We start from the raw sequence: 57,671 nt of genomic DNA, 5'->3' as shown, positions 1-57,671 counted from the left end.
CTGCGTGATGTTGCAGAAGAAGTGGATTTACATGAATCTACGGTATCACGTGTGACGACGAATAAATTTATGCTGACACCACGTGGTTTATTTGAACTGAAATATTTTTTTTCCAGTCATGTCGCGACAACGTCGGGTGGAGAAGCCTCCTCAATTGCAATTCGTGCGAAAATTAAAAAACTCATTTCTGAAGAAAATCCGCGTAAACCCTTGTCAGATAATATTATTGCGACTTTATTAAAAGAGGATGGGGTTGATGTTGCACGTCGAACCGTTGCTAAATATAGAGAGTCGTTACATATTCCATCATCTTCTGAACGAAAAGTGTTGATCTAAATTTTAAAGTGTGGCTATTCTAGAGGTTCATTATGACAAGATAATGAATCTCTTTTTTACTTAAGGAATAGCCAGAATGATTTAATGTTGAATGTGCAGGATTTTTTTTGCTGGCATTAGATCGACTTGGTAATGCCTTTATTACCCTAAAAGAAGGTGAGGGATAGAACTATGCAAATAACAATCCGTGGTCATCATTTAACTATCACCCCTGCAATTGAAGAAGATATTCGGCTTAAATTTTCGCAAATGACCAAGCATCTAGATCAAATAAATAGCATGCAGGTTAAACTCTCAAAAGATCATCAAATTGATAAACATTCAAAAAAAGGCAGTGACAATCATATTGCTGAAGCGATTATTCGTTTACCTGGAATAGAAATGTTTGCTCAAGCCAGTGCGGATGATATGTATACTTCGATTAAGAAATTAACAGAAAAACTAAAACGACAATTGCATAAACATCGGAAAATGCAAGTCGAGTATCAGCCTTTACTTGTATAGTTTACTTTTTTAAATAAAAAGAGGTTTTTAGTGACCTCTTTTTTTATAGATAAAATGTTATACGTTAATGATTTATTTTTCATATTTATAGTAAAATGGCAGGTTTACACCGTTGGTCCTATAAGAGGTCTTTGTGATGAATAGTGAACAGCTCACTGAAATTTTAAAAGCTGCTTTTCCAGAGGCTGAAGTTGCGGTTAGTGGGCAAGGCGGTAAGTTTGATCTTCGAATCGTTGATGAACAATTTGAGGGAAAACGTCCTGTCGCACGTCAACAAACGGTTTATGCTCCGTTAAATTCATATATTGCCAGCGGTGAAGTACACGCGGTAACTATTCGTGCAATGACCAAAGAAGAATGGCGTAAAGCAAGCTTATTCGGAGCTTAGAACTAAATGGATAAATTTTTAATTCAGGGCGGCGTTAAGCTCGAAGGTGAAGTACGCATCTCTGGTGCAAAAAATGCAGCGTTGCCTTTACTTGCAGCCATGATTCTTGCAGATAGCCCGATTACTTTGACCAATGTACCGAACCTTAAGGATGTCAATACTTTAGTTCAATTGATTGGCGGTTTAGGTGTTCAAATTTCTTATGAAGGTGACACAGTTAAAGCTGATGTTTCGACATTGGACAATCAGTTTGCACCCTATGAATTGGTGAAAACCATGCGTGCATCCATTTTAGTGCTTGGTCCATTATTAGCGCGTTATGGTAGTGCACAGGTGTCACTTCCAGGGGGTTGCGCGATTGGTTCACGTCCAGTGGATCAGCATTTAAAAGCACTAGAAGCTTTAGGTGCGCATATTGAAGTTGAAAATGGTTATGTACATGCCAAAGTCGATGGTCGCTTAAAAGGTGGCGAAGTTGTCTTTGATATGGTGACGGTTGGTGGAACTGAAAATATTCTAACTGCTGCGGTATTAGCGGATGGTGTAACCACCATTCGTAATGCGGCACGTGAACCTGAAATTACTGACCTTGCGCTCATGCTCATTAAAATGGGCGCAAAAATTGAAGGTCTAGATACGGATACGTTGGTTGTGACTGGTGTGGAAAGTTTACATGGCTGTGAATATGCTGTGGTTGCTGACCGTATTGAAACGGGTTCATATCTTGCTGCTGCTGCAATTACTGGTGGTAAAGTGAAAACCACACATACGGATCCAAATCTTCTTGAAGCTGTATTAGATAAATTCGAAGAAATGGGTGCCGAAGTGACGCGCGGTGAAGATTGGATTGAACTTGATATGATGGGCAAACGTCCGAAAGCAGTCAGCTTCCAAACGTTTCCTCATCCAGAATTTCCAACCGATATGCAAGCACAAATTATGGCTGTGAATGCCATTGGTCGTGGTTTCGCAACGATTTCTGAAACGATTTTTGAAAACCGGTTTATGCATGTGCCTGAGCTTTCTCGTATGGGTGCAAATATTCAGGTTGAAGGTAATGATGCTGTTGTGACTGGTGTAGACAAACTTTCTGCAGCGCCAGTGATGGCAACCGATTTACGTGCTTCATTCTCTTTAGTTTTGGCTGCCTTGGCGGCGGAAGGGGAAACATTGATTGACCGTATTTATCATATTGATCGCGGTTATGAAGATATTGAAGCAAAGTTACAGGGTTTAGGTGCCCAAATTAAGCGAGTAAGTTAATGAGTGATATGAGAAACGATGATCCAAACTTTGACGTAATGGGCAATTTTGATCATGGTTTAACTTTAGCATTAAGCAAAGGACGTATCTTAAAAGAAACTTTACCGTTGCTTGAAACAGCAGGAATTAACTTACTGGAAGATCCAGATAAATCACGTAAGTTAATTTTTCCGACCACCCATAAACAGGTGCGTATTTTAATTTTACGTGCTTCAGATGTACCGACTTATGTAGAAAATGGTGCGGCTGATTTGGGTGTTGCGGGTAAAGATGTGTTGATGGAACATGGTGCACAAAATGTGTATGAGCCACTCGACTTGAAAATTGCCAACTGTAAACTGATGACTGCAGGTAAAGTTGGCATGGTTCGCCCGAAAGGCCGTTTAAAGATTGCCACGAAATATGTAAATCTGACGCGTCAATATTATGCGAGCTTGGGTGAGCAGGTTGATGTGATTAAGCTTTATGGTTCGATGGAACTTGCACCATTGGTTGGTTTAGGCGATTACATTGTTGACGTCGTTGATACAGGTAATACACTTCGTGCCAATGGTCTTGAGCCACTTGAAGAAATTTGTACAGTTTCTTCTCGCCTCATTGTCAATAAAGCCAGTTTTAAGCGTAAGCAAATGCTGTTAAATCCAATTTTAGCGCAGCTTGAAAAAGCAGTTGCTGAGCGTCAAAGCCAAAAATAAGTCTTGGTCTTGTTTGGATTATCAAAAACCGTCGTGAATCACGACGGTTTTTTTATGGTTAATGTTTGGCTGTTTAAAAATACCAATAAAATAATTTGCCGAATCATTTCAAAAGTTATTTTCTATGAAGCTTGAGCGATAGATGTGCTATTGATATCCAAAAATGCAACGAAACAAGGTAAACTAATCTTTTCTTCATTCACCTTGTAGGTAAATTGATGCGACGTTTATCGACTCAAGATCAAGACTTTCAACAAGTCTTTGCCGATTTATTGGCGTTCGAAACAGTCAACGATCCAGAATTGTTAAAAACAGTAGACCAAATCATTGCAGATGTTCGTGAACATGGCGATGAGCATGTTTTAAAACTCACACAACAGTTCGATCGACATCCTGCGCATCAATTCTCAGATTTGGAACTGACTCAAGATGCATTAAAAGCGGCATTTGAGGGCTTAAATAGCGAAGTGCGTGAGGCTTTGGAGCTTGCAGCAAGTCGTATTCGTGAATTCCATCAAGTGCAAAAGCAAGAAGGCTGGACCTATGTGGATGCGTTAGGAAATACCCTAGGTCAAAAAATCACACCGCTTGATCGTGTCGGAATTTATGTACCGGGTGGTTTAGCCTCTTATCCATCTTCGGTATTGATGAATGCTGTACCTGCACATGTTGCGGGTGTGCCTGAAATTATTATGGTGGTGCCTGCGCCAAAGGGTGAGTTGAATCCATTGGTTTTGGCCGCTGCCTATTTAGCAGGTGTAAGCCGCGTCTTTACCATTGGCGGAGCGCAAGCAGTTGCAGCCTTGGCGTATGGCACAGAAACCATTCCATCGGTTGATAAAATTACTGGACCGGGAAATCGTTTCGTTGCTGCGGCAAAACGTGCGGTATTCGGTCAAGTCGGTATTGATATGATTGCTGGGCCATCTGAAATTTTGGTCTATGCAGAAGGTGAGAATAATGCGGAATGGTTGGCGATGGATCTGTTGTCACAAGCTGAACATGACACCGTTGCCCAAGCGATTTTCATCACACCAGATGAACAACTTTTAAATGACGTTGAACAAGCCATTGAAGAGCATTTAGCGAATTTACCAAAAGCTGAAATTGCACGTACTTCAATTGCCAATCGTGGTGCACTTATTTTGGTGAAAGATCGTGCTGAGGCGATTGAGCTGATTAACCAAGTAGCGGCTGAACATTTAGAGCTGTGTTTAGACGAAGCTCAAGAAATGGCGGAAGATATTCGTCATGCTGGTGCGATTTTTATGGGGCGTTATACCCCTGAAGCGATTGGCGATTATTGTGCAGGGCCAAACCACGTATTACCGACATCGGGTACGGCACGCTTTTCATCGCCATTGGGTGTGTATGATTTCCAAAAACGTTCCAGCTTGATTATGTGCTCGCAAGAGGGGGTAAAAAGCCTTGCGAAAACCGCTGATATTTTGGCACAAGAAGAAAACTTGGATGCACATGCACGTTCAGCACGTTATCGTTATCAATAAGCTTTGATTGATATAAAAGGCTGATTGATCAGCCTTTTTTTAAGCCTATAACAGATTTGATTGAGATATTGAAAGATGAACATTACAACAGAACAAATGCGGTTTTGGAGTCCTGAAGTACGTGAATTAGAACCGTATGTACCGGGTGAGCAACCGAAAATCCAAAACTTACTTAAATTAAATACCAATGAAAATCCATATCCGCCATCACCGAAAGTAGTCGCAGCGGTACAAGCCGTTTTGGCTGATTCTGCCGATGTATTACGTTTATATCCAGATCCAGATGCTTCTGCATTAAAGCAAGCGATTGCGATGCAGCAGAATGTTGATGTTGCAAATGTGTTTGTCGGTAATGGCTCAGATGAAGTTTTAGCCCATATTTTTAAAGCATTTTTTGTGCAAAATCAGCCTATCCTTTATCCTGATATTACCTATAGTTTCTATCCCGTTTATAGTCAATTTTTTGCAGTCAAAACCAAAATATTACCGTTGAATGATGATTTTGAAATTGTGCTAGACGATTATAAACAAGCCAATGGCGGTATCATTATTACCAATCCTAATGCACCGACCAGTATTGCGCTGGGGGTATCTGCGATTGAAGAAGTGTTGCAAGCCAACCCGAATTCAGTGGTGGTGATTGATGAGGCTTATGTTGATTTTGGTGCGCAATCTGCGGTCAGCTTAGTTGAAAAATACGAAAACTTAGTGGTGTGTCAAACCACATCGAAATCAAGATCACTTGCGGGTTTACGTGTCGGTTTTGCAATTGCGCAGCCCCATTTAATTGCTGGGCTTGAAGCGGTCAAAAACAGTTTTAATTCTTATCCAATGGATCGTTTTGCCATTGCAGCTGCGGTTGCTTCATTTGAGGATCAAGCCTACTTTGAAGCACAATGCCAAAAAGTGATCGCAAGCCGTGACAAGCTGGTGACTGAATTAGAAAGCATGGGTTTTAAGGTTTTACCATCAAAAGCCAATTTTATTTTTGCATCATTACCCAGCAAAGATGCGGGTGAACTGGCTGCACAATTACGTGAACAAGGGATTATTGTGCGCTATTTCAATAAACCGCGTATCAACCAATTCTTACGTATTACCATTGGTACGGATGAGCAAAATCAACGTCTAGTAGATACCTTAAAAAATGATATCTTAGCTTAAGCGTTAAATTTCAGGTGATTTTTGCCATGTATTGAGTAGGTCAAGCATGGCAGAAACCTTATCAAAACATTCTTGATATTCTGCGTCGCAATCTGAAGCGATCGTTACACCACCACCGGCCCATAACGACACATCTTCTTGGTACTTTTGGATGGAACGAATCAAAATATTCCAAGAACCTGTACCATCAAAATTAAAATAACCAAGGCTACCGCAGTAAGCACCACGTGGAGCACCCTCTAGTTCATCAATAATTTGCATGGCACGAATTTTGGGTGCACCAGTAATTGAGCCACCAGGCAGTGCAGACATCAGTACATCAAAAGGATTGGTGTCATCTTTGAGCGTGGCTGTGACTTCGCTGACCATATGATGAACTTGGTTAAAAGATTCAATTTCAAAAAGTTGCGGGGTTTTTACCGAACCTGTTTCAGCATAAACACTCAGATCATTACGTAGTAAATCGACAATCATCACATTTTCAGCTTGATCTTTTTGAGAATGAATCAAGTTTTGTTTTGACTCTTCATCTTGCTTTGGGTCAGCATAACGAGGCATTGTACCTTTGATGGGACGAGTCACAATTTTTCGATTTGCTTCAAAATCAATGAACAGTTCAGGTGAGCAGCTTAACAGTTCAAAATCATCAATTTTGAGGTAGCCAGAATAGGGAGCATCGGTGAGTTGCCAAAAATCTTCAGCGATATCCAATAAGCAACCTTGCGCTTTTGCTGTAAATTCTTGTGTTAAATTAATTTGATAGCAGTCGCCAGCTTTAATATATTCTTGCACTTGCTTAAATGCAGATCGATATTCATTTTTATTCCAACGTGCACTACATGCTTGAGTCAGTCGGAAAGACTGATGTTTTGTGTTGGTTAATGCAGCTTGAATCAATTGGAAAATTTCTTCAGCCTCATCTTCATCACTAAAAAAAGTCCAACCTTGCTGAGTCAATTTCAGATAGCTACGATAAATACCTAAAAATAAAGCGGGTTGCTTTTTTTCTTGCAGAGAGACTTGTTGTTGCGCAGCAGCATCATAACTGATGAAACCAATTAGCCCCCCTTTAAAATCACTTTGATGGTTTTGAGTATGGTTTTTAAAAAAATGATTAAAATGAATAGGTGATGATTTTTCTTGATAGTGATGTAGAGAAACTCGTTTGAAACTTTGAATAATTTGATCTTGCTTCAACATATATTCGGAAGCAAAAAATGCGATCACAGGCTGGTTTACATTTTTTAAATAAACCAAATGTGTGAGATGTGATAAGGATGAAAGTATTTGAGCGGGACTAAGCCATTGTTCAGTCAGCAATTTTTGAAAAACAATAGGATTATTCATACGGTGTTAAATTACAGCAAAGGATACAAGTGACTACTATTCTATAACAATGTTTATGCATAAAAACTGTAAATACCGTTTGTCGGTAACATATAGATTGCGACCAACAGCAGTTGAACAAAAAATGACACAGATATAACTTAACTAGGGCAAATAGACTGCTCAAGGAAAAGATTCACTGTTGTCAGAAAACGAAAAACAATAGGTGATATCGAGTGGTTAACAATCAAAAAAATAATACTCTTGGGAGAGTACAAAGATGAAAAAATTTACTAAACTTGCTTTAGTTTCTTCATTGGCAATTAGTGCAAATGCGATGGCAATGCAAGCAATGGATGATGCTTCATTGGGCGCGACCACTGGTCAAGATGGTATTAACATCGGGATTGGTATTTCAAAAATCCAAATTGAAAAACTCTATATTCATGATAATGATGGTTTGTCCGCAACTGCAAAAAATACTGTGACTGGTACTAAAGTAGTTATGAGTGGTACTCCTCCAGCTCCTGGTTTTGCAGCAAATGCACTTGTTTCTGAGAGCGCAATTGTTGGTGGTACAGGGGTTGCTGGCGCAATTGTGATCAAGGGTAATGGTAAAACGGGTGACGTAAATAAAGATCACGGTATAGTAATCACTGCTAATACACAAGCTTTGTTGGCTTCTCATAATTTAGCTGATTTGCAAATTGATAGTGATGCGGGTACAGGCGCTAATGGTGCATTTATCAATATTGCTGCTCAAGTGTCTGGCTTAGATATTAGTATTGGTGAAATTGGTGTAACGGCTTCTGGCACTGCAGGGGCTGGTTCACTTCGTCGCGGTGGGGATGATACAAATTACAACGCAATTTTAAGTGGTTTGACATTAAAAACAGGTCAAATGGCTGCAAATATTCAACTGGGTGCAGCTCCGCAAGGCGCGATGATTAAATTGAATACCAAAATGGTGGGTGGTCTTGAAATTAAGAACCTAGGTATTTTGGATAATTCAACTAAACAGGGCGTGGGTGACGGTACTGCTGGTAACCGTGCTGCTGGTGAAATTTTTGTTGAGAGCATTAAGGTTGCAGATGCAAATTCTACAGATTTAACAATTAATCAAAATATCAGTGTTATGGGTAAAGATGATGCTAGTAACGGTTATATCCGTATGGTCAGTTCTTCAGGTCCAATTGATACTTATGTAAAAGGCGTTCATTTAGGTAGCCGTACTGCTGGTTCAATTGGTGACGTAGAGGTTCAAGGTCTACAAACTTACTTCAGCCCAGCTCTAGGTTCTTATGTTCCTGGTTCTATCATTACCATTTCTGGTCGTTAAGCTTAAATAAAAAAAAGCGCGTGATTTCACGCGCTTTTTTTTACAAAAATAATGTGAAATTTTTCAAAAAAGCTTAAAAAAAGTAAAAAAAAGCTGTTTTTTTTTATAAAAAAAGGTATCTTCATTTTTACATGGATGTAGAGCATTTGCTCTAGAAAAATAATGAACATAGGCACGTCATGCCGATAACTAGAAAAGTTAAAAAGATATGTTAGAGATCGCATTAGGCTCGGCATTGATGTACTACTTTGCCACTGAAGCCTTTGAAATTAAGAAAAAACCAGCGGAAGCTGTCTATTACACAGAAACATTGGATTCTCGACAAGATTCTTTTAGTCGGATGCACCGTGAGCCTGTTCTCATCAAACCTGCTTTAGAGGATCAGTTTCGTGGCATTGTCCGTCAAGCATATGACTATAGTTGTGGGTCTGCCGCATTAACGACATTGTTAAATGGATATGTGGGTACACAATTATCTGAACAACAAACCATGAATGGTCTGTTGAAGTTTGGTGAAACTGAAAAAATTATTGAACGTCGAAGTTTCTCTCTTTTGGATATGAAGCGCTTTGTCGGTGCATTAGGCCTAGAAAGTGGTGGATATAAAGGCGAATTTTCAGATTTAGTCACACAGGCTCAGCCTGCTATTGTGCCAATTTCTTATGCAGGATTTAAGCATTTCGTTGTTTTTAAGGCTTATAAGAATGGTCGCGTCTATGTGGCTGATCCTGCATTGGGGAATATCAGCTTTGATGAACAGCGTTTTAAAGATATTTGGGAAAACAATACGCTTTTTTTAATTAATGTCGCTCCTGAAAACAGAAAAAAATTCTTAGCACTTCAAGATTCAGATTTACGACATGTAGAGGATGCAACAGTGAATCGCTATGCTTTTGTTGATTTGCAATATCCACAATTTTATATGGATAAAATTGCAGATAAAGCATCAACAATTCGTTTAGATAAAAATTTAAATGAAGAATCAGAAAATTTTGGTAAACCTACCTATAATTTTTTACGTCTTTATTACAAGAGTAAATAAAGTTTAAAAGTGACAGATTAAAAAAATAAAAATGGTGAGATGGAATATGAATCGTAAATGGATGAACAAAACTTTATTGGCTTTAAGTATTCAAGTGGCAATAGGGGGGGCATATGCAGCAGAGGAACCAGCGCTGGGTGGGTATGATGTTGTTGAACAACAAGCAGATGTTGATTTAACTGCATCACAAGCGACTCCTTCTCAATCGGAAGGGGGGGCTGTGGTAGAGGAGCCAGCACTGGGTGGGTATGAAAATGTAGAGGAGCCAGCAGCAGCGGTATCTACACCTGCACCGTCTTCAGCAAATACGGCAACGCAACCTGTCAATGAACAATCACAAGCCTCTTCAGCATTACAACAACAAGAAGGTGATGCGAGTAAGGAAGCAAGTTTACAAGAAGTTTTCACCTCAAATGAAAGACAGTATTCATTAATCAAAAAAGGTGATATTTCATCTTATTATGATATTGATTATACGTATTATCGTGATACGCAAATTGATGCTGAAATGGCCAAAGGTCAGCTTTATCAATTGCGTGTTCAAGAAAATGCAACACATTCAATGACCAATACTTTTACTGCGCAGTATGGTGTCCTCGATAATTTAACCTTTACTGCTTCTTTGCCATTAGTTGCAAAAACAGATTTATTAAAAGATACCTCTACAGCAGGTTTAGGTGATATATCTTTTGGTGCACGTTGGGAGCCCTTCCCACTAAAAACGGGTCGATTACCGCTGATTTTATTTGGTAATGTATCGACTAAAACAGGTGATAGTCCGTATGAAGTAAATGCAGCCGATGACCTGGGAACAGGAAAAGGGTATTACTCGGCGGGTGTTGGTGCCAGTACACGTAAATATATAGACCCTGTGGTACTTTTTGCTTCTGTTTCAGCAAATTATGGATTTAAAGAAACGGAGCTTAATCAAAAACGTGGTTCACGTACTATTAATGAGTTTGAACCTGGGATTAGTGGCGGTTTTGCTTTTGGTTTTGCTTATTCGTTTAACTATGATGTTTCTATGACGATGTCATATCAGCAGAGTTTTAACACTGGATCAGAATTTACTTATAGTTCTGGTGAGAGTTATTCTCCCGCTGACCAGACCAGTTCTACTTTAGCAATTTCATTGGGTGTTCGTGTTTCACCAGAAACTATTGTAAATGGAACGGTGGGCATAGGCTTAACAGAAGATGCACCTGATGTTTCTTTAGGTTTGTCATTCCCACTTGATATTTTAGGTTTCGGTAAGAAACTACGCTAAGAGGGTGGTCGTATGTATAAGATTCGACTTCGCCCGTTAGCAGCAGCAATTATATTATCGGGCTGTTCAAGTGCAACGTTTGCTCAATTGGGGCAAAATTTGTCTGTTGATATTCGATCACTCAGTATGGGGAATGCTGTTACGGCAGACCCTCCAGGCATTAGTGCCATTCATTTTAACCCAGCCGCTTTGACCAAAATTGAAGGCTTACAAACCGACGTGCAGGGGATTCTTGCTAATTTTGATATTAAAAGAGAGTTTTCAGTTCCAGCAGGTTACAACGTATTTGGTTACTCTGATGATCCAATGGTGTGTAATGATGGCCCTGAGGTTTCTTCAGATTTGTGTACGGACTTTAAGGGCACCGTGAATGGTGATGTAGAGTACGTCAGTTTATATGTGCCAATATTGAAAAAAATGGTTGATCTGGGTGAAGGGATACCGATGGCTGCACCTACAGCAGGTATTGCCTATAAACCACCGGGTTCAAAAATGACGTTTGCCACAGCAATGTATGCACCTTTAGTTGCTGGTTTTGGTGCTGAAAATGGTAATGCTGGGAATTATATGGGGCAACAAGTTGCTCTGGAACGGATTACCTATTTATCACCATCAATTGCCTATGAAGTAAATGACGCTTTGTCGATTGGTGCTTCAGTCGGGATGTCTTATCAAGCGATTGGCTTAAAAACAGATTTGCGTTTTCCCAATGAATTGATTGGTATGCTCAGAATGATCGATGAGGTCGTTTGTACCCCTTTCAAGGAAAATCAGGACATTATTACTGATATCTTGCTTCTTGGTATGTGTAATACCGAAGAGGGGATGAATCCTTTTGGCCGTTTTGGACAAATGCAGCTGGCATTAGAGCAGTCGCTCAGTCCAAGTTATAACCTTGGTGTTTTGTGGGAACCGACCGAAGATTTTAGTTTTGGGATGGTTTATCAAAGTTCTGCAAAAATGCGTCTAAAAGGTAAATACCATATTGATAATGCTAAAGCGCCGCAGGAACTTATTAAAGGCTTAATGTCTTCACCAACAGGACAAATTCTTGCCGCAATTTTAGGTTTCCCGAGTGTGGTTCCTGCCAGTGAGTCAGGTCTTGTTTCAATGGACTTTGAATACCCTGCACATTTTCAAGCAGGTGTGAAATATAAGGTACTACCTGATTTACAAGTTAATTTTGATGTTGGATGGACAGATTATAAGGCTTGGGATAAGTTTAAATTTGAATTTGATCGACAAATTTCAGCATTAAAAATTGCCAAATTACTCTCGGCAAATATTGGGGATACGTCTTTAGCATTGCCGCTAGAATTTACCTCACCATGGAATTTTGGCATAGGCTTGGAATATTCAGCGACAGATCGTTTGAAGTTGCGTGCGGGGTATGAGCCTCGTACCAGTGCAATTCCTGATAATAAACGCAATACGATGGTGCCGATTAACAATGCACAATTGTTTGGTTTAGGGGTGGGTTACCGTTTTGACGCCGATACGGATGTAGATTTGTCGATTGGTTTTCTGCGTAGTAAAGATAAAATTCCAGCAAATTCGAGTAGCTTAGCAAACCAAACAGGTGTTAATAATATTCTATTGAATCCTTATGCAGGTCTAAATGTTAAAACGGATACGAAAGTCACAATTCTAGGATTGAACTATAGAACCAGATGGTAGGTATATTGAAAATAATGAAAAAAAAATTATTGGTGAAATCGATACTGACATTATGCCTTTTAGATGTATCTTTTTCATATGCAGGTGAGTTTTATACCATTATTGGTCCAGATGGTCGACCGATGGTCGTACAACAAAGAAGTTTGCTGCCCAAAAGCAAGGTTGCTGAAGTTTTAACGCAACAGCAACCACCTGCTCCAGAGCAAAAACAAGTGCCAGACATTCAGCAACCAATCGCTGTAGCTGAAATAAAGTCATCCAAGGGTTTGGAGTTGTCGGTTGATCATCAATCATTGGCGAACACGACAGCAAAAAATTCTAATGTTGCTGATCAAGCTCTACAACAACGTGTTGTACAGGTTGCATCTAAAAATGAAGAACAAAAGAAAGATGTTTTAAAGCCAAAGCCCGTGATTGAGAAAGTTGTACAGCAGCCGAGCTTAGCTCTTGTGGTAAAACAACCAGAAGCTGAAAATACCGATGCTTTTATGAGTATCAATGGTGAAAAATATATTAGAAATGAATACTTAGAAGATAAGGAATTTAATCTAGAGGGCAAAAAGCGTTTTTATGCAATGCCTGAAGGGATCATTGATATTAAGCATGGCGCAACGCGACTACAATTGGTAGAAAGAGAAAAAGGGGTAAGTAAATCCATCATACAGTCACTTTTTAAAAACAATCAAAAAAAAGAGAGTGGCCCCATTACATTGTCATCGACATATTATCGAATTTCACAAGCGGATGTGGTGGATAGCTTAGGACAACAATGTATTCAAGATAAAAAAATTAAAAATGCCAAAACCGTGAGTTTGGGGAAAGAGGTTAATCTATGGCCACGAGTACCTTTAAAAGATCAATTCGATTTTGAAATTGTGCAGGTATCCAATGCAATTCAAAATATTCAAATTAATTCTTACGCTTCACGTCAACAGAATCCTACTTTTTATTGGCCCTTTGTGGTCTTTTTAGATGCAAATGCTTGTGTCCTAGAAGGTGCAGGTGGTTTTAAAAATCATGATGCAGTGGCATCTTTTACTTCCCATGAAAAAATTGAAGGGGTGATTCATGTCCCACTTAAAAGCCAATATATATTACTCACACCTTTAGCCAGTGCCATCGATTTAGAGAACAGAGCACTGACCAATCAAGGTCAATTAAAGTTAATTGCCATTCGTTAAGAATAGAACAAGAGAATTCAGGATGAAAAATAAATATTTACTCCCTTTTACACTCACAACATTGATGGCTGCTTTGAGTGGTTGTGGTGGTGAGAGCGCTAATATTACTCCCGAGACGTATGATTCAAGTACGGCAAATGGTGCATGTACACCAAAAATGAATGGGTGTGTAGAATTTGCTTTAGATTATCCATTGGATGGACTTAATTTTACCTGTAGTAGTGATACAACCAATAGTTTTATCTCAATATTAGATTTGAGTGATGGTGCTGCAACAGGAAGTTGTAGAACGGGTGATAAAGTCACTTTCTTTATCAAAGGTGAAAAAGATAAAAAAATTAATTTAGGTGTGGTTGAGTTAAATAAAGTGGCACGACTCAGCACTAATCAAGTCCCTCGTTTAACCATTTTGGATATGGCTGTGGGGATTACGCAACAAGATGCTCAAGCTTTAAATAAAAATGATCCCACTATCAGGGTAGCAATGAAGTTGGTGAAAATTTTCCAAGCTTTAGCTTTGCAAGAGAACAAAATTAATACGCCCACTGATATTCAAGCTTTATATATTAACGATGCAATGCGCTCAAAATTAGAACTTATTTTAAGTTCAGTCACTTCGCAACAAATTGTCAGTGATGAATATATAAATATGATTAAACCATGGGTTGATGTTTCAGTGATTGATGATGATCAAGCATTTGCAGTGGTTAGTAAATTAATGACGATTGCGACTGCCGCAGTCTATCAACCAGAATTTGCGCTATTTTCAACCAGTGGCGTATTGGGCAGTTTAATATCGGGTTCCGATGGTTTGGTCGGCTGTAATAAAGAAGATTGTGATTTAAAGAAGAGTGATAGCTCGACCAAATATTTATTTGGACACTTTATGTTGATTACCGACCGACAGGGCTACACTTTTGGTAGTGGCTTACAATGGAAAGGTGCAGCTACAGGTGATTTGGCTGCTATTAGCAGTGTCAATGCTGAATTAATTCGTAAGGTAAAACCCGTGCGTATGACTGCACTCGCACAAGGGCATTGGATTAACCCGATTAATAAAAAAATTGATCAAAATTATCAGCTAGATGTAGCAGATGTAAATTCACAGCCATTGATCATCAGTCAGGGTAAGCTTTTTAATGACTATATGATGGCGGGTAGAGAACAATTTTATAAATTATTAACCAATAAGACGACAGTTAGCACGGAAGATTTAAAAGATTTAGGTCGTTGGAAGCAAAGTACCACTACAGATGAGTTTAAAGGGTCTTTAGATTTATATAAAATATTTCCAATCACTTATTTAGATAAACAAGTGTTTCAATCTGTCAGTAATGTGAGATCTGGGGATAAATATATTTTTCCAATGTATGCGGATTTAACTTTTAAATTTACAGAAAGCTCAGTCCCAGCTGTTAAGTTAGGGATTGTGATCGATCAAAATGGCGATATCCGTTCTAATATTAAATCAGGCGCTACCGAGACGGATATGTCTACATCCAATAATGCGTGTACTGAAAACTCATTTGATCAGAATACCTTTGTTGATCAGTATGGTGTACAACAGTATCGTTTAGGGACGATTGCACGTGCATTTACAGCGAATAAATTACTCTCTATACGTATGATTTTAGCTCAGGACAAGTTTGCAAAAATTAATGGTGCTTTGGTTGGCATGAACTCTAGCATTAAAACATCATCTAATTCATCGACTGAAAGTATAATCGTTGGTGGGGCATTGTTAGACGTAGCAAGTTTATTGGATCCAACTTTAACCAGTGGACAAGCGCGTGTGACATTGACAGATTCAGCGAAGCAACCTGTACGATGGGGGAACAGTTTAGCGAGTTTTCAACATGTTTATAATTTAGCGAATGACAGTGCAGCAAGTGATGCAGATAAGGCACTGGCTAAGTTAGCGGGGGGAACACTCGATTTCACTTTAGCCCCGTGTTATAGCATTGCGATTAAGTAATTATTACGACTAGCCTCAAAAAAGCCCATCAAGAGATGGGCTTTTTTGAGGCTTTAATTTTGTTCAAAAAAATTAGCCCGTATGATCTAAACGCGAACCCAATGTTTCTAAATGCATACTAAATGAATGGGTTTTACGATCTTCAAAATAGTGCTTTAACGTATGTTCTACACTTGGAAAAGCCAGCTCAGACCAAGGGATTTCATGTTCTTCAAATAAACGGGATTCAATGGTTTCTTCCCCTGCACCGAACATACCATTGACTAAATTTGCTTTGAATAAAACATAAATTTGACCAATTCGAGGAATGTTATACATACAATAGAGCTGTTCAATTTCAATTTCAGCTTCGGCTTCTTCGCGTGTTTCCCTTGCCGCACCTTGTTCCATGGTTTCAAACAATTCCATATAACCCGCTGGAAGTGTCCATAATCCATAACGTGGTTCAATTGCGCGTCGACAGAGTAAAACTTTATTTTCCCAGAGTACCAGCGCCCCACAAATAACCTTGGGATTGATGTAATGAATATTGCCACAATCTGTACAAACACGGCGTAATTGATGATCGCCGAGTGGGATTTTTTCCGCTGTTTTATGTCCACAAATTACACAGAAATTCATATTCATCGTCAATGATCAAGGTGTGATCAGCATAACTGAAAAATTTAACTTTGGCATCATTTCTATCTTTTAGAATAAAAATTCAGCTATGATGAAATGAAGAAGAAATAAACAGAGAGTCGGCTATGGATGACCATTCGTTAATTCAATCATTACAGCAAAGATTACGGTTTTCCACACGGGTTAAATCTGCACAAGCGGCTGTATTAATTGCGATTACCAATGAGTCCAATCCCAAGGTTTTACTTACTCGCCGTTCACTTTATTTATCCAATCATGCTGGCGAGGTTTCCTTTCCGGGCGGCAAAAGAGATCCACAAGATACCAGTAATATTGTGGTGGCATTACGTGAAGCCTATGAAGAGACCGCATTAAATCCATTTGATGTGCAATTGATTGGTGATTTACCGATGCAAAAAGCACGTAATGGTATGTTGGTTAAACCTGTGGTGGGATTGATTCCGCCAGAAGTCAACTTGATTGCTCAACCGAGTGAAATTGATCGTATTTTTTTTGCATCACTGGATAGTTTAATTCAAGCGCCACCGATTCCTTATGAAGTACGTTATGCACATCAGTCTTTATATTTTCCCAGTATGCGGGTGGAAAATGAAATCGTTTGGGGTTTGACTGCACGCATGTTAGTTTCATTATTTCAGTATGGTTTGAACTATCAGAAAGAATGGCCTTTTTTATTAAATTCCCCCGCTTTTTATAGCAATAAGATTCAACGTGGTAAATAGATCAAGGAAGATAAAACATGATGTATAAATTTAATGGCTATGCACCGAAAGCAACGCATCAACCTTGGGATGGTTGGGTTGCTGAAAATGCAACCGTGCTTGGTCAAGTTGAAATGGGCAAGCAGGTCAGTGTTTGGTTTGGTGCTGTGATCCGTGGCGATAACAGTAAAATCAGTTTGGGGGATTTTACCAATGTTCAGGAAAATGCCGTTTTACATACCGATGCGGGCATTGAAATGCATATTGGTCGCTATGTTACGATTGGACATCAAGCCATGTTACATGGCTGTACCATTGGTGATAACACATTAATTGGCATTAATTCCGTCATTTTAAATCATGCTGTGATTGGTAAAAATTGCATTATTGGGGCGAATGCTTTAATTCCTGAAGGTAAGATTATTCCTGATAATTCTGTCGTGATGGGCTCACCAGGAAAAATTGTCAAAACTTTAGATCAGGCTGCTGAAGTTAAACTTAAAATGAGTGCGCTACATTACGCTGAACATTTTAAGCATTTTCAAAATTTGGAAGCTGTTGAACTTTAATTAGAATGGATTTATTGAGCCAAGTTGGTACTTGGCTTTTTTGTATCCCTCAGATGTAAAATCTCGCCTAGCGTGCATGAGTGGGGTATGATAACACTCGTTTTTTATCGCCAAATAAATTAAGGTTGCGCATGAAATTGCTGGCATTGGAAACTGCCAATGAGCAGTGTTCCATCTGTATTGTAGATGAAACCCACGAATTATTTTTTCAATTAGATGCGCGAGCAAAAGCACAAACGCAAACCATTCTCCCCATGATAGATCAAGCATTTACTCAGCTTGCGCTATCTGGATCAGAATTAACTGCAATCACATTTAGCCGTGGTCCGGGGTCTTTTAGTGGCGTGCGAATTAATGCTGCTGTCACTCAGGCATTGGCATGGGCCAATGATCTGCCAGTTGTTCCTGTCTCGAGCTTACAAGCTTTAGCGCAGGCAGCTTATCGTATTTACGGTTTAACCGCAGTCACTGCGGTACTCGATGCACGTATGAAGGAAGTGTATATTGCAAGTTTTCAACTCGATCAACAGGGCATTATGCAAGCTGTTGATGCAGAGCAATTGTTAAACTATAGTGATGCCACTGAAATTGTTAAATTTGAATTGGTCGGTTCAGGTTCAGCTTTAATTAAGCCAGAACAAATACAATACAAAGACTTAAGTGCGACTGCGCAAGATATTGCGACCATTGCGCGCACAGATGTTAAGCAAAAAAAATGGGTCAGTGCTGAACAGGCATTACCCGTGTATTTACGTGATAACGCTTGGAAAAAAATTCCAGAACAAATTAAAGCAACTTAAGGTTAGATATGGATCTTTTATTATTATTTAAAGCGGCCATAATGGGCTTGGTAGAAGGGATTACTGAATTTTTACCTATTTCCAGTACTGGGCATTTAATCTTAGCAGGTCAACTTTTAGATTTCTGGACAATTGAAAAAAGAGAAATGTTTGCAGTTGCAGTACAAATTGGTGCAATTGCGGCTGTGATTTACGAGTATTGGGGCAAACTTTGGGGCGCTTTAATTGGTGGTCTAAAAGGTCAAGAACAAGGCCGCCGTTTAAGTCTTAACTTAATTATTGCTTCAATTCCAATCGTGATTGTTGGCTTAACGTTTGGCGATATAATTAAGGCTTACTTATTTAATGCGATTACCGTCGCAATTGCATTAATTGTGGGTGGTTTTATTATTTTGTGGGCTGAACGCCGTCCGCATAACATTGAAACCCAAGAAGTCGATGATTTGACCTATAAACAAGCGACTTTAATTGGTCTGATTCAATGTTTAGCCTTATTTCCGGGTACTTCGCGTTCAGGCTCAACCATTATTGGGTCTTTATTTTTAGGTGTATCACGTAAAGCAGCAGCAGAATTTTCTTTCTTTCTGGGTATTCCTGTATTAATGGGTGCTGGTTTATTAGATATGTACAAAATGCGTGCTGATTTGCATAGTAATGATATGGCTGTTCTAGCTGTGGGTATTATTGTGGCATTTATTTCTGCACTCATCGTGATTCGTGCATTAATCCGCTATGTATCGAAACATGATTTCACTGCATTTGCGTACTATCGTATAGGCTTTGGTTTGTTTATTTTGGTCACTTGGTGGACAGGTTGGGTTTCTTGGTAATGCATTTGTTTACAGAACCTCAGTTTCAAGCGCAAGCACAGCAGTATTCTGCTGTGCTTTCTTCTCGTGGGGTTCAGGTAAATTTAGAAATCATTGAAAAACTGAATGCTCGCTTTTTACGTTTTCATCCAGAATTAGCGTTGTGTGTAGATGAATTGGGTCTTTGGCTGTGTGCCAATGGCATGAAAATGCAACCCGACTGGAAAGCTGAAGTTCCACGGTTAAAAAGAGCTTCACTCAAATCTGAAATGATTGCACGGGCATGTAATTTAGGCGAAAAACCCAGATTGATTGATGCGACAGCAGGCTTGGGTCATGATAGTTTACTGATGGCACATTTAGGTGCTGAAGTCACTTTGCTTGAACGACATCCTATTTTATTTACCTTGCTTGAAGACAGTAAAAATAATGCTGAACATGATCCTTTTTTAAGCTCGGTCGTGGCACGAATTGATTTAATTTTTTCTGACTCTGCTGACTATTTAAGCCAGCAAGCAGAACAGCATAAGACGGTTGATGTGGTTTATTTAGACCCAATGTTTCCGCAACGTGATCAAAATCAGCAAGCCATTAAAAAACAAGCTCAAGTCAAAAAACAGATGCAATTGTTACATATGCTGTTACCTGAAGATGGTGAAATGGACTTGGGTGATAATTTATTGATTTTGGCACAAAAACTGGCAAAACGAGTGGTGGTGAAGCGTCCTCGTCTAGCCGTCTATTTGGCAAATCAACAACCCAATCATCAATGGCAAGGTGATGCTTGTCGTTTTGATGCTTACTTTCAGTATCATCTTATAGAGTAGATGGGTAATTGCTTCAATATTGTGCATTAATCTGTTATATAGTTAAAAACAGCATTGATAAAACTCCCATCAAGCATACACTTAGATTGTAAATCAGCGAGCTATAGCCAACCCGAAATCCTATGATCGACTTCAAACCCTCCATCAATTTTTGGCATGATTTTAAAAGTAACCAAACTGCAGGGATGTGGCTTTTTTTGGGGTCGCGCCAGTCTTTACAGATCGTTCGCCCCTCGATTTTGCAATTGATCTTTTGGGGGATTTTAGGCGGCAGTGCCAACAGTCTTTTTAGTTGGTTAAGTTCTGGTGAAGTCGGGGATTTCAATCCTCAAGGCTTGATTAGTTATGCGTTATGGCCTTTTATTGCTTTAATTGTTGGGATTTTCCTGTCACAACGGATTAATAACCCACGTTTAATGCTCGTACCCGCATTGTTGTGGTTGGTACTCGACACACATATCGCCTTATTACAAAGTTTCATTCAGTATTTAGGTTATATCGATGTATTGCCTTATATTTTCTATGACTATTTACCCACCATCTTCATGGTGCTGTTTGTTTGGCAAAGTTTGGCCGTGGTTTGGGTATTCTCACGTGAATTGAAGTGGCCATGGTGGGAGCGGGCACTGATTGTTGCTGCAACCCTGTTTACTCTTGTGGTTTGGCAAATGTCAGTCAAAAGCCAACCCATTTGGAAAGTCGAAGAAATACCGCCCACTTTTGCTGAAGATGCCTTTTATGCCCAAAATCAGGTCCTGAATAAATCTCTGGAAGCGGTTCAGTATGGTGAGTTTGCACAATCTCATTGGTATTTTTTAGGCGTGGCAGGCGCAGGCTATCAAGACGTGTTTAAGTCGGAAGTTGAACGCATTAAGGAACAATTTGATACCCGTTTTGGAACTTTTGGACGTTCACTGGTGTTAATTAATAATCCGACAACACGAACTAAAATTCCCATCGCTTCACGCACCAGTATGGACTTGGCGCTGCGTAGAATTGGACAGCAAATGAACCGAGAAAGTGATGTATTATTTTTATACATGACCTCGCATGGTTTGCCAAATCAGTTTGAAATGGAAAATGCACCCATAGATTTAAATGATGTTGATCCGAAATGGTTAAAAGAGACCTTAGATAAATCTGGGATTCGCTGGCGTGTGATTGTGATTTCTGCATGTTATTCAGGGAGTTTTGTTCCTGCATTACAAGATGATAATACCTTGATTATTACCGCATCTGCCGCAGATCGAGCCTCTTTTGGTTGTTCAAATGAAGCGGATTATACGTATTTTGGACGTGCTTTTTTTGATCAGGCGATGCGAGAGCAGACTTCTGTAACTGCTGCATTTGAGCAAGCGAAAGCAACAGTGGCACAGTGGGAGTCGGCTCAAGGTTTTGAAGCGTCGGAACCGCAATGGTCGATTGGTAAAAACATGGAATTTATGTTGCCACAATTGGAACAACGCTTATTTCCAGTCGTGGGCAAGAGTGATAGCAAAACAGTAGAAACACCGCAATTAAGTGTTCAAACCCAATAAAAGAAAGGAAATACGCACATGGAATTAATTCAACATAATCGATGCTTTGATGGCGAACAGCGCATTTATGCTTTTAATTCTAAGGTGCTCAATGGTGAAGCAAGATTTGGTATTTTTTTGCCACCGCAAGCTTTACTTGGACAAGCCTGTCCGACACTTTTTTATTTGGCAGGTTTAACCTGTACAGAAGACACGTTTGCCATTAAAGCCCATGCTCAACGCTTGGCCGCACAGTTGGGCTTTATTTTGATTAGTCCAGATACCTCACCAAGAGGTGAACATGTGGCGCAAGGTGATTCTTGGGATCTGGGTCAAGGGGCAGGATTTTATATCAATGCCACCCAAGCACCGTGGGCTGAACATTATCAAATGGAACGTTTTATTGTTGATGAACTCTATGAGTTGGTGAGCCATAATTTTCCAATTCACGGCCATAAAATCGGTATTTTCGGACATTCTATGGGCGGTCATGGTGCATTGACCCTTGCATTGAAATATCCAGAAAAATTTAAATCGGTTTCTGCCTTTGCACCGATTTGTGCCCCGAGCCAATGTCCATGGGGTGAAAAAGCATTTTCACATTATTTGGGTGCAGATCAAGCGGAATGGAAAAAACATGATGCCAGTGCTTTAGTTCTAGCGAAGGGTGCTTTGTTTAAAGAGATTTTGATTGATCAAGGACAGCAAGATCAATTTTATGCACAATTGAATCCGGCATTATTTCAACAGGCTTGTACGCAAGTGGGGCAGCATTTAACTTTGCGTGAACATGCAGGCTATGACCACGGTTATTATTTTATTCAAAGTTTTATCGATGAGCATTTACAGTTTCATGCGGTGCAACTCGACACATAGTTTTAAGATGATATCTAACGCTGTTTAAATGTGCTGAAAATAAAGATCTTAAACGTCGGGAAAAAGCATTTAATTCTAAGAATAAAGGGAGAATATAATTCTCCCTTTTTGATTTATTGATGTTGCCATGTCGCAGTAAATTCTTGTTGTGCCATACGGCTTAAATGATCTAGAACCACTTGTTCTAAACGACTGAGGTCTTCGAGCGTGCTGTCAATGGAGACCAATAGCGCATCGGGCTGTGGTGTAAGTTGAACTGTCGAATCGGGCATAAAAATAGTGAAATTAGCTTCAGTTTCAGCCACTTCAAATTTATGTTTCCAATGGTTAAGTAAACGTTTGGCGATGCGAGCGGCTTCAGCGGTACTGATTTGAGTATGGCTTTTCATTTCTATTTACCTTGTGATGATAGGTCAAAGTAACAGATCCAGAAAATTGCTACAGTAAAAAAATAGAACACAATATTGCATATTTAGAACGCTGAATAAATCGAATCACATCAGGATTGAATCACAGTATGCGGGTTCAATTTGTTATAATGTAAAAAATCAATTTGCATACATAGCCAGGTTTTCCTTATGTCCAAGCCATATTTAATTGCACCATCAATTTTATCTGCTGATTTTGCTCGCTTAGGTGAAGAAGTCGACAATGTCCTTCTTGCAGGTGCAGATGTTGTGCATTTTGATGTGATGGATAACCATTATGTACCGAATCTGACTTTTGGTGCAGGTATCTGTAAGGCACTGAAAAAATATGGTATTCAAGCACCGATTGACGTGCATCTTATGGTTTCACCTGTAGATCGCATGATTGGTGATTTTCTGGATGCGGGTGCAGACATTATTACTTTTCATCCAGAAGCAACTCATCATATTGACCGCTCTTTGCAGCTGATTAAAGCGGGTGGTGCGAAAGCAGGTTTGGTTTTTAATCCTGCGACACCATTGCATTATCTTGATTATGTTTTGGATAAAGTCGATCAAGTGCTATTGATGAGTGTTAACCCCGGTTTTGGCGGTCAAAAATTTATTCCAATGACACTCGAAAAAATTCGTCAAGCACGCAAAATAATTGATGCCTCAGGTCGTGATATTCGCCTTGAAGTCGATGGCGGTGTTACACCAGCAAATATCCGTGAAATTGCAGAAGCAGGTGCGGATATGTTTGTTGCAGGTTCAGCCATTTTTGGTCAACCTGATTATAAAGTGGTGATTGATGAAATGCGTTCTGAACTGGCGAAAGTGGGTGCTGTGAATATCTAATTTATTTGGATAAATCGCAGTCATGCTGTTGATAAAATTGTGGATAAATATATGGATATTTATGTAGATAACTATATGGATAACTTGCTTGTTTTATAAACGATTAGCGATCAATGGGTTGATGATTAGGCGTTAAATGTATAAAAAGGACTCAAGCAAGTCCTTTTTAACTTTGTTCAGGTATTACTGATTCTGGTTATTTATTGATCTTTATTTAAAAATAAGGCTGTTTAAAAAATAACTCGATTGTTTTAATGTGTATGAAATATAGCATGCTGTTTTATTGCATTTAAATTTAAAAAATTGTGTATCACTGTATTGTTGGTTATGCTGTGCTATAGAATTCAACCATCATCTTATGATTGATCTTTGACCGAAAAGGAAGCATCTGTGCTGACTCAATTACGCAAACAAGCTTGGTTTGTGTGCCTGATTGCTTTTGTGATCGGGTGGAGTAGTGCTGTCTTGGCTTCAGTCAAACCAATACATCAGCAAATGATGACTGAGTTGAGTGTTAAACAGAGTCACAGCACAGAAATGTTGGCAATGTCCAATTGTCATGCTGCACAGACTTCACAAGCACAGGTAAAACACGATTCTTCATCGCATATTCAAATACACGTTGATCAAGATTGTCATCCTTCAATCAAGGATCAGATGCAGCATACAAGTTGTAATGATTGCGCACAGTTGCACTGTCAGAGCGTAAGCACTTGGTTAGATGCACAAACGGTAAAATTGTTCAGTGCAGAAGCAAGCCAACAGTTACAGCAGCTCAATTTTGAGTATTCAGCCCAGCATTTAACGGGCTTTTGGCAACAGATTTTACGTCCTCCTAAAGCTTAATCTTGATTTAAAAAACATTTTCATTTTTAAATTACAGGTTAAGTCATGTCTATTCAATTAAGTCAAAGCCTCCTTGTTGGTGTATGTCTATTTTCATCATCTTGGCTATATGCCGCAGTTAAAGAATATCATCTGAATATTGATGAACAGATGGTCAATATTACAGGAAAGCCACTCAAGCGCATTACGGTAAATGGTCAGTTTCCTGCCCCCCTTTTAGAGTTTGAAGAGGGCGATGATGCCGTTATTCATGTGCATAATCATTTAAAAAATAAAGATTCTTCCATTCACTGGCATGGTTTATTGCTGCCCGGTTTAATGGATGGCGTACCCGGTTTTAACCAATTTAAAGGAATTAAGCCGCAAAGCGATTTTATCTATCGTTTTAAAGTGCGTCAGAATGGCACCTATTGGTATCACGCCCATTCAAAAGGACAGGAACAAGATGGTTTGTATGGTACTTTGGTGATTTACCCTAAAGATAAAAAGCCTGTTGCAGTACATGAACAAACAGATCGTGATTATGTGGTGATGCTGTCCGATTTTCATGAATCGACGGGCGATCAGATTATGAAAAATCTGAAAAAATCGGCAGAATACTATCAAAATGAGCGTGAAACCGTAGCCGATGTTTTAAAGCAGGTGAAGCGTGATGGCTTAAAAAGCACATGGAAGGATCGTTCCATGTGGAATCAAATGCGCATGCTGAAAACAGATTTATCTGATGTCACCGGCTATACTTTTTTAATTAACGGTAAAACACCTGAACAAAATTGGACAGGCATGTTTAAAGCGAATGAAAAAGTTAGACTACGTTTTGTGAATGCCTCCGCAATGTCATTTTATGATGTCAATATTCCAAATTTAAAAATGACGGTAGTAAGTGCCGATGGTCAGCCGGTTAAACCCGTTGCTGTCGATGAATTTCGTATAGGCACTGCGGAAACCTATGATGTCGTGGTGGAGCCGAAAGCCAATCATTACCAAATTGAAGCAGAGTCGATTGACCGCAGTGGATTTGCAATTGGTACATTGCGTAATGAAGCCCTTGCACAGACACCTGCGATACATATGCCGAAAGCACGTCCACGCGCCTTGCTAACCATGGAAGATATGGGGCATGGTGCTTCGGGCGATCATGCCAATATGGATCATGAAAAAATGCAGCATTCCATGATGAAACATGAGCCTGCGCCAATCGATCATACGAAAATGAGCCATGCCGAAGTTGCAGAGCATTCACAACACCAAGCCAAGTCTGATTCTGAGTCACAACAGCAGATGGAGCATTCAGCACATACAGCAGCAAAAACAACATTGGATCACAATGAACAGCCGGTTTATGGCTGGGCGAATGCTTCCACACCCGCAGGTCATAAAGCGCTGCAATACAGTGACTTAAAGTCTTTAACCCCGCAAAAAGACACCCGTCCAGCAGAGCGAGAACTCGAGGTTCGTTTGGGTGGCACGATGGAGCGTTATATTTGGACCATTAATGGCAAAAAATTCACTGAAGTGGAACCTTTGCAGGTGAAATATGGTGAACGCATCCGTTTGAAATTTATCAATGACAGTATGATGGCGCATCCGATGCATTTACATGGCATGTTTATGCAGTTGGAAAATGGGCAAAACAGCAGTGATATGCCGAATAAACATACCCTGATTGTGCCACCGGGTAAAACCGTAACCGCGTTGCTCACTGCGGATGAGTTGGGCGAATGGGCAATCCATTGCCATCTGCTTTACCACATGTCTTCAGGCATGATGAGCAAAATGATTGTGGCGAATGTAGATGGAAATCAAGTAGCAACGACACCTTCTAGCCCAAGTCCAGCAAAGCAAGGAGATGCACATGCACAGCATTAATTTATTTGCGCTCAGCACGTTGAGTGCATCACTACTATTGCTGAGCGGACAAAGTTTTGCTCACGAAGGACATCATGCTATGTCGATGTCTGAACAGCAGACTCAGCCAGCAGAAGACATCCCGATGGATCATTCACAGCATCAAAAAATGTCCGCAGCGCCTCAAGTTGTTGAAGAAAAGCAAATGCAACCTGTCCAACAGGCGCATTCAAATTTAGATGATTTGGATCAGGATCATAAATTGGATCATCAGTTTGATCATGCAGCGCATTTAAAAGAACATGGTGGACAGATTTATCAACAGACAACACTGGAAAGTAAATGGCTGCGTAATGACGATGGTCGAGGTGTTTTAAAGTCAGAACTTGAGACGCGCATCGGGACGGATGAAAATAAAATTTTTATCAAAGTTCATACCGATAAAGCCGAATCAGCTCAAGCTGAATATGATGCCAAACTGCTATATAGCCGAAATGTTGCTGATTTCTGGGATGTACAGGCCGGTCTACGTTATCGCAATGATCCAAATCGTGAAGTTGATCAAGATCAAGTGGATGCTGTATTGGGTCTTCATGGCATGGCACCGTATTTTTTTGAAACCGATGCATATTTATATATCGGGCAAGACCGTCAAGTTTCTTTTAATTTAGAAACTGAACGTGATCTGTTGCTGACGCAAAAATGGATTGTTAAGCCTTATTTGGATATAAATATGGTGTTGAGTGATGATTCAAACTATGCCAAAAAGACCGGTTTAAACTCAGTACAGGTGGGTTTGGAAACACGTTATGAAATCAATAAAAAGGTCATGCCTTTTATGGATGTGGCATATGGGTATAACAAAGGCGTTCAAGAAACGGCTTGGCAGAAAGCATCGTCTTCTGAAAATGAATGGTTCTATGGTGCAGGGATTCGTTTTAAATTTTAGATCAACTTTTTGGGATTAAGAAAATACGATTGGTTAATGCCAGTCGTATTTTTTAACATAAGCAGTGAGTCAAAAAATGTAAAAGTTGTCCCAATTTAAACTCATCATTTATATAATGATCAATTGTAGGAGGAACGACCTCCCTTGGCATATTTTTATTTAGCCAAGACAATTCGTCAGGACGACCTGACTCTAATGAATTGGAGCATAGTCGTCATGGCTTGGATTTTACTGATATTCGCGGGACTTTTTGAAATTGTGTGGGCATATGCCATGAAACTTTCGGAAGGTTTCACCCGTCTCACGCCCAGTATTATTACCATCGTTTTTATGATTTTAAGTTTTGCTTTGCTGGCTTATGCGATGCGCACTTTACCGCTTGGCACTGCGTATACCATTTGGACAGGCATTGGTGCAGTCGGTTCCTTTCTGGTCGGAATTTTTATCTTGGGTGAGCCTGCATCTGCTATGCGTATGTTGGCTGCCGTTTTGATTATTTCTGGATTAGTGCTGATGAAACTGTCATCATCATAAAATCTGAATTATTTATTGCACCGCAGGAGAAGACAATGAAACTTGCTTTTATGGAAATACCTTCTCCTGTCGGTATTTTAAAATTAGTGGCGACAGAAAATGCTTTGGTTGCTGTGCTGTGGGAAAATGAAAATCCAAAACGTGTCCGCCTAGCAGAATTGATCGAACAAGTGGATCATCCCATTTTGTTAGAAACGCAAAAGCAATTGCGTGAATATTTTGCCGGAACAAGGCAGCAATTTGATTTGCCTTTAGATTTTGAAGGGACTGTGTTTCAAAAGAAAGTGTGGCAGGCTTTACTGAGTATTCCTTTTGGTGAAACCCGAAGTTATCGTGATATTGCTGAGCAAGTGGGGAATATCAAAGCGGTGCGTGCTGTGGGTGCAGCCAACGGGAAAAATCCAATTTCAATTATTGCACCATGCCATCGCGTGGTGGGGGCGAATGGAAAACTGGTTGGCTTTGCAGGTGGGTTGGATAACAAAGAAATTTTACTTAGGTTAGAATCGGTGTGAATTTTTAGTGCTTACTTAGATTTTGATCAAATGTTCTATTAAAGCTGGCTAAATCTAATTCTGTCAGTCTAATTTTTAGTGTTTCTTGTGAAACATTAAAAAATCTACAAAGAGGTAAGCAAATTTTATGATAATTTTCTATATTACACGGTTGATCATCAATATATAGAGCTGAAAATCCTCTATGTAGAACATTATGCTCTTTCAATAGTTTGATGAAAATTTGTGTCAAAAATGTTTTAGGTAGTACAAGGCAAGCTGCAAAATAGTTAGCCTGAAACTCCATGCGATTGATATTTGCATTGATACCAATAGGGACAATATTTGTTGAATGTATATCTGTTTTTTGTTCAGTAATTAAGTACTTATCATGACCTAAATAAAAATGCCCAATCTCATGTGCTAAAGCAAAAAAATGTTGAGTATCTGAAAAAACATTTTTACCGAATAAGGTAATTTCTTTTTTTGTAAAATTAATTTCAGCAATTACATCTTGATTTTTTATTTCTTCAGTAATTTTTACTTTGATACCTAGTTCTTTTAATATTTTATATATATCTAATTGATGCTCATTAGTTTTATATTTTTTATAAAGTTCTTGTGCGCTAAGTGATAATTGCTTCTTTGATAAATAGGGAGTATTTATTTTTTTATTTGAAGCTAAGAATTGAAAAGATAAATTTTTATTAGCATGGATAATGTCATTAATAAACTCTTTAGGATAAAGGGTAAATTTATTAGGAGTTTGAATAAATGTATTTCCAAACTGCCAATTGTTATAATCTTCCTGAATTAAAGCTGCTTTAATTTCTTCTGTAATATTTTTAATTCGTTTTTTTTGTCTATTAAGAATAATTTCGTGATTTTGATTTGCTACGACGCGCCATAATGTTATTCCTCTATTTTTAGCAAAATTAAGACAACCTTCCTGAAATCCAATAGTGGTGATAAATATTGGATTAATTTTTAATGATCTGATTTGGTCGATTTTTGAAGCAAATTCTTCAATATCATCAACCTTTACTTTGTTAGTATAATTTTTACATTCAATAATATGAATAGTAAAAGGATCTTGTTGATAAGGTAAAAATGTTTCAAGAACAAGATCAAAAAAAATATTTTTTTCTCGGTCTTTAGAGTAAAAAGGTTTTTGATGGGTTAATTTGCATTGTTCATGTGAAAAACCAAAATACTTCTCCTTAATGAGCTTTGAAAAGTATTCGTAAGCAAGGTTTTCGTATTCTGTACCTTTACAAACCATTTTATTTTCTAAACATTATTTTATATATAACCTATATTATTAGTTTTTGATTGAAAAATAAAACCTTTTAAACTATTAAAAATTTTTATTTAAAATTTAAGAAATTTTTAGTTTTTCAATAATTTCACTTAGCTGCTTGATACGTTTGACTTCATTCCACAGCATTTTTGCTTCAGGGTAATGCTTTGACATCATACCAATCCATTGCTTGTAGCGTCCTACCATATTAATTTCTTTTTTATAAGGGCCATGTAGGAAACGAATTTGTAGGGCTAAAAGCTCATCCCAAGTGATGAGTGCTTCATCTAAATTTTGGCGGATACATCGGGTTAAATCGGGGGTGGTGACTGCACCACGACCAATCATTAAATCTTCACAACCTGACTCTAAACGACATTGTTTAGCATCGTTATTGGTCCAAATTTCACCATTGGCAATTACATTGATTTTAAGTGCTTCACGAATGGGTTGCAGCTGATCCCAAAATGCAGGGGGCGTATAACCTTCGGCTTTGGTCCGAGCATGTACAGTTATCCAAGCGGCGCCTGCATCTTCAATCGCATGTGCATTTTCTAAAGTAAAGTTTCTGTCCATATAGCCTAAACGCATTTTTGCAGAGACTGGAATATGGTTAGGTACAGCATCCCGAACGGCTTTGACCAGTTCATAAACCACTTCAGGTTCATCTAACAGCACTGAACCACCACGGTGACGGTTCACTGTTTTGGCAGGGCAACCAAAGTTCATATCAATGGCAGGTGCACCCAGTGCTACAGCGCGAATGGCATTGGCTGCCAGCATTTCAGGATCATTGCCTAGAAATTGTACATGTACGGGAGTACCTGCCGCAGTTTTACCTTCAGTCAGTAATTCAGGACAATAATGATGATAAACGTGGTCAGGCAAGACAGAGTTGGTGACACGAATAAACTCAGTGACACACCAGTCAAAGCTGCCGATATGCGTCAGTACATCACGCATAATGGGATCGGTTAAGCCTTCCATGGGTGCAAGAATGAGTTTCACAGCGGTGTCACCAGTCAAATTGAAAAACGGTGTTATACGTTTTTTTGTGTGGGTTGTCTAGGCAAAGGGCTTTGAAATATTATAGCCTGAGATCGGTATGAGTATTTGGTGAATAACAAATGCTGTTATTCACCAATTAAAATGTCCTGTTTTTAACTACAAGAGTCAAGCACAGGATTTAGTTTTCTTTATATGATCTAAGGATTAAATTATTTAATACGATTACGTAAGACTCGATTTACCCCAAATTGACCAGTCAACATAGTTACAACTAAACCAACCAATTTAAATTAGAATGTTTTGTCTTGAAAAATAATCATTAGGCTTAAGATAAATAAACAGCCTTTCTTAAGCAAGATTTGGGTTAAATAGACTTCAATTTAGGGGAGCTCAAATTTTGTATCAATTATTTCTTATGTTTTAATAGCGATATTATTAATCAAATATAAAATTATAAATGAAAGCATTAATTACCATTGGTTGTAAAACGGATCATGGTGGAATCATTATTTTAGGTGACTCATCTTTTCTGGTTGAGGGTAAGGCTGTACATCTAGATGGAATGACGCATTATTGCCCTAAATGTAAAGTTCAATCGAGAGCTATTGTCTCTAATCAAGGTTTTATGATTGTTAGCGATAAAAGTATTGTTGCTATCGGTGATACTTCGACTTGTGGTTCAAGATATTTAAAAATTTCTGACCTTGCTGTCATGAGTAGTGGATCAGGTAGTTCCCAAACCTTATCAAAATCAAAAAATACTAATAACTTTGTATCTAAACCTGAGTTTCAGTATGGTCAAAGATTTTTATTACAAGATGAGTTAACAGGTGAGCCACTGACTGAAGTTTGTTATGAAGTCCATAAAAATGGTGAAGTTATTCATGGAACAAGTGATAAAAATGGTTTTACTAAACTTATAACAGGTAGTGAAGTTGAACAAATTGAACTAAAAATTATTTCTAAGGAGCATACATATGACGAGTAATGTTATCTCTACTTATATCGAAAAACTAAAAAGAATAGATGGCGATATGAAGGCAAAAGCATCAGTCATAAAAGTAGAAACGAAAAGAAAGCTGACTTCAGGTGAAGTTGCTATGTCTAGATTAGTCTTTAAAGATGCTGTCGACTATTCTAAAGTGTGGATACATATTGGCGGGATTATACATACTCGAACAGGTAATGCTATGACTCCAGCAGGTGAGATATATTTACCCAAAGATGATTACTTAAGAACACCTGATTATAGTAAAGCATTAGGTCAAGAACGCCATTGGTTTATTCACGAAATGGTGCATGTTTGGCAGTACCAAATGGGTGAATCCACTGGTTGGCTTGGCATAAAGCAGCTTTGTTGTGGAGGATATACCTCCGAAATAGATTCGACTGATTCTGGTAAAGGTGAATTAAAAGCTTATGATACAGACTTAACAGGTCGAGACTTAAATAAGAAATTTCAAGATTTTAATTTTGAACAACAAGGTAGGATTATTGAGTTTTGGTTTGATGCAATGTATTTACAAAATGTAAAGCCCATAAGAAATCATCATCAAAAAAGTATAAAATTATCAGAATACCTTGAAAAAATATTAAGAGGTTTTTTATTGAATCCTTATGATAAAAAATTATTACCAAAGTCATGATTATGAATAAAATAACATATAGTTTTTTAGCAGTAATACTTATAGGCTGTAATCAGCAGAGTAGAGATCTTAATACAAAAATTATTGACGATAATTTGTGTATTTTCACAAATGAGTCTGAAAATTACGGAAAGGATAGTTTTTTAGTTGAGATAGGAAAAATTGATTTTTCTAAAGAATATCAAAGTGAATATGATATATCTTATAAAGACGTCAATTTTCCAGTTGATGAAAAAAATTGTGTATATATTCCTTTAAATAAAATAGAAGAAAATGTAGCTTATACAATTAGCTTAAGCACTATCAATAAATTATTTAGCTCTCAAATTTGTATTTTAAAGGAAAAGAACTTAAATATTATTAAAAAAGTAGAACCTGGAAAAAGTACATGTAGTTAATCTGACTAAAATTAGCATAATGGTCATTATCCGTAATAAAAATGGGAGTCTTAAATTTTTATTTTTACTAATTTTTTTTGATAATTTTGCATAACGACCATTATATTAAATGGGAACGAAGTCGAGTCGAATAATTAAATATTTAAAAGCATCATTACAATTTTAAGTAGGTTAAAATAACAGCAGTTTTTGTAAAATAAAAAATTAGATAAAAATATTTTTATCAAAGGAATTGTTCATTTCATATGGATTTTTATATTACTTTAATTATATTAGGTTTTTTTGCTTTTTGTGGCGGTCTAATCGATGCTGCTGTTGGCGGTGGTGGACTTGTCCAATTGCCTGCGCTTATACATACTTTACCGCAGTATAGTTTAGCGACTGTTTTCGGAACGAATAAACTAGCTGTGTTAGCTGGAACACTTTCCTCTATTTCTACTTATATAAAAAGAATAAAAATTATATGGATACTAATATTACCGACTATGGTTTCAGCCTTTATATTTGCCTTTTTAGGGGCTATGTCTGTTTCATTCATTCCAAAAGAATTAATGAAATATATTGTCTTCTTTCTGTTGATATTAATGGCAATTTATACATTTATCAAAAAAGATTTAGGAAAAATTCATACATATATTCAATGTGGTAAAAGGGAAGTTCTATTGGGAATTTTCTTTGGTGCTCTAATTGGATTCTATGATGGAGTTTTTGGGCCATGTAGCGGAAGTTTTTTACTTTTCCTATTCGTCAGGTGTTTTGGGTTTGATTTTTTAAATGCTTCTGCTTCAGCAAAATTAGTGAATTTAGGGACATTTAGTGCTGCATTACTTTTTTTATCCCTTCGGGTCATGTTCTATGGAGCATTGGAGCGATAGTCGCTATCTGTAATATGGTTGGTTCGATATTTGGGGTATTTTTGGCTTTACACTATGGAAGTGGTTTTATTCGAGTGTTTTTTCTTATTTTATTAGTATTTTTAATTGGTCGGATGGGGATATCTATTTTCTTACCATAATTTAATTTTCCTAAAATCAACATAATACACCTTATACGAAATTATATTTTTATTTTATATAAATCAGTTATTTATGTTTTTAATCAAAGCCCAATCCTACCCGATTAGGCTTTTTTGTGTATTTTCCACGTTCCACGCCCATTATTTAATTAGTGCTCCACATTTTTTAATCAGTAAAACGAAATAAAGAAAGACTTTACCTACCCAAAACCATTTCTAAAACAAACTTGGAACCGATAAAACCCACGGCCAATAAGAAAAAGCCAATTAAGGTAAAGCGAATGGCTTTTTGCCCCCGCCAACCAAACTGGTAGTGACCAATGAGCAAGGCACCATACACAAACCATGACACAATACTAAAGGCTGTTTTATGTGCCAGATGTTGGGCAAAGAAGTTATCAATGGTAAAGAAACCAAAAACCAACGCCACGGTCAGTAAAATAAAACCGGTATTGATCAGGTCAAACAGTAAGGATTCCATCGTTTGAAAAGAGGGCAGTAAATTGACCCAAAAGCGCTTTTTCTGTTTGTTTTTTAACTCACGGTTTTGGAACCATAAAATCACCGCTTGTATGGTTGCCATGAGTAAAACAGCATAGGCAGACAGTGATAAAATAATATGAATATCTAAACCCAAAGAGCGCTGTTCAATGAACTGGGTGGGTTGGCTCAAGGCAAAACCTAAAATCAGTCCTGTGGCTGCCACAGGAATGCCAATCAAGTTCAATGCCAAAATAGGACGATAAGTACTGAACAACAGACTAAGTAACAGCATGAGCCCTGATGTAAATGACATTAAGACAAAAACATCATAGTTCACCCCCATCGGTGTGAGCATGTCATGGTATAAAACGGTTGCATGGAGCAATAGGCCTAAGCCTAAAATAATACCAATAAACCAATGGTTTGGATCATGTTTAGCCATTAATTTTATAAACAGATACCAAAAAGATGTGGTATAAGCGACTAATGCTAAGATCGTGTAAACCAAGGGGAGACTGATCATGTCAAACCTTTTTCAGGATGATGAATATTCATTTATATAAATTCTATGCGAACTACAGTATCCTATAGCATCTTATGCATAAATTTTCTATTTTAAGAAAGATTTTTTTGCAACTAGCAATTTTAAGCGGATTTTGCAATGTTTGATACCTTAACAGAACGACTCACGCAGAGTTTAAGAAATGTTACTGGCTCAGGGCAGCTAACCGAAGATAATATTAAAGATACGTTACGTGAAGTACGTATGGCACTTCTTGAAGCCGATGTTGCGTTACCTGTAACTCGTGAATTCATCGCGAAAGTTAAGGAAGAAGCATTGGGTCAAGAAGTGATGACTCAGTTATCACCGGGCCAAGCTTTCGTAAAAATCGTCCATGACGAATTAACAAAAATGATGGGCGCGGCGAATGAAAGCCTCGACCTTGCAGCAAAGCCACCTGTTGTGGTTTTGCTGGCTGGTTTACAAGGTGCGGGTAAAACCACCACTGCGGCTAAACTGGCACGCTTTTTACAAGAACGCCAAAAGAAAAAAGTTGCGATGGTTTCTGCCGACGTTTATCGCCCAGCAGCCATTAAACAGCTAGAAACTGTGGCAGGCGAAGTGGGCGCATATTTCATTGCATCAACTGCTGATGAAAAGCCAATTACAATTGTTACGCGTGCAATTGAACAGGCAAAAATTCAGTTTGCTGATGTTTTAATTGTCGATACCGCAGGTCGTTTACATGTCGATGAAGACATGATGGACGAAATTAAAGAGCTTCACGCAGCTATTAATCCAACTGAAACTTTGTTCGTGGTTGATGCCATGACGGGTCAAGATGCGGCAAATACTGCAAAAGCCTTTAATGATGCTTTACCGCTTACAGGTGTGATTTTAACCAAAACCGATGGTGATGCCCGCGGTGGTGCAGCACTTTCTGTTCGTGCAATTACCGGTAAGCCAATTAAATTCTTGGGTATGGGCGAAAAGCTCGATGCTCTAGAGCCATTCCATCCTGAGCGTATTGCACAACGTATCTTGGGTATGGGTGACGTCCTTTCTTTAGTCGAAGAACTTGAACGTAAAGTCGATAAAGAAAAAGCCGAAAAAATGGCGAAAAAATTGCAAAAAGGCGGAAACTTCACTTTTGAAGATATGCTGATGCAATTTGACCAAATGAATAAAATGGGCGGCATGATGGGCTTCTTAGACAAGTTGCCGGGCATGAGTAATTCAGGTATTCAAGATGCAATTGCACAAGCGAATCCTGAAAAACAAGTGAAAAAGATGGAAGCGATTATTCAATCGATGACCGTCAAAGAGCGCCGTAACCCTGACTTGATGAATCCAAGCCGTAAAAAACGTATTGCAGCAGGCTGTGGTATGGATGTGGTTGAAGTCAATAAATTGATTAAACAGCATGCGCAAATGGCGAAAATGATGAAGAAATTTGCTAATCCGTCAGGTATGGCAAAAATGATGAAATCATTCAGTGGTATGCAAAAACAATTCGGCGGTGGTGGCGGTATGGGCCCATTGTTCGGTGGCAATGATCAGAAGAAATAATCTTTTGATTTATGCAAAAAAAGGCGCTTAATGCGCCTTTTTCTATTTCTAGTCATTGCGATTGTGATAAGACCAGTGCAGAAATTATTTTAAGCACGATTTATAGATGCAGCAGGGCAAAATTACAAAATACTCATATTTTTTGTTGGTGAAAAAGCACACTATTTTAGGCTGTTATTTCCCCAATTCTAATAAGAAAAATAATTATTTATGAATATACAGCAAAAGAAAATTTATATTATTCATGGTTATCAAGCGTCAAGCAATGATCATTGGTTTCCATGGCTCAGCCAGAGCATACAACAAGCAGGGCATATTTCTAAACGTATCGTATTGCCTGAATCTAATCAAGCTGAATTCCACCATTGGCAGCAGGCGCTACACATGCAAATTCGTGAGTTGGATAAAAATACGATTATTGTCGCACACGGTTTAGGTTGTATCAGTGTGCTGCATTATCTGAATCAACATTTTAAAAATAGAGGTCAGAAAATTAAAGCGGGAATTTTTATTTCTGGATTGAAGTCCAAGCTACCAAGCCGACCTGAATTAGATGATTTTATTGCACAGGCACGTTTGGATAGTGGTTTATTACAGACCAAAATGCCTTTGAGTTTACAGTTGCTGTCCAGTGATGATCCTTATATTCCACCACCATTGGCATTACAATTTGGGCATTTTATTAATGCCCAAATACACGTTGTAAAAGAAGCGGGGCATTTTATGCGTCAAGATGGCTTTAGCGAATTTCCGCAATTATGGGGATTACTTCAACCAATATTGGTTTCAGGATAATGTTGAATAAATGACTGCAAGCCTTTGAGTAATAAATCTGGCTCAATATTGGGTTGATAGGGTGTAAGAAACTTGGCAAATAAAGCGGCATCACCACCCGTTAAGATTAATTTTCGTGGTGATTGTTGCAACACTTTTTCGATTGCACTGACCAAGCCTAAAACAATACCGTGATGCACTGCATTAATGGTATTACGTCCTGGTGTAAGCTCATCAAAAGCTGCATCAGGAATTTTAATGCCTTTGGTGTTTTGAATCAGTGAGTCACGTTGCAAATATAGATTGGGTAAAATATAGCCACCTAAATGCTGTAAACCATCCACAAGATCAATGGTTAAAGCCGTGCCACAACTAATGATGCAATAATTTTGCTTGGGGTCATGTGCGACCGCTAAAACTTGTAGCCAACGATCAATTCCCAGCTGAGTGGTATCATCATACCCGCAACGTAGACCTGCATATTCAGCATGAACTTTGGCAAAGACCACAGGAATGTTGAGGCTTTTTAAGATGCGTTGAATACGGTCATTATTTTTTTTGTCTTGTACTGAAGACACGCCTACATTGTGCAGTTTAAGTGCTTTAAAGTGTTGAATCAGACCTAAAAGTAAATCTGCGGGAGATTGTAAATGCATTTCTGCCGCATGTTCGATCACTTGATTGTTATCAGTAATCCAATATTTAAGCCGCGTATTGCCAATATCTAACCATAAATTCTTCATTGTATTTCTCTAAAGAGAGGTTTCTAAGCGACGTAAGCGACCTTGATAAAATTGTTGTAAACCTGCGCTGGTTTCAATGTTCACCGCACCATCATCTTGAATACCAATAAAAATACCTGAACAGAGCCCTGAATGATGTTCAAATTCAACCGCTTGATTTTTAAATGCCGCATAGTGGTTAAAACGAACAGCAAGGTTGTAACAATCATGATCAAACCATTCACTGGCCTGTTGAATGGCCATATATAACTCGGCAACCAGCTGAGGACGAGAAATATAGCTCAAGCCTAATTCACTTAATGCTGTTGCATGCTGGTCAATATTTTCTTGGGGAATAGGATCAAGATTGATGCCAACACCGACAATCACTTGATGTGGGGAAAGCGGTTCAACTAAAATTCCGCCCCATTTGCCTTGTGTACTATAGAGATCATTCGGCCATTTGACTTGCAGATTTAAGTTTTTAAGACTTGGCATTTGCAAAATATTTAATGCAATTTCAAGGGCAAGACGCCCATCAATGGGTGTTCGTGTATTCAGCAATGTGCTTAAATAGATATTCCCTTCAGGTGATACCCACTGTCGTTGACGTTGTCCACGACCTTGAGTTTGCTTTGTGCTACAGACTAAAACGCTGTGAACACCTTTGAGCGCAATTTCACGGACATCATCATTGGTTGAAGTTGTGACGGGTTTCAGTATTAATACTTCAGGGCGCTGATGAGCGTCGTCGAGGATTTTTTGCAGTTGTCGAGTCTCTAAATCCATTTAAATTTAAGCAGCAGTGGAATGTGAATCATGGAGTTAATCATATATTTGTTGATTGGTGCAATGGCGGGTTTTACTGCTGGACTATTTGGGGTCGGTGGCGGTCTCATTATTGTACCTATTTTATATATTGTGTTTACCCAGTTACATTATGATGCTTCGGTCATTATGCATTTGGCTGTGGGTACATCCTTAGCGACGATTATTGTGACCTCCATTAGCTCTGTTTCAGCACATCACAAACGTGGTGCTGTGATGTGGGATGTCTTTCGTAATTTAGCACCCGGTCTGGCTTTCGGCTCATTTATAGGTGCGGGTATTGCGGATTATATCTCGGGTCAGGGTTTGCAATTGCTGATCGGTTTTTTTGCGATTTGGGTGGGATATGGCATGTTTAACGGTGCAAGTAAACGTATTGATCCTTCTCAGCACTTACCTGCCAAAGGTATGCAAATGCTTGCAGGTGGTGGTATTGGCATTGCATCGGCTATTTTTGGCATTGGCGGTGGCAGCCTTACCGTACCTTATTTAAATCGTCATGGCGTGGTCATTCAAAAAGCAGTAGCAACGTCGGCAGCAGGCGGGTTACCTATTGCCATTGCGGGTGCATTAGGCTTCATGTGGTTTGGTGCGAATGCAACCGTTGAAGTGCCGCATAGTATTGGTTATGTACATGTTTATGCTTTTATTGGGATTAGCGTGATGAGCTTTATTACAGCGAAACTGGGGGCTAAAGTAGCACATAAGTTATCGCCAGCTATGCTGAAAAGATGCTTTGCCTGTCTTTTAACCGTCGTTGGTTCATATTTTATTTATCAAGGCTTTTCAAACTATTTTTAACTTTGTAAATTAAACTAAAAATAGCTGGCTTAAGCTACGTGATGATGAAATCCTGCACATCTTTGTTCTATATTTAATGACGCTGTATCGCTTAGATTTTTAATCGGCATCCTTTTTATGCCAAGGTCAAAAAAGGAAAATAGGACTAACAAATAGAATTTAGGTCTATTTTTCAGGTGCGCATGCGCTTCTCATGCAAGTCAATGATTTCATTTTTTTAAAATTGACTGTATAGACTTAAAAATTGTCTGACAATGTCATTTTCTTTATGGTTACAATTGAGTAAAAGAGAATATCAGTCAGTATTTATGACCGTTTTTCGATTGCATCTTATAAAAACAAGATAGGAATAGTATGCACGAACAGGGGAAGGAGAGTTTGTCCGAACAAATTGCCAAACATATTAGTGAGCAAATTATTCGTGGCGAACTGGTAGAAGGTGAACGCATCCAAGAGTTGCGAATTTCGGCTGAGCTTGATGTGAGTCGAGGTTCTGTACGCGAAGCATTACTGCTATTAGAGCGAACACAGCTGATTGAAATTTACCCACGTCGTGGTGCGGTTGTGTCAGAAATGTCTGCGCAGCAAGTGCGTGCTTTGTTTGATATGAGTGCTTTGCTCTTGGGGCAAATTGTGCAGCGTATGGCAGAAGCTTGGCGCACGCATGAAGCTGAACGAATTCAAGCATTATTGACACAATTGCATGAGGAAACACGTCAGGGACATACTGAAAAATTCTATGATTTAATCTTTCAGGGTTTAGCACGGCAACAAGAGATGGTCGGTAATCCCTATTTAATCAAGTTCTATCAAGAGTTGCTGCCGTCATTGCGTCGCAGCTATTTTTTAACCTTAAATATCTCTCGCCGTGAGCTACAGGAATCATTTGAATTGTTTAAGTTGGTGACTGATGCAGTTTTGATCCGAAAATCACAACAAGCTACTTTATTTATGGACGATTTTTGTCGACACTTGCGTAACCTTGTGTTGGAATCTCTAACACGGATGAAACAAATCGAACTTGCATGGGCAAGACGTTCACGACGTTAATCAGGACATTATGCGTTTAAGCAGCTTAAAACTTTCCGGCTTTAAATCTTTTGCCGATAGTACGACTTTACACTTCAAGGCGAATCGTACCGCTGTGGTTGGGCCAAATGGCTGTGGTAAATCCAATGTGATTGATGCCATTCGTTGGGTCATGGGTGAATCAAGCGCACGGCAACTGCGTGGCGGTAGCATGCAGGATGTCATTTTTACGGGTACAGCAAAACGTAAACCTGTCGGTGTGGCAAGTGTTGAATTACGCTTTGATAATACCTATGGCAAGCTCGGTGGGACATACAATGCCTACAATGAATTAGCAGTACGTCGTCAGGTCAACCGTGATGGCAAGTCTGAATATTTCTTAAATGGTACTAAATGCCGTCGTCGTGATATCACCGATATTTTTCTGGGTACAGGTCTAGGGCCACGTTCATATTCAATTATTGAACAAGGCATGATTAACCGTCTGGTCGATGCCAAACCTGATGAAATGCGCGTATTTATTGAGGAAGCTGCGGGAGTCTCACGTTATCAGGCCCGTCGTCGTGAAACGTTGTTGCATCTCGATCACACCACACAGAATTTATCGCGTCTGGAAGATATTAATGCGGAACTGAAGTCACAGCTGAAAACGCTAAAACGTCAGTCTGAAACCGCTGTGCAATACAAAGAACTTGAAACTCAGATTCGTACCATCAAAATTGAAGTGTTGTCATTTCAATGTGAGCAAAGCAGCCGCTTGCAGCAAGAATATACTGTGCAGATGAATGACTTGGGGGAAAGCTTTAAGTTAGTTCGCTCGGAACTGAGTACTTTAGAACATGATTTAACGGCAACCAGTGAATTATTTCAACGCCTGATTCAACAGTCCACGCCTTTGCAAAACGAATGGCAACAGGCAGAGAAAAAATGTTCTGAATTAAAAATGACACTGGAACAAAAACAGTCTTTATTTCAACAGAATACCTCGACTTTAACGCAGTTAGAACAACAAAAATTACAAACCAAAGAACGACTACAGCTGATTGAATTGCAAATTGAAACCTTGCAAGCGCAATATGAACAGCAGAGCGAGCAATTACAGCAGCAAGAAAGTCAGAGCCAAGATCAAAGCCAAAATGTGGGTGGTTTGAAAGCACAACAACAACAGGTGCAACAGCAATTTGAATTGGTCAAAACTCAGGTTGAAAAACAGCAACAGCACAAGCTGCAAATGTTGGCGCAAAGTGAGCAATTAGCCAAAAATATCATCCGAATAGAACAGCAAAAGCAAACCTTGCAACAGCAAACTGCTCAAATCCAACAGCAAAATCAGCATGATGATATTGAACAGCTTGAGCAGGACAAAATTCAATTCACACAGCAGTTTGAGCAGTTAGAACAAAATATTCAAACCCAGAAACAAACATTAGAGTTAGCACAGGCACAATATACGCAGCAGAAAAATGTTGTTTCCAGTTTGAAGTCTGAAATTCAGGTGTTGCAATCGGAACAAAAAAATCTGAATCAATTGCTGATTAAAAACAGTCCGAAAGTTCAGAAGGATACTGTGCAATTGATGCAGGTATTCAAGCTGAAAGATCAAGCCAAACCGCATGCCAATTTAATTGAAAAGTTTTTGGCGAAATGGCTTTCTGCACAAATATTAGATGCGAATGCTCATTTTGCTGAAAGTATTGCTCGTCAGCTTAAAAGTACTCTTTTACAAAATCGGATTCAGTTAGCGGATTTAGCGTGTTTGGCCGATTGGATTGAGTCACCCCAGCATTCCATTTGGCAGCAGGTGGCTGTGGCAGACACTTTAACTCAGGCATTGTCTTTGCAAAGCCAATTAGGCTTAGGGCAGTCCATTTTAAGTCTGGATGGCTATCATGTCGGTGTGGATTGGGTGATTGGTTTATTTTATGATGAAGCCAGTCAAGCAGGGCAAGGGGTACTCAGCCATCGCATTCGTTTAGATGAAATTGAAAGTACACTGGCACAGCAGTTACCAAAGCTTGAAGTGGCTGAACAACAAGTGCCAGAAGTGCTACAACACATTCAAACCTTGCAAAAAAATATTCAAGATCAGCAAGAGACGTTAAAGCAACAGCAAACGGCATTGCAACAGCTTGATGTCAAAATAGCGCAAGTACAAAGCACAGTTCAGGCATTTTCAGTGCAAAAGCAACAATTGCAACATCAGTTACAACAACTGGATGAGCAGCTGGAAGAAGATGCTATGCAAAAAGATGATTTGGAAATTGATTTGCATGCCTTAAATTTGAAATTGGAACAGGCTTTACCGCATTATAAAACCATGCAATTTCAAGTTGAGGAACTTACCGAGCAGCTTGAAAATACGCAACAAATTTGGCAGCAGGCGCAACAGGAATTGGAGTTGCTGCGTCGTCAGACCGCACAAACGGGACAGCAAACTGAACTATTGGAAAAAGATGCTTCATTCTTAAAAGCGCAATATCAACAAATTATGCTACAAATGGCACAAGCGAAAAATTTTATCGATCCTGTGCAATTGGAATTACCCGCACTGGAGTCACAATTTAATCAACAAGCCCTAGTGACAGAGAAATTGCAAAAGACTTGGCATGAATGGCAAGTTGAACTGAATAATTTGCAAGAAAAACAGCAATCTTTGACTAAGCAGCGTCATCAACAGCAACAACACGATGAAAAATTACGTGGTCAATTGGAAGAAAAACGTCTGGCTTGGCAAGTCACGAAATCTGATTTGCAGCATTATTCAGAACAATTGACAGCTTTAAATAGTGAAGTCATTGCAGGTTTAAGCATTGATTTGCTGGCACATCAACAACAGCTAGAAAAAGCACAACAACGCTTTGATAAGTTGGGCGCGGTGAATTTAGCTGCCTCGGAAGAATATGAAGAAGTATCGAAGCGTTTTGCCGAGTTGAGTCACCAAATTGAAGATTTGGAAAAAACGGTTGATCAATTAAAAAATGCCATGAAAAGTATTGATCAAGAAACCCGCAAATTGTTTATGACCACCTTTGATCGGGTCAATATCGAGCTACAAGATTTGTTCCCTAAAGTATTTAATGGTGGGGAAGCGAGTTTAAGTCTTGAAGATGACTGGCAATCGGGTGTAAAACTAATGGCTCGTCCACCGGGTAAACGTAACAGTTCTTTGGCATTATTGTCTGGTGGTGAAAAAGCACTCACGGCATTGGCATTGGTGTTTGCAATCTTCCGTCTGAATCCAGCACCGTTCTGTGTTTTAGATGAAGTGGATGCACCTTTGGATGATGCCAATGTGGGAAGATTTTGTAATTTGGTAAAAGAGCTTTCTGAACAAGTACAATTCATTTACATTACTCATAATAAAGTTGCAATGACGATGGCAACCGATTTGTTAGGTGTTACCATGCCAGAACCCGGTACATCAAAATTAGTCACTGTCGATTTGGAACAGGCAAAAGAATACGGTTTAGTCGCGGAGTCATAATATGGAAGTCACAACCGTCGTTGGTATTGTTATCGCCGTTATCATTATGTTATTCGGTTTAAAAATGCTGTTTAAAAAACCTGCTGATGCAGCACCTTCATTGGATTCAGAACTGCATGTCGACTCAGATAGCCAGCAGCCTGTGATTCCTCGCCATGTACGTGATCAATTACAAAATGCCGCAGAAACGTCAAGCATTGAAGCGACTCAAGATTTAACCAGTACAGAAGAAAAAACTGAAAATACTGAGGCTAACGCAGCTGAAAGTAGTAACAATATTGAATCAGGTGTAGATTCGCTTGAACCTGAACTGGCTAAAGCGGTCGATGTTGCAACTGAACAACCCGCTCAATTGAAAAAAACCGAAGCAAAAGAAGCGGCAGAATTTAGTCTGAATGCCAATATCGCCAAAGCTGAAATTTCAGAGTTTGAAGATGAAAGCAGCATTTTGGATGAGCATTTACATGAACAGCAGCGTGTTGATGAGGAAAGTGCATTATCCACTGCGGTTGAATTCATTGCGTTAAATATTTATCCAGAACGTCGTGTGCTTTCAGGTGAAAAAACCTTAAAAGTCTTGCTTAAATATGGTCTACGTTTTGGTGAAATGGCGTGTTTCCATCGTTATAGTCAAGACGATAGCAAATTACTCTTTTCCGTTTTACAAATCACCGATGAAGGCGCGGCTGGTTTTGACCTTGAAACCTTGTCCACTGAACAAGTCAAAGGTTTAGCATTTTTCTTAGCGTTACCACATAGTGACGTACAAAATGCCTTTGATACCATGGACAGTATTTCGCGCTTAATTGCCCGTGAAATTGATGGCACTGTTTACGATCAAAATAATCAAGAATTTACGCCACAGTTACGTGAGCAATGGCGTCATCAGGCGATTGATTACCGTTCAGGACATGCAGCAGAAGTTTAGTTTGAAACAGAAGCACTCGATTTCTATAATAGCGAGTAGATAAAATTTTTTAAGGGCGGAAAATAGACCGCCCTTTTTTATGGTGAAGAAATGACTCAAGATTCAACTATCAAAGCGCAAATGCGTCAATTGATCCAAATTTTAGCCAAGCATAATCATGCTTATTATGTAATGGATCAACCGACCATTGAAGATAGTGAATATGATCAATTGTTTCATCAGTTGAAAGCGTTAGAACAACAATATCCAGAATGTATACAAGCCGATACACCGACCAATAAAGTGGGCGGTCAAGCACTGCCTAAATTTGACAGTATTACCCATGTTGTACCCATGCTGTCATTGGGTAATGTATTTAATCAAGAAGATCTATTTGCATTTGCACGTCGTATTGAAGAACGCTTGCCGAATCAGAAAATTCAATATGATGTGGAATTAAAATTTGATGGCTTGGCGATTTCACTGTGGTATGAAAACGGGATATTGGTTCGTGGTGTGACCCGTGGCGATGGTGAAACAGGGGAAGATATTACTCAAAATGTTAAAACCATTCGTAACTTACCGAAGGTTTTAAGTTCTGATTTGGTGAAAATTCCGACACTGTTAGAAGTGCGTGGTGAAGTGTTAATGCCGAAAGCGGGCTTTGAGAAACTGAATGCGGAGAATGAAGCCAAAGGTGAAAAGACTTTTGCCAATCCACGTAATGCAGCAGCAGGTAGTTTACGTCAGTTAGACCCAGCAGTCGCGGCATCTCGTCCTTTGGCATTTTATGCCTATGGTATTGCACAATGTGAACCAAATCATGGCTTAACATCAATGTCCGAAAGCTTACAGTGGTTAACCAATTTTGGTTTTGCTGTCGGTGAGCGCCATTTTGTTTGCGATAGCATTCAAGAAGTCCAAGAAAAATATGAACAGATCAATGCAGAACGCCCAAACTTAAGCGTTGAAATTGATGGCATGGTCGTCAAAGTCGATGATCTAAAACAGCAACAACAGTTGGGTTTTCTAAGTCGTGAGCCACGTTGGGCAACTGCCTATAAATTTCCAGCCGTTGCCGCTTTAACCACGGTTGAAAATATTGATTGGCAAGTGGGTCGGACGGGAACTTTAACCCCAGTCGCACGGTTAAATCCAGTTGCTGTAGGCGGGGTCACTGTATCCAATGTGACATTGCATAATATTGGTGAAATCCATCGTTTAGATGTCCGCGTTGGCGATACCGTCAGTGTATACCGCAGTGGCGATGTAGGTGTCACCATGAACTCAAGTGTTTCAAGTAGAACTCAATTAGATTTTCAAATGGCAGTATAAGGGTAGCAATAATGTCTAACTATAAATTTAACGACAACCAAATCGCCATTATTGAAAAGCTAGGGCTTAATTCAGATATAGACGATGCAGAGAAGTTATTTTCTTCTAATGATCACAGTTTTGAAGAGTTGGAAACATTGCTTAAAGTTGCCAATGCTCTTTACAGATCCGGTTATCCGATTATTGAGGATGAGAAGTATGATGAATATCTTAGCTACTTGAAAATTTATGATCCCGAGAATCCATTCTTATTAAATGTAGAGCCTGAATTTTTAATCGATAGCAAGACTGTCCCACTTCCAAAGAAAATGCTTTCTACTGATAAAGCATATTCTTTTGAAGAAATTAAAAAATGGACGGAAAGAATTACAAAAGCCGCGTCTGAAATTGGATTTAATCGAGATTTAATCAATATTAAAGTTACACCAAAACTTGATGGTTATGCTGCTTATGATGACGGCATAACTCTCTACACCCGAGGTGATGGGACAAGAGGTCAAGATATTACTCGTGCATTTGAACGAGGACTCAAAGTAGCAAAAAACGCAGGAAGAGGTTTAGGCCCTGGCGAAATCGTAATCAAGAAAAGTTACTTTAATGAACTGTTGAGTGAAAAGTTTGAAAACTCACGCAATATCCAAGCAGCAATTATTGCTGAAAAGAAAGTTGATGAAGATGTTCAAAAGGCAATTGATGAAGGTGCCTGTGTCTTCTACCCTTTTTCACTATTAGATAAATGGACGGGAAGTATTGAAGAGTTGTTGTCAAAATTTGATAGTATTCTTGAAAGTATGTGGAACTCAGTTGATTTTGATATTGATGGATTAGTCTTAGAATCAACAAATGCACCGATTAAAGAGCATATGGGCTCTACGAGAAAATTTCATAGGTGGCAAATCGCTTTTAAAGTGAATGAAGAATCGGCTGAAGTCGAAGTATTGAGAGTTGTTCATCAGACTTCAAGGACTGGTCGAGTTTCACCAGTAGCTGAATTGGTTCCGACAAAACTTAGTGGGGCTACTTTAAGCAGGGCAACCGTTCATCACTATAATATGGTGAAGACAAATGGGGTTGGTCCTGGCGCAATCATTAAGCTAGTCAGAAGTGGCTTAGTTATTCCAAAAATTGAAGAAGTTATCAAACGAGCAGAGCCAGAATTACCTGAAAATTGTTCTAGTTGTGGTGCTCACCTTATTTGGGAAGGCGATCATTTAATATGCCCGAATAAGTCAGACTGTCCTGCCCAAACCGAGAATACACTGATTCATTTTTTTAAAACATTGGGTAATGTCGATGGCTTTGGGCCAAAGGTGATTGAAAAAATAACTAATCAAGGTATTAAGCACATCCACGAAATCTATCAGATTCCTAAGCATCAATTTGTAGAGTTTGGATTTGGAGATAAAACGTCACAGAATCTTATCGATCAACTCCAAGCAAGTAGACAGATTGAAATAGAGGATTGGAGGTTTCTTGCTGCATTTGGAGTTACCCGATTAGCTGGCGGAAACTGTGAGAAATTACTTCGGCATCATGCCATAGTTCAGGTTTTCGAAATATCAGTCGAGGATATGGTTAAAATAGATGGATTTGCACAACTAAGCGCTGAAGCTATTGTCGAAGGTTTAGCAAACGTTAGAGAAGAGTTTTTCAAAGTATATAACCTCGGTTTCAACTTAAGTGTTACACCCAATGAATCTGATAGAGAAAGTTCAGATTCGCCTATAGCTGGAGCAGTCGTTGTATTTACTGGCTCGATGCAACAAGGTTCCCGTGACGATATGGAAAAGAATGCAAAAGCACTTGGAGCTAAAGTGGCTAAAACTGTTACCGGTAAAACTACCTATCTGGTAACTGGCGACAAGGTCGGTGAAACTAAGATTAATGCAGCTCGTGATAAAGGCGTTAAGGTATTAACTGAACAGGAATACCTTAACTTAATTGGTTAACTTTAAATATTTAGTTGTACTAGCTCAGGCCTAAGCTGATAGCTACCCAGTTTTTCTGGTGCCAGCGCCAGATTAGGTTTGAGCTAAATTGCGACACAAAAAAGATGTGCTATTTCATAGTCAAGAGTAACCTGTTTTTTTCTAAAAGTGTTTGGTGATCATGAGACATTAGATTTCATGTGATGAAAGTCCGAGCCTCACTGGGCACTCTTTTTCTGCGAAATTAAAACCAATGTTTCTGCATTTTTTGTAGCAGACTTTTATTAATCTTAATGCCAGAGACAGAACCAAGTACCGCATCCACAGCACACTTTGGGCAAATAGCAGTATGAGATATTTGAGGTTTATCAATCGCATCCAGATAGTAATGTATAGTATATATTATGGAATTTTTGAATAGCCACTAAATTTGGCTACACATTAGAAATACCTCAACTTAAACTCCTAAAAAAATTCAGCACATTTCAATTTTGGCTAAAATCTACGCCAAAATATTTTCCATTAGAGATATATTGCTTTTGATTAAGCTAATTTCATCATTTAATTTTTCTATTTTTTTGTTTAAAAAATCTGTTACTTCAGGATTATCTTCACAAAGTGATTTTATAAAAGAAATGTTATGTTCCTTTTCTTGAATCTGTTTTAAGAGTTCTAGTTCCTTTAATTCAAATATTTGTCCCAATTTATTAAGAATTGGACTTACTCTTAATTCATTCATTAACTCTGTTTCACAGTAGCTGAATCGATTTTGTGTCGATTGGGATGGATCAATACTCAAATATTTATAACGAACAAGTATCTTTAGTGCTTTATAAATTTCAAATTGATTTTTTTTATTAATTTTTACATTGTTACCCATTATCAATTTGACAAAATCTTTAGCCTCCCAATTCGAGATATTATGATTCTTAAAAATTGTCATGAACTCATCATAGAAAGGTAATGGAGTAGGTTTAGCCATCAGATTGATCTCATAACACGAAAAGAGGATTATAATCCGTGGATGTATAGTCCTCAATTGCTGATATTACTGTTTTTTATACTTTTTAGTAAAAATGACAGAATTAGCATCAAAAATTGGGCAGTCGATCCGTCAAAAAAGAACACAATCCAATATCACACAAGAATCTCTTGCACTTCAATGTGGAATTGATCGGAGCTATATGGGGCGTATTGAACGTGGCGAGGTCAACCTCACTGTCGAAAAACTTTATGAAATTGCACGAGCATTAGAGACCAATGCAAAAGAGTTATTACCATAAGTTCAACGCCGAGTCCTGTCGCATCTTCTTTAATTCAAATAGCTTTTTTTGTTGATTTCTCCCACAATACCCTCAAAGAAATTTGAGAGTCATCAGTGTGATTACAGGCGAAATTAAAAGCAAAATTGACCAGATCTGGAACTCTTTTTGGAGTGGTGGTATTTCCAATCCTTTAGAAGTCATGGAGCAAATGACTTATCTGCTCTTTATCCGCCGACTAGATGAAATTCAGATCACCAAAGAAAAGAAAGCCAACCGCCTAAAAACTGCTGTAGAAAAGCCAATTTTCACACCTGAACAAGATCATTTACGTTGGTCAAAATTTATTACGCTTGGCGATCCAACGCAGCTTTTCGACACCATCGCCAATGAAGTTTTTCCCTTCATTAAAAGCATTGGCAATGAAGATGACACTACTTACAGTCATCACATGAAAGATGCTCGTTTTACGATTCCAAACGCTGCGCTTTTAACTAAAGTAGTTGATCTGTTGGCTGAAGTACCAATGGATGACAAAGATACCAAAGGTGATATTTACGAATACATGCTCGGTAAGATCGCTTCAGCAGGTCAGAATGGTCAGTTCCGTACACCTCGACATATCATCAAGATGATCGTGGAGATGATGCAGCCAAAACCAACAGATACCATCTGTGACCCTGCTTGCGGTACAGCAGGCTTCCTCGTTGCAGCCAGTGAATACTTAAACGAACATCACAGCACTGAGATTTTTGCCAATCCTGAAGCAGCAAAACGTTTCAGTGAAGAAACATTCTTTGGTTATGACTTCGACAGCACCATGCTTCGTATTGGTTCAATGAACATGATGCTGCATGGCGTTGAAAACCCAAGTATCGAAAACCGTGATTCTTTGAGCCAAGAACATTCACACATTGAAAGTCAGTTCAGTCTGATTCTTGCCAACCCTCCATTTGCAGGCAGCCTAGACTACGAAAGCTGTGCCAAGAATATTCAGGATATTGTCAAAACTAAAAAAACTGAATTACTGTTTTTAGCCTTGTTTTTACGCATATTAAAAACAGGTGGTCGTGCTGCGATCATTGTACCTGATGGTGTGTTATTCGGTTCTTCTAAAGCACATAAAGATTTGCGTCAAAAGATTGTAGAAGAGCAAAAGCTGGAAGCAATTATCTCGATGCCTTCAGGTGTATTTAAACCGTATGCAGGCGTTTCAACTGCCATTATGATTTTCACCAAAACTGAATCGGGTGGTACGGACAAGGTTTGGTTCTATGACATGCAGGCAGATGGTTACTCACTCGATGACAAGCGCAACGAGTTAGATGCTTCTAAGCATGAAAATAACAATATTGCTGACATTATTGCTCGTTTTAAGAACTTGGATGCTGAAGTTGACCATAAAGCGACAGAACAAAGTTTCTTAGTTGATAAAGCTGATATTGCGGCTAATGGTTATGACTTGTCGATTAACCGCTATAAGGAAGTAGTGTATGAGCAAGTCGAATATGAAACACCAAGCAAGATTTTGGCAGATTTAGAGCAGCTTGAGCAGGACATTATAAAAGGAATGAATAAGCTTAAGGAGATGTTGAAATGACATTTCCAGTATCAAAATTCATAGATATTGTCCAAGATAAATCAGGTGGAAATCAAAAGTTACCCCACGAGCTTTTTCTAGCTAAAGGAGATTATCCTGTTGTTGATCAAGGAAAAAAGTTCATCGCAGGATATATAAATGATAAGGACTATTTGGTAAAAAGTACGGATTTACCTGTTGTAATTTTTGGTGATCATACAAAAGCTATTAAGTTTATTGATTTTCCATTTGCAATGGGGGCAGATGGTGTCAAAGTTCTCAAGCCTAAAGCAGAATGTGATACTAAATATTTATATCATTATCTGAGATATGCCAAAATTCCTGATGCAGGATATAGTAGACATTATAAATTCCTAAAAGAATTGGAAATCCCACTCCCATCACTTTCAGAACAACGCCGAATTGCGTCTATTTTAGATAAAGCAGATGAATTACGCCAAAAACGTCAGCAAGCGATTGAAAAGTTAGATCAGCTTTTACAAGCTACATTTATTGATATGTTTGGTGATCCTATAACTAATCCTAAGAATTGGGAAACAGCATCAATAGATAAAATTTGTTCAAATATTGTGGACTGCGTCAATAAAACAGCCCCGATTGTTGAATATGAAACACACTATAAAATGATAAGAACGACAAATGTTAGAAATTACAAAGTTGATCTATCTTTGGTGCGTTATGTAGAAAAAGAAACTTTTGATAAGTGGAATAGAAGACTGACACCTCAGCGTGGTGATGTAATCCTAACTAGGGAGGCACCTGTTGGAGAAGTTGGTATTTTAGAAAGTGATGATTCAGTTTTTCTGGGACAGCGATTAATGTTGTATAGGGTAAATCTAGAGTTTACTACTCCTGAATATCTTTTATATTTTTTAATGTCGGATAGCTTTAAAATCCAATACGAACAAATGAGTTCAGGAAGTACAGTAAAACATTTATCTGTTCCTCAATGTTCAAAATGGAATATTCTCGTACCACCTATTGAATTACAGCTAAAGTTTTCTCAATTTTATAAAATGATTCACAGTAATTCAAAATTAATGCATATTTCATTTGATAAAGCTGATACATTATTTAAATCATTACAAAACCAAGCATTTAGCGGAAATTTATAAAATTATTTGAGGGGAAAGTATGAGCAATTTTCAGTTTTTAGAGCCTGAGTTTAGCAAGCTAGCACTCACAGCGAAGGAAGCTGAAAAGCTCGTGTATATTTCCCCTCAAGCATCTTTGATGTTTGCCCGAAATTCCTTAGAAAATCTTGTCTTTTGGCTCTATCAATACGATAAAAAACTGACTCAGCCTTACGATCCATCCCTGTATAGCCTGATCAGTGATGTAAAATTCAAAGACATTATCCCGCCCTACATTTGGGACAAAATGGATAATATCCGCATGGTGGGCAACAGTGCGGTACATGGTAAAAAATTCAAACAATTGACCACTGAAGAAACCGTTAAACACATCAGCCATTTATTCCTGATCTATGTGTGGTTTGAGCGTACTTATGGCTCACCATCAAAAGATCGCTCTCAGGCTGTTCTATTTAACCCTAAACTGATTCCTAACACAGATAACACCCAACAAGTCACAGCAAACAAAGAGCAGTTACAGCAAGAAGCCAAAGCCTTTGATAAAGAATTTGCTGAACAACACAAAGCTTTGCGTGAACGGGAACAAAAGCTGCTAGAGCTGTCTGCAAGTTTAGAAGAACGTGAAAAACTGCTCGCCAATATTGATGCTGATCTAGCTCAAAAACGTCAGCAAGTCGAACAAGCCAAACTCGCTAATAGCAAAGTTCAAGACCATACTGACTATAAAGAAAACGAAACCCGTAAGCTTAAAATTGATCTACTGCTCGAAGAAGCAGGTTGGGAAATTGGTGTTACTGCACGAGAAGAAGTCCCAGTCACAGGAATGCCAAGCACATCAGGTAAAGGTTCAGTCGATTATGTACTGTATGATGCCAATGGCTTACCTTTGGCGTTGGTAGAAGCTAAACGTACATCGGTCGATCCTGAAGTAGGTCAACAACAGGCAAAACTCTATGCTGACTGTTTAGAACAGCAAACAGGACAACGCCCTGTTATCTTCTACACCAATGGTTATCGCACCCGTATCTGGAATGACGTACAAGGTGGCCCACCTCGTTTAGTTCATGGCTTCTACACTCAAGCTGAACTGAAACGCCTGATTGAAAGGCGTAAAAACAACCCTGATCTTGGCAGTTTCCCAATCAATGCCAATATTGTAGAGCGTTACTACCAGACCCGTGCCATCAAAGCCATGCTCGCTGCGTTTCAACGTAAGGAACGTGCGGGCTTACTCATCATGGCAACAGGTACAGGCAAAACCCGTACTGCGATTGCCTTGGTCGATGTGTTGATGAAAGCCAATGTGGTGCAGAAAGTCCTATTTCTCGCTGACCGTACTTCACTGGTGGTACAAGCCACCAACGCCTTTAAAGCAAACTTACCTGATTCTGCACCTGTCAATTTGGTGGAAAGCAAAACACAGAATGGACGAGTTTATCTTTCTACCTATCAGACCATGATGGGCTTGATTGATGAAATGAATGCGGATGGCACACGCAAATACGGCACAGGCATGTTCGACCTGATTATTGTCGATGAAGCCCACCGTAGTGTGTACCAAAAGTTTGGTGAGATTTTTAAATACTTTGACAGTTTGCTTGTCGGTTTGACCGCCACACCACGAGATGAAGTAGACCGTGATACCTATGCATTGTTTGGCTTAGAAAGCGGTGTCCCAACCGATTACTACGATTTAAACCAAGCCATTGCCGATGGCTATCTCGTGCCACCTAAAGCCTATTCAGTACCATTGAAGTTCATGCGTGAAGGCGTGAAATATGATGAGCTTTCAGAAGAAGAAAAACTGCATTGGGATGAACTGGATTGGGATGGTGGTGATGCTCCTGATGAGGTAACGGCATCCAAGATCAACAAAGAACTGTTCAATACTGGTACGGTAGACAAGATGCTTCAACACTTGATGGAAAATGGCATCAAGGTTGAAGGTGGAGATATGTTGGGTAAAACCATCATTTTTGCAGTCAATCAGAACCATGCCAACTTCATTGCGGAACGCTTTGATAAAAACTATCCGCACTATGACGGCAAGTTTGCCCGTGTCATCACACACTCGACCAAGTACGCACAGAGCTTGATTGATAGCTTCAGTAAAAAGGATCTGGCTGATCCACAAGTTGCCATTTCTGTAGATATGCTCGATACAGGGATTGATGTTCCTGAAGTGGTTAACCTTGTTTTCTTCAAGTCTGTACGCTCAAAAGTGAAGTTTACGCAGATGATTGGGCGTGGTACACGGCTTTGCAAAGACCTGTTTGCCCCTGAAATGGACAAGAAAGAATTCTATATTTTCGACTACTGTTCCAATTTTGAATACTTCAATGAAAATCCTGATGGTGCGCCTATTTCGACCACAGAACCATTGGGACAACGCCTATTCAAGGCTCGATTGAATGTTTTGAGTTTGCTTAATTCACCCGATTATCAAACCGAAGAAATGAAAGCTGTACAGCAAGAAATGCGTCAGAGTTTGCATACTGAAGTGAAGTCGATGAATAAGGACAATTTCATTGTTAAATCTGAAATTGAGCATGTTGAACATTTTAAAAATGACACTGCATGGGACAATTTGGATGACCTTGCAATTGGCACATTACGAGAACACATTTCTAAGCTTCCGAACGAACTAGAGTCCGAGACACTAGAAGCCAAGCTATTTGATATGCTTTGCTACAATATTGAACTTGCTGTGTTGGAAAAGAATAATAAGGCAATTCAGGTTTATGCCAATAAAGTCATCGAAATCGCTTCCAAGTTGGAAACTAAAGAAAATATTCCTGTAGTCGCTGCACAAATCGCATTAATCCAAGATCTTCAAACTGTTGAATATTGGAAAGGCATCACCTTGCCAATGCTTGAATCCATGCGTAAACGCATTCGTGGTTTGGTGAAACTGATTGAGAAATCCACCTCGACCATCGTGTACTCAATGTTGGATGATGAATTAGGTGATGTAACAGAAGTAGATATTCCTGTGGTTTCAAGCGGTGTGAACATTGCTCAGTACCGTAAGCGTGTCGAGAGTTTCATTAAAGCCAATGCAGACCACATTACCATTGCTAAATTGAAGCGTGGCCTAGCTCTAACACCAACTGACCTAAGTGAGCTTGAGCGTTTTGTCTTTGAAGCTCAGGAAGTGGAAAGCAAAGACAAATTTGAAGAATGTTTTGGTACTGAAAAGTCTTTACCGTTGTTTATCCGTTCTTTAGTTGGATTAGATCGTCAGGCAGTTCAGGAAGCATTTTCTAAATATTTACATGGTACAAGCTATAACGAGAAGCAGATTCGCTTTGTGGAGATGCTTATTGAGCATTTAACAATGCGAGGAATTTTAGAAGCATCGCAACTTTATGAGCCACCGTTCAATCAAATCCATTATGAAGGGATAGATGGCGTGTTTGGTGATGGAGATGCTGACAATATTTTTGGGGTTGTTGAAGCATTTAATCAGAGTGCGGTGGCATAAACTTTAAAATTTTATTTAATAATGTACTAGGGGTTAATTTATGAATGCACATTCATATGAAATGGAAAAAACAACATTAATCAATGAAATAGATCGTACAAGTTTATTAATTAACAAATTAATTAGCAACGTAGATTTAGAGCTGTTAAATAGTCAGCAACTTGAAAAACTTAAAAACTATAGTGAGAAGAACAAAAAGCTCAAACACAAATTAGAGAGTAATGAGTTTGAAATTGCTATTGTTGGCTTAGAGAAGGCTGGTAAGTCCACTTTTGCTAATGCCTTGATTGATAACTATGTATTACCTTCAGCACCCGAACGATGTACTTTTACTACAACGAGATTAGTTAGCGGATCGGATAAAGCTACTGTAGAGTTTTATACTGAAGCTGAATTTAATCAAATTTTTCAAGACATGCTTTTGGAGCTTGAATATCCAGAAGCAACAAGCATTAGTTTTAAAGATTTAGACAGTAATGAATTTGAAACCTACTTTGCTAATTTAGAAGAAAAAAATAATCAACTGCATAAAAATCATGTAGGTAAAACAGATCAAGAGATTTTAGACATTTTAAAATCTAAGTCAAAATTGACTTTAAATGGAGGGAAAATTGAATTTTATGGAGATGAGTTAAATGAAGAGAAATTTCAAACCTATATTAAAGGAGAAAAAAATGATACTTCTAAACCAAGAAGTGTGAAAAAAATTGAAATTGAATCTTCTAAGCTAAATCAAATAGAAACAGCGATAATTTATGATGTCCCTGGGTTTGACTCACCAACAAAACTACATATTCGTCAAACTGAAGAACGTTTAAAAAATGCTGATGCTATTATTCTAGTTACAAATGCTGGAACCAATCCTAGTATTCAAGGAACATCATTAAGCGTTATTAAAAACAATACTGATAGTGATGGGATTGCTTTAAAAGATAAGTTATTTGTTTTTGGTAATCAAATTGATAGAGTAAACAATCCTGAACAACTAATTGGTAACTATGAAATCCTAAAAAATGATGTCCTAAAATATAAAATTGGTACGGAAAAAAGAGTATTCGCGGGATCAGCTTATAAGTATCTTGTTTCTGAAAAATCCATTATTCAAGATAAAGATTATGTATGTAAGTATGATATTGATTCGGGTATAGATGCAATTAGATCTGAATTGGAACATTATTATCAGACTGAGAGATTTCAAATATTAAAACAAAAAGTAAATACAAATTTAAAATGTGTTAAAACTGTTTTTGAAGAAATTCATCAAAATAATGATTCAAAATATAATATTGATACTTCCTCTGATAAGCAAAAAAGTTTAATTATTACTGCGGAATATCGTAAAATTCAGAAGAGATTAAGAGAGCAACTTAAGACATTTATTTTTAATAAAAAGCATCAGATTCATAACGAAAAATGGTTATCTAATAAAATTCAAGAGGAAATTGAAAGTAATAAGTATTTTAATGAAGTTGAAGAAGAATTCTTTGATAAAGTAAGAATTCTTACTGATGAAAGTATTCGTGTCGATTTACAAGTGGAGAAAGTAAATAGACACATGAGAGATGAAATTCATCTACAGTATTTAGAAGATTACCTAAACTTAATCAAAGATATTACTAATGAAAATTGTAAAGAAATTGAAGTCTTATTGCTTAAAGATTTTGCAAGTGCTGTAACCGGAAATTCTTCATATAGCGAAGAGATTCAAGAGCTGTGTGAAAATATAATAAAGAAAATCACTTCAGAAGTTGCTCACAATTCATATAGATTTACATATCTCGTAGAAAGATTTTCCCGGGATATATTTGATATACTTTTAAACTCTCCGATAGCAAGCCATGATAGGATGAATCGTTTTGAAAGATCTAGTCATGAAATAATACATCTAGATCATTATTATTCAAAAGGGCAAGGTAATCTTGTTAACTTGCTTTTAAGCCAAAATGAAAGTTCTTTAATTGTTGATGCTGGGCGAATTCAAACATGAGGTGCGACAGTTTCAAAAGCCATATGATAATCAACAAGCTGAGCAAATTTCTCTAATGGTGTAAGCCAATCTAACGCCTTTCTAGGACGAGTATTCAGTGACATGGCAACTTGATTTAAATAATGCTGATCTGCCTGATTTAAATCAATCCCTTTAGGTAAATATTGCCTAAT

50 protein-coding genes and 3 pseudogenes (1 of these 53 running past the window's edge) are annotated in these 57,671 nt (G+C 38.5%); 43 read left to right on the top strand and 10 right to left on the bottom strand.

Annotated elements, in window-relative coordinates:
- The 7 genes from BLV99_RS13710 to hisC form a co-directional block, all read left to right on the top strand.
- Positions 1-336 carry the 3' end of an RNA polymerase factor sigma-54 gene (locus BLV99_RS13710; RefSeq protein WP_086185687.1) on the top strand. The gene continues 1,125 nt to the left of window position 1, outside the view, so only the last 336 of its 1,461 coding nucleotides appear in the window; the start codon falls outside the window, past its left edge; it ends in the stop codon at positions 334-336.
- Positions 337-507: 171 nt separating this feature from the next.
- Entirely contained in the window at positions 508-840 is a 333-nt protein-coding gene (gene hpf / locus BLV99_RS13705) for a ribosome hibernation-promoting factor, HPF/YfiA family (RefSeq protein WP_086164554.1), read from the top strand.
- A 136-nt stretch (positions 841-976) separates the two neighbouring features.
- Complete coding sequence (ibaG, locus tag BLV99_RS13700; protein WP_004650949.1) at positions 977-1,228, top strand: BolA family iron metabolism protein IbaG; 252 nt, start codon at positions 977-979, stop codon at positions 1,226-1,228.
- Positions 1,229-1,234: 6 nt separating this feature from the next.
- Positions 1,235-2,491, top strand: a complete 1,257-nt coding sequence (gene murA / locus BLV99_RS13695) for a UDP-N-acetylglucosamine 1-carboxyvinyltransferase (RefSeq protein ID WP_092691686.1) — start codon at positions 1,235-1,237, stop codon at positions 2,489-2,491.
- Complete coding sequence (gene hisG, locus BLV99_RS13690) at positions 2,491-3,186, top strand: ATP phosphoribosyltransferase (RefSeq protein WP_086164552.1); 696 nt, start codon at positions 2,491-2,493, stop codon at positions 3,184-3,186. The genes murA and hisG overlap by 1 nt, the downstream gene beginning before the upstream one ends.
- Before the next feature lie 218 nt (positions 3,187-3,404).
- On the top strand, positions 3,405-4,694 hold the full coding sequence (gene hisD / locus BLV99_RS13685; RefSeq protein WP_092691684.1) for a histidinol dehydrogenase: 1,290 nt from the start codon (positions 3,405-3,407) through the stop codon (positions 4,692-4,694).
- Between the two features lie 75 nt (positions 4,695-4,769).
- On the top strand, positions 4,770-5,858 hold the full coding sequence (hisC, locus tag BLV99_RS13680) for a histidinol-phosphate transaminase (protein ID WP_092691681.1): 1,089 nt from the start codon (positions 4,770-4,772) through the stop codon (positions 5,856-5,858).
- Positions 5,859-5,861: 3 nt separating this feature from the next.
- Here hisC and pabB read toward each other — a convergent pair whose 3' ends face one another.
- A complete protein-coding gene (gene pabB, locus BLV99_RS13675) occupies positions 5,862-7,205 on the bottom strand; it encodes an aminodeoxychorismate synthase component I (RefSeq protein ID WP_092691679.1) in 1,344 nt (447 codons plus the stop codon).
- 259 nt (positions 7,206-7,464) lie between these two features.
- On the opposite strand from pabB, the gene filA reads away from it, so the two are divergent.
- The 6 genes from filA to filF all read left to right on the top strand — a co-directional run bounded on the left by filA (position 7,465) and on the right by filF (position 15,665).
- Positions 7,465-8,523, top strand: a complete 1,059-nt coding sequence (gene filA / locus BLV99_RS13670) for a putative pilus system protein FilA (RefSeq protein ID WP_092691676.1) — start codon at positions 7,465-7,467, stop codon at positions 8,521-8,523.
- A 208-nt stretch (positions 8,524-8,731) separates the two neighbouring features.
- Positions 8,732-9,565, top strand: a complete 834-nt coding sequence (filB, locus tag BLV99_RS13665; protein ID WP_086164547.1) for a putative pilus system C39 family peptidase FilB — start codon at positions 8,732-8,734, stop codon at positions 9,563-9,565.
- A 46-nt stretch (positions 9,566-9,611) separates the two neighbouring features.
- Positions 9,612-10,832 carry a putative pilus system protein FilC gene (gene filC / locus BLV99_RS13660; protein WP_171259186.1) on the top strand — a complete coding sequence of 407 codons (1,221 nt, stop codon included), beginning with the start codon at positions 9,612-9,614 and terminating at the stop codon, positions 10,830-10,832.
- A 12-nt stretch (positions 10,833-10,844) separates the two neighbouring features.
- On the top strand, positions 10,845-12,509 hold the full coding sequence (gene filD / locus BLV99_RS13655; protein WP_086164545.1) for a putative pilus system OmpP1/FadL family transporter FilD: 1,665 nt from the start codon (positions 10,845-10,847) through the stop codon (positions 12,507-12,509).
- Between the two features lie 14 nt (positions 12,510-12,523).
- Positions 12,524-13,690: a putative pilus assembly protein FilE gene (gene filE / locus BLV99_RS13650; RefSeq protein WP_092691671.1), complete on the top strand. Its 1,167-nt coding sequence runs from the start codon at positions 12,524-12,526 to the stop codon at positions 13,688-13,690.
- Between the two features lie 22 nt (positions 13,691-13,712).
- Positions 13,713-15,665, top strand: a complete 1,953-nt coding sequence (gene filF, locus BLV99_RS13645) for a putative pilus system protein FilF (RefSeq protein ID WP_092691669.1) — start codon at positions 13,713-13,715, stop codon at positions 15,663-15,665.
- 72 nt (positions 15,666-15,737) lie between these two features.
- On the opposite strand, the gene BLV99_RS13640 is transcribed toward filF, so the two are convergent.
- Positions 15,738-16,286, bottom strand: a complete 549-nt coding sequence (locus tag BLV99_RS13640) for an NUDIX hydrolase (protein ID WP_074947638.1) — start codon at positions 16,284-16,286, stop codon at positions 15,738-15,740.
- 125 nt (positions 16,287-16,411) lie between these two features.
- Here BLV99_RS13640 and BLV99_RS13635 point away from each other — a divergent pair, with 125 nt between their 5' ends.
- The 7 genes from BLV99_RS13635 to fghA all read left to right on the top strand — a co-directional run bounded on the left by BLV99_RS13635 (position 16,412) and on the right by fghA (position 22,406).
- Positions 16,412-17,029, top strand: coding sequence for an NUDIX hydrolase (locus BLV99_RS13635; RefSeq protein WP_086164542.1), 618 nt, complete (start codon positions 16,412-16,414; stop codon positions 17,027-17,029).
- 17 nt (positions 17,030-17,046) lie between these two features.
- A complete protein-coding gene (locus BLV99_RS13630) occupies positions 17,047-17,577 on the top strand; it encodes a gamma carbonic anhydrase family protein (RefSeq protein ID WP_092691667.1) in 531 nt (176 codons plus the stop codon).
- A gap of 131 nt (positions 17,578-17,708) precedes the next feature.
- The gene (gene tsaB / locus BLV99_RS13625) at positions 17,709-18,377 is read left to right on the top strand and encodes a tRNA (adenosine(37)-N6)-threonylcarbamoyltransferase complex dimerization subunit type 1 TsaB (protein WP_092691664.1); all 669 of its coding nucleotides are present in this window, start codon (positions 17,709-17,711) and stop codon (positions 18,375-18,377) included.
- An 8-nt stretch (positions 18,378-18,385) separates the two neighbouring features.
- A complete protein-coding gene (locus tag BLV99_RS13620; RefSeq protein ID WP_086185675.1) occupies positions 18,386-19,207 on the top strand; it encodes an undecaprenyl-diphosphate phosphatase in 822 nt (273 codons plus the stop codon).
- Entirely contained in the window at positions 19,207-20,013 is an 807-nt protein-coding gene (locus tag BLV99_RS13615) for a class I SAM-dependent methyltransferase (protein WP_092691662.1), read from the top strand. Before BLV99_RS13620 ends, BLV99_RS13615 begins: the two co-directional genes overlap by 1 nt.
- Positions 20,014-20,135: 122 nt before the next feature.
- Positions 20,136-21,551 (top strand): C13 family peptidase, encoded by a 1,416-nt coding sequence (locus BLV99_RS13610; protein ID WP_092691659.1) that lies wholly within the window; start codon positions 20,136-20,138, stop codon positions 21,549-21,551.
- A gap of 18 nt (positions 21,552-21,569) precedes the next feature.
- Complete coding sequence (gene fghA / locus BLV99_RS13605) at positions 21,570-22,406, top strand: S-formylglutathione hydrolase (protein WP_092691656.1); 837 nt, start codon at positions 21,570-21,572, stop codon at positions 22,404-22,406.
- Between the two features lie 113 nt (positions 22,407-22,519).
- Here fghA and BLV99_RS13600 read toward each other — a convergent pair whose 3' ends face one another.
- Positions 22,520-22,795, bottom strand: coding sequence for a DUF2218 domain-containing protein (locus BLV99_RS13600; protein WP_092691654.1), 276 nt, complete (start codon positions 22,793-22,795; stop codon positions 22,520-22,522).
- Positions 22,796-22,984: 189 nt separating this feature from the next.
- Here BLV99_RS13600 and rpe point away from each other — a divergent pair, with 189 nt between their 5' ends.
- The 6 genes from rpe to BLV99_RS13570 all read left to right on the top strand — a co-directional run bounded on the left by rpe (position 22,985) and on the right by BLV99_RS13570 (position 28,363).
- The gene (gene rpe, locus BLV99_RS13595) at positions 22,985-23,671 is read left to right on the top strand and encodes a ribulose-phosphate 3-epimerase (protein WP_092691651.1); all 687 of its coding nucleotides are present in this window, start codon (positions 22,985-22,987) and stop codon (positions 23,669-23,671) included.
- A gap of 390 nt (positions 23,672-24,061) precedes the next feature.
- A complete protein-coding gene (locus tag BLV99_RS13590) occupies positions 24,062-24,517 on the top strand; it encodes a hypothetical protein (RefSeq protein ID WP_139243550.1) in 456 nt (151 codons plus the stop codon).
- A 45-nt stretch (positions 24,518-24,562) separates the two neighbouring features.
- Entirely contained in the window at positions 24,563-26,386 is a 1,824-nt protein-coding gene (locus BLV99_RS13585) for a copper resistance system multicopper oxidase (RefSeq protein ID WP_092691646.1), read from the top strand.
- On the top strand, positions 26,373-27,314 hold the full coding sequence (locus BLV99_RS13580; RefSeq protein WP_092691641.1) for a copper resistance protein B: 942 nt from the start codon (positions 26,373-26,375) through the stop codon (positions 27,312-27,314). The genes BLV99_RS13585 and BLV99_RS13580 overlap by 14 nt, the downstream gene beginning before the upstream one ends.
- Before the next feature lie 216 nt (positions 27,315-27,530).
- Positions 27,531-27,848: a quaternary ammonium compound efflux SMR transporter SugE gene (gene sugE / locus BLV99_RS13575; protein ID WP_086185667.1), complete on the top strand. Its 318-nt coding sequence runs from the start codon at positions 27,531-27,533 to the stop codon at positions 27,846-27,848.
- A gap of 35 nt (positions 27,849-27,883) precedes the next feature.
- Positions 27,884-28,363 carry a methylated-DNA--[protein]-cysteine S-methyltransferase gene (locus BLV99_RS13570; RefSeq protein WP_092691638.1) on the top strand — a complete coding sequence of 160 codons (480 nt, stop codon included), beginning with the start codon at positions 27,884-27,886 and terminating at the stop codon, positions 28,361-28,363.
- A 4-nt stretch (positions 28,364-28,367) separates the two neighbouring features.
- Here BLV99_RS13570 and BLV99_RS13565 read toward each other — a convergent pair whose 3' ends face one another.
- Together BLV99_RS13565 and BLV99_RS13560 are read right to left on the bottom strand one after the other, a co-directional pair.
- Positions 28,368-29,624, bottom strand: coding sequence for an ImmA/IrrE family metallo-endopeptidase (locus BLV99_RS13565; protein ID WP_086185665.1), 1,257 nt, complete (start codon positions 29,622-29,624; stop codon positions 28,368-28,370).
- A gap of 96 nt (positions 29,625-29,720) precedes the next feature.
- The gene (locus BLV99_RS13560; protein WP_092691635.1) at positions 29,721-30,650 is read right to left on the bottom strand and encodes a tRNA dihydrouridine synthase; all 930 of its coding nucleotides are present in this window, start codon (positions 30,648-30,650) and stop codon (positions 29,721-29,723) included.
- Between the two features lie 457 nt (positions 30,651-31,107).
- Here BLV99_RS13560 and BLV99_RS13555 point away from each other — a divergent pair, with 457 nt between their 5' ends.
- The 4 genes and pseudogenes from BLV99_RS13555 to BLV99_RS13540 all read left to right on the top strand — a co-directional run bounded on the left by BLV99_RS13555 (position 31,108) and on the right by BLV99_RS13540 (position 33,709).
- The gene (locus tag BLV99_RS13555) at positions 31,108-31,638 is read left to right on the top strand and encodes a PAAR domain-containing protein (protein WP_092691632.1); all 531 of its coding nucleotides are present in this window, start codon (positions 31,108-31,110) and stop codon (positions 31,636-31,638) included.
- Positions 31,628-32,296, top strand: a complete 669-nt coding sequence (locus BLV99_RS13550) for a zinc protease (protein WP_092691630.1) — start codon at positions 31,628-31,630, stop codon at positions 32,294-32,296. The genes BLV99_RS13555 and BLV99_RS13550 overlap by 11 nt, the downstream gene beginning before the upstream one ends.
- Entirely contained in the window at positions 32,293-32,694 is a 402-nt protein-coding gene (locus BLV99_RS13545) for an NF045616 family extracytoplasmic (lipo)protein (protein WP_342028103.1), read from the top strand. The genes BLV99_RS13550 and BLV99_RS13545 overlap by 4 nt, the downstream gene beginning before the upstream one ends.
- 245 nt (positions 32,695-32,939) lie before the next feature.
- Positions 32,940-33,709, top strand: a pseudogene (locus BLV99_RS13540) (sulfite exporter TauE/SafE family protein).
- Between the two features lie 196 nt (positions 33,710-33,905).
- On the opposite strand, the gene BLV99_RS13535 reads toward BLV99_RS13540, so the two are convergent.
- A complete protein-coding gene (locus BLV99_RS13535) occupies positions 33,906-34,715 on the bottom strand; it encodes a cytochrome C assembly family protein (protein ID WP_092691627.1) in 810 nt (269 codons plus the stop codon).
- A 138-nt stretch (positions 34,716-34,853) separates the two neighbouring features.
- Between BLV99_RS13535 and ffh the strand changes: the two genes are divergently transcribed.
- Together ffh and BLV99_RS13525 are read left to right on the top strand one after the other, a co-directional pair.
- On the top strand, positions 34,854-36,263 hold the full coding sequence (gene ffh / locus BLV99_RS13530) for a signal recognition particle protein (protein ID WP_086185026.1): 1,410 nt from the start codon (positions 34,854-34,856) through the stop codon (positions 36,261-36,263).
- Between the two features lie 210 nt (positions 36,264-36,473).
- Entirely contained in the window at positions 36,474-37,058 is a 585-nt protein-coding gene (locus BLV99_RS13525) for an RBBP9/YdeN family alpha/beta hydrolase (protein ID WP_092691624.1), read from the top strand.
- Here the strand turns inward: BLV99_RS13525 and BLV99_RS13520 are convergent.
- Together BLV99_RS13520 and BLV99_RS13515 are read right to left on the bottom strand one after the other, a co-directional pair.
- Positions 37,034-37,780 carry a pantothenate kinase gene (locus tag BLV99_RS13520; protein ID WP_092691621.1) on the bottom strand — a complete coding sequence of 249 codons (747 nt, stop codon included), beginning with the start codon at positions 37,778-37,780 and terminating at the stop codon, positions 37,034-37,036. The two genes, BLV99_RS13525 and BLV99_RS13520, sit on opposite strands and share 25 nt — an antisense overlap.
- Before the next feature lie 9 nt (positions 37,781-37,789).
- A complete protein-coding gene (locus BLV99_RS13515; RefSeq protein WP_092691618.1) occupies positions 37,790-38,548 on the bottom strand; it encodes a biotin--[acetyl-CoA-carboxylase] ligase in 759 nt (252 codons plus the stop codon).
- A 30-nt stretch (positions 38,549-38,578) separates the two neighbouring features.
- Between BLV99_RS13515 and BLV99_RS13510 the strand changes: the two genes are divergently transcribed.
- From BLV99_RS13510 to BLV99_RS13485, 6 genes and pseudogenes are all read left to right on the top strand, one after another.
- A complete protein-coding gene (locus BLV99_RS13510) occupies positions 38,579-39,388 on the top strand; it encodes a sulfite exporter TauE/SafE family protein (protein WP_092691615.1) in 810 nt (269 codons plus the stop codon).
- A gap of 354 nt (positions 39,389-39,742) precedes the next feature.
- Positions 39,743-40,438 (top strand): GntR family transcriptional regulator, encoded by a 696-nt coding sequence (locus BLV99_RS13505; RefSeq protein WP_086164521.1) that lies wholly within the window; start codon positions 39,743-39,745, stop codon positions 40,436-40,438.
- 10 nt (positions 40,439-40,448) lie between these two features.
- Positions 40,449-43,901 (top strand): chromosome segregation protein SMC, encoded by a 3,453-nt coding sequence (smc, locus tag BLV99_RS13500; RefSeq protein ID WP_092691612.1) that lies wholly within the window; start codon positions 40,449-40,451, stop codon positions 43,899-43,901.
- 1 nt (position 43,902) lies between these two features.
- Positions 43,903-44,829, top strand: coding sequence for a cell division protein ZipA C-terminal FtsZ-binding domain-containing protein (locus BLV99_RS13495; RefSeq protein WP_092691609.1), 927 nt, complete (start codon positions 43,903-43,905; stop codon positions 44,827-44,829).
- A gap of 90 nt (positions 44,830-44,919) precedes the next feature.
- Positions 44,920-46,080, top strand: a pseudogene (ligA, locus tag BLV99_RS13490) (NAD-dependent DNA ligase LigA); the annotation flags it as partial.
- Between the two features lie 74 nt (positions 46,081-46,154).
- A complete protein-coding gene (locus tag BLV99_RS13485; RefSeq protein ID WP_092691602.1) occupies positions 46,155-48,092 on the top strand; it encodes a BRCT domain-containing protein in 1,938 nt (645 codons plus the stop codon).
- 481 nt (positions 48,093-48,573) lie between these two features.
- On the opposite strand, the gene BLV99_RS13480 is transcribed toward BLV99_RS13485, so the two are convergent.
- Positions 48,574-49,053 (bottom strand): hypothetical protein, encoded by a 480-nt coding sequence (locus BLV99_RS13480; protein ID WP_092691599.1) that lies wholly within the window; start codon positions 49,051-49,053, stop codon positions 48,574-48,576.
- A gap of 94 nt (positions 49,054-49,147) precedes the next feature.
- On the opposite strand from BLV99_RS13480, the gene BLV99_RS13475 reads away from it, so the two are divergent.
- From BLV99_RS13475 to BLV99_RS13455, 5 genes are all read left to right on the top strand, one after another.
- Entirely contained in the window at positions 49,148-49,354 is a 207-nt protein-coding gene (locus BLV99_RS13475) for a helix-turn-helix domain-containing protein (protein WP_092691596.1), read from the top strand.
- Positions 49,355-49,451: 97 nt separating this feature from the next.
- The gene (locus tag BLV99_RS13470; RefSeq protein WP_092691593.1) at positions 49,452-50,933 is read left to right on the top strand and encodes a type I restriction-modification system subunit M; all 1,482 of its coding nucleotides are present in this window, start codon (positions 49,452-49,454) and stop codon (positions 50,931-50,933) included.
- On the top strand, positions 50,930-52,048 hold the full coding sequence (locus BLV99_RS13465) for a restriction endonuclease subunit S (RefSeq protein ID WP_092691590.1): 1,119 nt from the start codon (positions 50,930-50,932) through the stop codon (positions 52,046-52,048). The genes BLV99_RS13470 and BLV99_RS13465 overlap by 4 nt, the downstream gene beginning before the upstream one ends.
- Before the next feature lie 19 nt (positions 52,049-52,067).
- Positions 52,068-55,511: a DEAD/DEAH box helicase family protein gene (locus BLV99_RS13460; protein WP_092691588.1), complete on the top strand. Its 3,444-nt coding sequence runs from the start codon at positions 52,068-52,070 to the stop codon at positions 55,509-55,511.
- A gap of 40 nt (positions 55,512-55,551) precedes the next feature.
- Positions 55,552-57,498: a dynamin family protein gene (locus BLV99_RS13455; protein ID WP_092691585.1), complete on the top strand. Its 1,947-nt coding sequence runs from the start codon at positions 55,552-55,554 to the stop codon at positions 57,496-57,498.
- Here BLV99_RS13455 and BLV99_RS13450 read toward each other — a convergent pair.
- A pseudogene (locus tag BLV99_RS13450) lies at positions 57,489-57,671 on the bottom strand (IS30 family transposase); the annotation flags it as partial. The gene BLV99_RS13455 and the pseudogene BLV99_RS13450 sit on opposite strands and share 10 nt — an antisense overlap.

Source organism: Acinetobacter kyonggiensis, assembly GCF_900107285.1.
Lineage (GTDB): Bacteria > Pseudomonadota > Gammaproteobacteria > Pseudomonadales > Moraxellaceae > Acinetobacter > Acinetobacter kyonggiensis.
The sequence above is the reverse complement of the archived record's forward strand: the minus strand, read 5'-3'. Positions and strand labels throughout refer to the sequence as shown.

What these genes read in the sequence shown, in the direction of transcription:
- hpf (WP_086164554.1), top strand. Translation starts at nt 508, where the DNA reads ATGCAAATAACAATCCGTGGTCATCATTTAACTATCACCCCTGCAATT.
- ibaG (WP_004650949.1), top strand. Translation starts at nt 977, where the DNA reads ATGAATAGTGAACAGCTCACTGAAATTTTAAAAGCTGCTTTTCCAGAG.
- murA (WP_092691686.1), top strand. Translation starts at nt 1,235, where the DNA reads ATGGATAAATTTTTAATTCAGGGCGGCGTTAAGCTCGAAGGTGAAGTA.
- hisG (WP_086164552.1), top strand. Translation starts at nt 2,491, where the DNA reads ATGAGTGATATGAGAAACGATGATCCAAACTTTGACGTAATGGGCAAT.
- hisD (WP_092691684.1), top strand. Translation starts at nt 3,405, where the DNA reads ATGCGACGTTTATCGACTCAAGATCAAGACTTTCAACAAGTCTTTGCC.
- hisC (WP_092691681.1), top strand. Translation starts at nt 4,770, where the DNA reads ATGAACATTACAACAGAACAAATGCGGTTTTGGAGTCCTGAAGTACGT.
- pabB (WP_092691679.1), bottom strand. Translation starts at nt 7,205, where the DNA reads ATGAATAATCCTATTGTTTTTCAAAAATTGCTGACTGAACAATGGCTT.
- filA (WP_092691676.1), top strand. Translation starts at nt 7,465, where the DNA reads ATGAAAAAATTTACTAAACTTGCTTTAGTTTCTTCATTGGCAATTAGT.
- filB (WP_086164547.1), top strand. Translation starts at nt 8,732, where the DNA reads ATGTTAGAGATCGCATTAGGCTCGGCATTGATGTACTACTTTGCCACT.
- filC (WP_171259186.1), top strand. Translation starts at nt 9,612, where the DNA reads ATGAATCGTAAATGGATGAACAAAACTTTATTGGCTTTAAGTATTCAA.
- filD (WP_086164545.1), top strand. Translation starts at nt 10,845, where the DNA reads ATGTATAAGATTCGACTTCGCCCGTTAGCAGCAGCAATTATATTATCG.
- filE (WP_092691671.1), top strand. Translation starts at nt 12,524, where the DNA reads ATGAAAAAAAAATTATTGGTGAAATCGATACTGACATTATGCCTTTTA.
- filF (WP_092691669.1), top strand. Translation starts at nt 13,713, where the DNA reads ATGAAAAATAAATATTTACTCCCTTTTACACTCACAACATTGATGGCT.
- BLV99_RS13640 (WP_074947638.1), bottom strand. Translation starts at nt 16,286, where the DNA reads ATGAATTTCTGTGTAATTTGTGGACATAAAACAGCGGAAAAAATCCCA.
- BLV99_RS13635 (WP_086164542.1), top strand. Translation starts at nt 16,412, where the DNA reads ATGGATGACCATTCGTTAATTCAATCATTACAGCAAAGATTACGGTTT.
- BLV99_RS13630 (WP_092691667.1), top strand. Translation starts at nt 17,047, where the DNA reads ATGATGTATAAATTTAATGGCTATGCACCGAAAGCAACGCATCAACCT.
- tsaB (WP_092691664.1), top strand. Translation starts at nt 17,709, where the DNA reads ATGAAATTGCTGGCATTGGAAACTGCCAATGAGCAGTGTTCCATCTGT.
- BLV99_RS13620 (WP_086185675.1), top strand. Translation starts at nt 18,386, where the DNA reads ATGGATCTTTTATTATTATTTAAAGCGGCCATAATGGGCTTGGTAGAA.
- BLV99_RS13615 (WP_092691662.1), top strand. Translation starts at nt 19,207, where the DNA reads ATGCATTTGTTTACAGAACCTCAGTTTCAAGCGCAAGCACAGCAGTAT.
- BLV99_RS13610 (WP_092691659.1), top strand. Translation starts at nt 20,136, where the DNA reads ATGATCGACTTCAAACCCTCCATCAATTTTTGGCATGATTTTAAAAGT.
- fghA (WP_092691656.1), top strand. Translation starts at nt 21,570, where the DNA reads ATGGAATTAATTCAACATAATCGATGCTTTGATGGCGAACAGCGCATT.
- BLV99_RS13600 (WP_092691654.1), bottom strand. Translation starts at nt 22,795, where the DNA reads ATGAAAAGCCATACTCAAATCAGTACCGCTGAAGCCGCTCGCATCGCC.
- rpe (WP_092691651.1), top strand. Translation starts at nt 22,985, where the DNA reads ATGTCCAAGCCATATTTAATTGCACCATCAATTTTATCTGCTGATTTT.
- BLV99_RS13585 (WP_092691646.1), top strand. Translation starts at nt 24,563, where the DNA reads ATGTCTATTCAATTAAGTCAAAGCCTCCTTGTTGGTGTATGTCTATTT.
- BLV99_RS13580 (WP_092691641.1), top strand. Translation starts at nt 26,373, where the DNA reads ATGCACAGCATTAATTTATTTGCGCTCAGCACGTTGAGTGCATCACTA.
- sugE (WP_086185667.1), top strand. Translation starts at nt 27,531, where the DNA reads ATGGCTTGGATTTTACTGATATTCGCGGGACTTTTTGAAATTGTGTGG.
- BLV99_RS13570 (WP_092691638.1), top strand. Translation starts at nt 27,884, where the DNA reads ATGAAACTTGCTTTTATGGAAATACCTTCTCCTGTCGGTATTTTAAAA.
- BLV99_RS13565 (WP_086185665.1), bottom strand. Translation starts at nt 29,624, where the DNA reads ATGGTTTGTAAAGGTACAGAATACGAAAACCTTGCTTACGAATACTTT.
- BLV99_RS13555 (WP_092691632.1), top strand. Translation starts at nt 31,108, where the DNA reads ATGAAAGCATTAATTACCATTGGTTGTAAAACGGATCATGGTGGAATC.
- BLV99_RS13550 (WP_092691630.1), top strand. Translation starts at nt 31,628, where the DNA reads ATGACGAGTAATGTTATCTCTACTTATATCGAAAAACTAAAAAGAATA.
- BLV99_RS13545 (WP_342028103.1), top strand. Translation starts at nt 32,293, where the DNA reads ATGATTATGAATAAAATAACATATAGTTTTTTAGCAGTAATACTTATA.
- BLV99_RS13535 (WP_092691627.1), bottom strand. Translation starts at nt 34,715, where the DNA reads ATGATCAGTCTCCCCTTGGTTTACACGATCTTAGCATTAGTCGCTTAT.
- ffh (WP_086185026.1), top strand. Translation starts at nt 34,854, where the DNA reads ATGTTTGATACCTTAACAGAACGACTCACGCAGAGTTTAAGAAATGTT.
- BLV99_RS13525 (WP_092691624.1), top strand. Translation starts at nt 36,474, where the DNA reads ATGAATATACAGCAAAAGAAAATTTATATTATTCATGGTTATCAAGCG.
- BLV99_RS13520 (WP_092691621.1), bottom strand. Translation starts at nt 37,780, where the DNA reads ATGAAGAATTTATGGTTAGATATTGGCAATACGCGGCTTAAATATTGG.
- BLV99_RS13515 (WP_092691618.1), bottom strand. Translation starts at nt 38,548, where the DNA reads ATGGATTTAGAGACTCGACAACTGCAAAAAATCCTCGACGACGCTCAT.
- BLV99_RS13510 (WP_092691615.1), top strand. Translation starts at nt 38,579, where the DNA reads ATGGAGTTAATCATATATTTGTTGATTGGTGCAATGGCGGGTTTTACT.
- BLV99_RS13505 (WP_086164521.1), top strand. Translation starts at nt 39,743, where the DNA reads ATGCACGAACAGGGGAAGGAGAGTTTGTCCGAACAAATTGCCAAACAT.
- smc (WP_092691612.1), top strand. Translation starts at nt 40,449, where the DNA reads ATGCGTTTAAGCAGCTTAAAACTTTCCGGCTTTAAATCTTTTGCCGAT.
- BLV99_RS13495 (WP_092691609.1), top strand. Translation starts at nt 43,903, where the DNA reads ATGGAAGTCACAACCGTCGTTGGTATTGTTATCGCCGTTATCATTATG.
- BLV99_RS13485 (WP_092691602.1), top strand. Translation starts at nt 46,155, where the DNA reads ATGTCTAACTATAAATTTAACGACAACCAAATCGCCATTATTGAAAAG.
- BLV99_RS13480 (WP_092691599.1), bottom strand. Translation starts at nt 49,053, where the DNA reads ATGGCTAAACCTACTCCATTACCTTTCTATGATGAGTTCATGACAATT.
- BLV99_RS13475 (WP_092691596.1), top strand. Translation starts at nt 49,148, where the DNA reads ATGACAGAATTAGCATCAAAAATTGGGCAGTCGATCCGTCAAAAAAGA.
- BLV99_RS13465 (WP_092691590.1), top strand. Translation starts at nt 50,930, where the DNA reads ATGACATTTCCAGTATCAAAATTCATAGATATTGTCCAAGATAAATCA.
- BLV99_RS13460 (WP_092691588.1), top strand. Translation starts at nt 52,068, where the DNA reads ATGAGCAATTTTCAGTTTTTAGAGCCTGAGTTTAGCAAGCTAGCACTC.
- BLV99_RS13455 (WP_092691585.1), top strand. Translation starts at nt 55,552, where the DNA reads ATGAATGCACATTCATATGAAATGGAAAAAACAACATTAATCAATGAA.